The sequence below is a fragment of the Peribacillus sp. NPDC076916 genome (assembly GCF_050269675.1).
GTDB classification, from domain to species: domain Bacteria; phylum Bacillota; class Bacilli; order Bacillales; family DSM-1321; genus Peribacillus; species Peribacillus aracenensis.
The window spans coordinates 57,672-115,342 of record NZ_JBNNIU010000013.1 but is presented as its reverse complement, the minus strand read 5'-3'; the positions used below and the strand labels follow the sequence as shown (position 1 = coordinate 115,342).

General features: G+C 36.3%; 49 protein-coding genes and 1 pseudogene (2 of these 50 cut by a window edge). 24 read left to right on the top strand and 26 right to left on the bottom strand.

Annotation, left to right across the window (positions count from 1 at the left end; all coding sequences use genetic code 11):
- The 4 genes and pseudogenes from ACQKFG_RS24065 to ACQKFG_RS24050 form a co-directional block, all read right to left on the bottom strand.
- Positions 1-374, bottom strand: partial view of a hypothetical protein gene (locus ACQKFG_RS24065; RefSeq protein WP_427563532.1) — the 5' end (the start) only. It extends 790 nt beyond the left edge of the window; 374 of the gene's 1,164 nt are visible here — the first part of the coding sequence; it begins with the start codon at positions 372-374; its stop codon lies beyond the left edge, outside the window.
- A 79-nt stretch (positions 375-453) separates the two neighbouring features.
- A pseudogene (locus ACQKFG_RS24060) lies at positions 454-590 on the bottom strand (IS110 family transposase); the annotation flags it as partial.
- A 458-nt stretch (positions 591-1,048) separates the two neighbouring features.
- Positions 1,049-2,188, bottom strand: a complete 1,140-nt coding sequence (locus ACQKFG_RS24055; protein ID WP_427563530.1) for an NADH:flavin oxidoreductase — start codon at positions 2,186-2,188, stop codon at positions 1,049-1,051.
- A gap of 59 nt (positions 2,189-2,247) precedes the next feature.
- On the bottom strand, positions 2,248-2,934 hold the full coding sequence (locus tag ACQKFG_RS24050; protein WP_379151289.1) for a DsbA family oxidoreductase: 687 nt from the start codon (positions 2,932-2,934) through the stop codon (positions 2,248-2,250).
- Between the two features lie 156 nt (positions 2,935-3,090).
- On the opposite strand from ACQKFG_RS24050, the gene ACQKFG_RS24045 reads away from it, so the two are divergent.
- Positions 3,091-3,945, top strand: a complete 855-nt coding sequence (locus tag ACQKFG_RS24045; protein ID WP_201254581.1) for a LysR family transcriptional regulator — start codon at positions 3,091-3,093, stop codon at positions 3,943-3,945.
- 1,060 nt (positions 3,946-5,005) lie between these two features.
- Here the strand turns inward: ACQKFG_RS24045 and ACQKFG_RS24040 are convergent.
- The 3 genes from ACQKFG_RS24040 to ACQKFG_RS24030 all read right to left on the bottom strand — a co-directional run bounded on the left by ACQKFG_RS24040 (position 5,006) and on the right by ACQKFG_RS24030 (position 7,475).
- A complete protein-coding gene (locus ACQKFG_RS24040; RefSeq protein ID WP_427563527.1) occupies positions 5,006-6,286 on the bottom strand; it encodes a purine/pyrimidine permease in 1,281 nt (426 codons plus the stop codon).
- A 125-nt stretch (positions 6,287-6,411) separates the two neighbouring features.
- Positions 6,412-6,861, bottom strand: a complete 450-nt coding sequence (cynS, locus tag ACQKFG_RS24035; RefSeq protein ID WP_427563525.1) for a cyanase — start codon at positions 6,859-6,861, stop codon at positions 6,412-6,414.
- Positions 6,862-6,893: 32 nt separating this feature from the next.
- A complete protein-coding gene (locus ACQKFG_RS24030; protein WP_427563523.1) occupies positions 6,894-7,475 on the bottom strand; it encodes a beta-class carbonic anhydrase in 582 nt (193 codons plus the stop codon).
- A 168-nt stretch (positions 7,476-7,643) separates the two neighbouring features.
- On the opposite strand from ACQKFG_RS24030, the gene ACQKFG_RS24025 reads away from it, so the two are divergent.
- Positions 7,644-8,075 (top strand): Lrp/AsnC family transcriptional regulator, encoded by a 432-nt coding sequence (locus ACQKFG_RS24025; RefSeq protein WP_427563521.1) that lies wholly within the window; start codon positions 7,644-7,646, stop codon positions 8,073-8,075.
- Positions 8,076-8,695: 620 nt separating this feature from the next.
- Here the strand turns inward: ACQKFG_RS24025 and ACQKFG_RS24020 are convergent.
- The 4 genes from ACQKFG_RS24020 to ACQKFG_RS24005 all read right to left on the bottom strand — a co-directional run bounded on the left by ACQKFG_RS24020 (position 8,696) and on the right by ACQKFG_RS24005 (position 14,163).
- Positions 8,696-9,973 carry an IS110 family transposase gene (locus ACQKFG_RS24020; protein ID WP_427563519.1) on the bottom strand — a complete coding sequence of 426 codons (1,278 nt, stop codon included), beginning with the start codon at positions 9,971-9,973 and terminating at the stop codon, positions 8,696-8,698.
- A gap of 213 nt (positions 9,974-10,186) precedes the next feature.
- The gene (locus ACQKFG_RS24015; protein ID WP_427563517.1) at positions 10,187-11,578 is read right to left on the bottom strand and encodes a purine-cytosine permease family protein; all 1,392 of its coding nucleotides are present in this window, start codon (positions 11,576-11,578) and stop codon (positions 10,187-10,189) included.
- A 130-nt stretch (positions 11,579-11,708) separates the two neighbouring features.
- Positions 11,709-12,695: an agmatinase gene (gene speB, locus ACQKFG_RS24010; RefSeq protein ID WP_427563515.1), complete on the bottom strand. Its 987-nt coding sequence runs from the start codon at positions 12,693-12,695 to the stop codon at positions 11,709-11,711.
- Between the two features lie 103 nt (positions 12,696-12,798).
- Positions 12,799-14,163 carry a sigma-54 interaction domain-containing protein gene (locus ACQKFG_RS24005; protein WP_427563514.1) on the bottom strand — a complete coding sequence of 455 codons (1,365 nt, stop codon included), beginning with the start codon at positions 14,161-14,163 and terminating at the stop codon, positions 12,799-12,801.
- Positions 14,164-15,247: 1,084 nt separating this feature from the next.
- On the opposite strand from ACQKFG_RS24005, the gene ACQKFG_RS24000 reads away from it, so the two are divergent.
- Together ACQKFG_RS24000 and ACQKFG_RS23995 are read left to right on the top strand one after the other, a co-directional pair.
- Positions 15,248-16,549: an aminotransferase class V-fold PLP-dependent enzyme gene (locus tag ACQKFG_RS24000; protein ID WP_427563512.1), complete on the top strand. Its 1,302-nt coding sequence runs from the start codon at positions 15,248-15,250 to the stop codon at positions 16,547-16,549.
- Between the two features lie 19 nt (positions 16,550-16,568).
- Positions 16,569-17,822: a dicarboxylate/amino acid:cation symporter gene (locus ACQKFG_RS23995; protein WP_427563510.1), complete on the top strand. Its 1,254-nt coding sequence runs from the start codon at positions 16,569-16,571 to the stop codon at positions 17,820-17,822.
- Positions 17,823-17,888: 66 nt separating this feature from the next.
- On the opposite strand, the gene ACQKFG_RS23990 is transcribed toward ACQKFG_RS23995, so the two are convergent.
- The 12 genes from ACQKFG_RS23990 to mobQ form a co-directional block, all read right to left on the bottom strand.
- Positions 17,889-18,761 carry a MurR/RpiR family transcriptional regulator gene (locus tag ACQKFG_RS23990; protein WP_427563508.1) on the bottom strand — a complete coding sequence of 291 codons (873 nt, stop codon included), beginning with the start codon at positions 18,759-18,761 and terminating at the stop codon, positions 17,889-17,891.
- A 1,367-nt stretch (positions 18,762-20,128) separates the two neighbouring features.
- Positions 20,129-21,277 carry a glycerate kinase gene (locus ACQKFG_RS23985; protein WP_427563506.1) on the bottom strand — a complete coding sequence of 383 codons (1,149 nt, stop codon included), beginning with the start codon at positions 21,275-21,277 and terminating at the stop codon, positions 20,129-20,131.
- Positions 21,278-21,390: 113 nt separating this feature from the next.
- Positions 21,391-23,001: an acyl CoA:acetate/3-ketoacid CoA transferase gene (locus tag ACQKFG_RS23980; RefSeq protein ID WP_427563504.1), complete on the bottom strand. Its 1,611-nt coding sequence runs from the start codon at positions 22,999-23,001 to the stop codon at positions 21,391-21,393.
- Between the two features lie 108 nt (positions 23,002-23,109).
- A complete protein-coding gene (locus ACQKFG_RS23975) occupies positions 23,110-24,381 on the bottom strand; it encodes a TRAP transporter large permease (RefSeq protein ID WP_427563502.1) in 1,272 nt (423 codons plus the stop codon).
- A gap of 1 nt (position 24,382) precedes the next feature.
- A complete protein-coding gene (locus ACQKFG_RS23970) occupies positions 24,383-24,877 on the bottom strand; it encodes a TRAP transporter small permease (protein WP_427563500.1) in 495 nt (164 codons plus the stop codon).
- A gap of 46 nt (positions 24,878-24,923) precedes the next feature.
- On the bottom strand, positions 24,924-25,931 hold the full coding sequence (locus ACQKFG_RS23965; RefSeq protein ID WP_427563542.1) for a TRAP transporter substrate-binding protein: 1,008 nt from the start codon (positions 25,929-25,931) through the stop codon (positions 24,924-24,926).
- Positions 25,932-25,970: 39 nt separating this feature from the next.
- Complete coding sequence (locus tag ACQKFG_RS23960; RefSeq protein ID WP_427563498.1) at positions 25,971-27,575, bottom strand: acyl CoA:acetate/3-ketoacid CoA transferase; 1,605 nt, start codon at positions 27,573-27,575, stop codon at positions 25,971-25,973.
- Positions 27,576-27,596: 21 nt separating this feature from the next.
- Complete coding sequence (locus ACQKFG_RS23955) at positions 27,597-28,484, bottom strand: 3-hydroxyacyl-CoA dehydrogenase family protein (protein WP_427563496.1); 888 nt, start codon at positions 28,482-28,484, stop codon at positions 27,597-27,599.
- Positions 28,485-28,510: 26 nt separating this feature from the next.
- Positions 28,511-29,251: a 3-oxoacyl-ACP reductase FabG gene (fabG, locus tag ACQKFG_RS23950; protein WP_427563494.1), complete on the bottom strand. Its 741-nt coding sequence runs from the start codon at positions 29,249-29,251 to the stop codon at positions 28,511-28,513.
- Between the two features lie 496 nt (positions 29,252-29,747).
- Positions 29,748-30,926, bottom strand: a complete 1,179-nt coding sequence (locus ACQKFG_RS23945) for a thiolase family protein (protein ID WP_427563492.1) — start codon at positions 30,924-30,926, stop codon at positions 29,748-29,750.
- Positions 30,923-31,948 carry a LacI family DNA-binding transcriptional regulator gene (locus ACQKFG_RS23940; RefSeq protein ID WP_427563490.1) on the bottom strand — a complete coding sequence of 342 codons (1,026 nt, stop codon included), beginning with the start codon at positions 31,946-31,948 and terminating at the stop codon, positions 30,923-30,925. Before ACQKFG_RS23940 ends, ACQKFG_RS23945 begins: the two co-directional genes overlap by 4 nt.
- Positions 31,949-32,906: 958 nt before the next feature.
- A complete protein-coding gene (mobQ, locus tag ACQKFG_RS23935; RefSeq protein WP_427563488.1) occupies positions 32,907-34,919 on the bottom strand; it encodes a MobQ family relaxase in 2,013 nt (670 codons plus the stop codon).
- A gap of 215 nt (positions 34,920-35,134) precedes the next feature.
- Between mobQ and ACQKFG_RS23930 the strand changes: the two genes are divergently transcribed.
- The 5 genes from ACQKFG_RS23930 to ACQKFG_RS23910 all read left to right on the top strand — a co-directional run bounded on the left by ACQKFG_RS23930 (position 35,135) and on the right by ACQKFG_RS23910 (position 38,085).
- On the top strand, positions 35,135-35,401 hold the full coding sequence (locus ACQKFG_RS23930; RefSeq protein ID WP_427563486.1) for a hypothetical protein: 267 nt from the start codon (positions 35,135-35,137) through the stop codon (positions 35,399-35,401).
- Positions 35,402-35,406: 5 nt separating this feature from the next.
- Positions 35,407-35,679: a DUF3847 domain-containing protein gene (locus tag ACQKFG_RS23925; RefSeq protein ID WP_061466458.1), complete on the top strand. Its 273-nt coding sequence runs from the start codon at positions 35,407-35,409 to the stop codon at positions 35,677-35,679.
- Positions 35,680-36,562: 883 nt separating this feature from the next.
- A complete protein-coding gene (locus ACQKFG_RS23920) occupies positions 36,563-36,859 on the top strand; it encodes a hypothetical protein (protein ID WP_427563484.1) in 297 nt (98 codons plus the stop codon).
- Positions 36,860-37,097: 238 nt separating this feature from the next.
- Positions 37,098-37,508: a hypothetical protein gene (locus ACQKFG_RS23915; protein WP_427563482.1), complete on the top strand. Its 411-nt coding sequence runs from the start codon at positions 37,098-37,100 to the stop codon at positions 37,506-37,508.
- Positions 37,495-38,085 (top strand): hypothetical protein, encoded by a 591-nt coding sequence (locus tag ACQKFG_RS23910; protein WP_427563480.1) that lies wholly within the window; start codon positions 37,495-37,497, stop codon positions 38,083-38,085. Before ACQKFG_RS23915 ends, ACQKFG_RS23910 begins: the two co-directional genes overlap by 14 nt.
- Before the next feature lie 702 nt (positions 38,086-38,787).
- Here the strand turns inward: ACQKFG_RS23910 and ACQKFG_RS23905 are convergent.
- Both ACQKFG_RS23905 and ACQKFG_RS23900 read right to left on the bottom strand, forming a co-directional pair.
- Entirely contained in the window at positions 38,788-40,443 is a 1,656-nt protein-coding gene (locus tag ACQKFG_RS23905; protein WP_427563478.1) for a helix-turn-helix domain-containing protein, read from the bottom strand.
- Positions 40,443-40,928, bottom strand: coding sequence for a hypothetical protein (locus tag ACQKFG_RS23900; RefSeq protein ID WP_427563476.1), 486 nt, complete (start codon positions 40,926-40,928; stop codon positions 40,443-40,445). The genes ACQKFG_RS23905 and ACQKFG_RS23900 overlap by 1 nt, the downstream gene beginning before the upstream one ends.
- A gap of 383 nt (positions 40,929-41,311) precedes the next feature.
- Here ACQKFG_RS23900 and ACQKFG_RS23895 point away from each other — a divergent pair, with 383 nt between their 5' ends.
- Both ACQKFG_RS23895 and ACQKFG_RS23890 read left to right on the top strand, forming a co-directional pair.
- Complete coding sequence (locus ACQKFG_RS23895) at positions 41,312-41,500, top strand: hypothetical protein (protein ID WP_427563475.1); 189 nt, start codon at positions 41,312-41,314, stop codon at positions 41,498-41,500.
- Positions 41,501-42,675: 1,175 nt separating this feature from the next.
- Positions 42,676-43,797 (top strand): hypothetical protein, encoded by a 1,122-nt coding sequence (locus tag ACQKFG_RS23890; RefSeq protein WP_427563473.1) that lies wholly within the window; start codon positions 42,676-42,678, stop codon positions 43,795-43,797.
- Positions 43,798-44,845: 1,048 nt separating this feature from the next.
- On the opposite strand, the gene ACQKFG_RS23885 is transcribed toward ACQKFG_RS23890, so the two are convergent.
- Positions 44,846-45,748 carry a hypothetical protein gene (locus ACQKFG_RS23885; protein ID WP_427563471.1) on the bottom strand — a complete coding sequence of 301 codons (903 nt, stop codon included), beginning with the start codon at positions 45,746-45,748 and terminating at the stop codon, positions 44,846-44,848.
- A gap of 726 nt (positions 45,749-46,474) precedes the next feature.
- On the opposite strand from ACQKFG_RS23885, the gene ACQKFG_RS23880 reads away from it, so the two are divergent.
- The 13 genes from ACQKFG_RS23880 to ACQKFG_RS23820 all read left to right on the top strand — a co-directional run.
- Entirely contained in the window at positions 46,475-47,725 is a 1,251-nt protein-coding gene (locus ACQKFG_RS23880; protein WP_427563469.1) for a hypothetical protein, read from the top strand.
- A 57-nt stretch (positions 47,726-47,782) separates the two neighbouring features.
- A complete protein-coding gene (locus tag ACQKFG_RS23875) occupies positions 47,783-48,256 on the top strand; it encodes a hypothetical protein (protein WP_427563467.1) in 474 nt (157 codons plus the stop codon).
- A gap of 440 nt (positions 48,257-48,696) precedes the next feature.
- Positions 48,697-48,840, top strand: coding sequence for a hypothetical protein (locus tag ACQKFG_RS23870; RefSeq protein ID WP_427563465.1), 144 nt, complete (start codon positions 48,697-48,699; stop codon positions 48,838-48,840).
- A gap of 447 nt (positions 48,841-49,287) precedes the next feature.
- Positions 49,288-50,409, top strand: a complete 1,122-nt coding sequence (locus tag ACQKFG_RS23865) for a hypothetical protein (RefSeq protein WP_427563463.1) — start codon at positions 49,288-49,290, stop codon at positions 50,407-50,409.
- 11 nt (positions 50,410-50,420) lie between these two features.
- On the top strand, positions 50,421-50,750 hold the full coding sequence (locus ACQKFG_RS23860; protein ID WP_250211869.1) for a CagC family type IV secretion system protein: 330 nt from the start codon (positions 50,421-50,423) through the stop codon (positions 50,748-50,750).
- Between the two features lie 14 nt (positions 50,751-50,764).
- Positions 50,765-51,163, top strand: a complete 399-nt coding sequence (locus ACQKFG_RS23855) for a hypothetical protein (protein ID WP_427563461.1) — start codon at positions 50,765-50,767, stop codon at positions 51,161-51,163.
- Positions 51,156-51,815: a TrsD/TraD family conjugative transfer protein gene (gene trsD / locus ACQKFG_RS23850; protein WP_427563460.1), complete on the top strand. Its 660-nt coding sequence runs from the start codon at positions 51,156-51,158 to the stop codon at positions 51,813-51,815. The genes ACQKFG_RS23855 and trsD overlap by 8 nt, the downstream gene beginning before the upstream one ends.
- Positions 51,816-51,839: 24 nt before the next feature.
- Positions 51,840-53,813, top strand: coding sequence for a VirB4 family type IV secretion system protein (locus tag ACQKFG_RS23845; RefSeq protein WP_427563459.1), 1,974 nt, complete (start codon positions 51,840-51,842; stop codon positions 53,811-53,813).
- Between the two features lie 14 nt (positions 53,814-53,827).
- The gene (locus ACQKFG_RS23840) at positions 53,828-55,180 is read left to right on the top strand and encodes a type VII secretion protein EssB/YukC (RefSeq protein WP_427563457.1); all 1,353 of its coding nucleotides are present in this window, start codon (positions 53,828-53,830) and stop codon (positions 55,178-55,180) included.
- Positions 55,181-56,233, top strand: coding sequence for a lysozyme family protein (locus ACQKFG_RS23835; protein ID WP_427563455.1), 1,053 nt, complete (start codon positions 55,181-55,183; stop codon positions 56,231-56,233).
- 12 nt (positions 56,234-56,245) lie between these two features.
- Entirely contained in the window at positions 56,246-56,842 is a 597-nt protein-coding gene (locus ACQKFG_RS23830) for a hypothetical protein (protein ID WP_427563453.1), read from the top strand.
- A gap of 62 nt (positions 56,843-56,904) precedes the next feature.
- Complete coding sequence (locus ACQKFG_RS23825) at positions 56,905-57,339, top strand: hypothetical protein (RefSeq protein ID WP_427563451.1); 435 nt, start codon at positions 56,905-56,907, stop codon at positions 57,337-57,339.
- 1 nt (position 57,340) lies between these two features.
- Positions 57,341-57,671, top strand: the start of a protein-coding gene (locus ACQKFG_RS23820) for a VirD4-like conjugal transfer protein, CD1115 family (RefSeq protein ID WP_427563449.1). The gene runs 1,259 nt beyond the window's last position; 331 of the gene's 1,590 nt are visible here — the first part of the coding sequence; the start codon lies at positions 57,341-57,343; its stop codon lies beyond the right edge, outside the window.

Below are 57,671 nucleotides of genomic sequence, written 5' to 3'. Positions count from 1 at the left end.
CTATTAGTCGCAGCGGTAACAGCAGCCTGCAAAGAATTAAATGGATCTGAGGGTGTCCCATCACCTGGACCTGGAGCTTTTGAATCTACCCAAAAAATGGTTTCTCTTCCCCAAATGAAATTGCTTGGTCCAGGTGGTCCTTGTTCTCCTTGTTCTCCTTGCTCTCCTTGGGGACCTTGCTCTCCTTGGAGACCTTGCTCTCCTTGGGGACCTTGCTCTCCTTGGGGACCTTGGGGTCCCCGTAGTCCTCGGGGCCCTGGAACTCCTGGAACTCCTTTATCTCCTTTATCTCCTTTGGGCCCTTGATGAACAGGGGGACAACAACAGATCCTATTGAAACAGCGAGGACAGCAAAAATTGAAATTAGATGCCATAAAATTTCACCTCTTTTTTATTAATATATTTTTGTTTTTTAATATTGCATTACTGTTTGTCCAATAAGTTGCCCATTTTTTCAAAGAAACACGTTTTACCCAGTTCCAATCCTCTAAAATCCTGTGCTCTCGCGACATGATTGTGCTTCGCTATATCTACTCGACAATTAAGGTTAGAATAATTTGAGTGATTTTATGATTTTGGTTATAATTCATTGCGAGACCTCCAAATAGATGTTTTTGTCCTTTTTTAGGTGGCCAGCTTAGGACTCATTCATCTTATCAAGAGGTCTTTTTTCGTTCAAACCTCATTTTCAGTTATTACAGGAATGCTGCCCCGATAGTTGAACAAGGGAACTCCTCAGCGTTATTCATAAATGATCACCTCGTTATTACGTTAAATTCTAGACGATAATGCTGTTTTCCTACAAGGAAAACGGTAAAAGACTGTCTCGATCAGTGTGTCACTTTAGGAGTTATTTTGCACCTATTTTAAGTATTATTTTGCACTATAAGTAAATATAAAAAGTCCAATTTCTCATTAAAATTGAGTAATTGGACTTTTACCGTTACTTCAGAAAAGCGCTCTTTTGTTGAATAAGCAGTTCAAAAAAAGGCGTTAATCCTTTTGGGATTAACGCACCATGTAGATTTTTTATAATACACAACGACAGCTATACTTGAGCTTCAAAATCTTTAATCTTAGCATTCGGGCTTAGTATCTTTTCCGGCTGGAAATCGGCTATAGGTTCCCCGGCTTTCACTTTGTTTACCCAGTCATGATTGGCTAGCGCCCCCTTTCCTAAGGTAACCACGTCAGCCTCTCCTTTTCCAATGATTTCTGTAGCTGTTCCCGGATTCTCAAGGTGCCCATTCGCAATAACAGGTAAGTTGCTGTATTTTTTTGCTAACCTTGCAAGTGAAGCTCCACCATCTCCAAAAGCTGAATCGGTTGCGGTCGTGCCTTTTCCTTCCGGAAATGCTGGCTGCCATGCTTCATATTCCGTGACATGGATAAAATCAAGACCGGCTTGGCCTAGCTGACCAAAGATAATCTCAGCATCTCTTTCTTTTCCCTGCCACTTGTGTGAGTAATCATTTACTTTCCCTTGTGAAATTCGGATCCCAACGGTGTAGTCCTGTCCAACAGCTTCCCGAACAGCTTTCGAAACTTCCACCAGTAAACGCACACGATTTTCTGTAGAACCACCATATTCATCCTTACGCTGATTGGTATAATCCGTTAGGAACTGGTCTAATATATAGCCATTTGCCCCATGAATTTCAACTCCATCAAATCCAGCTGCTTTGGCATGTTTAGCCGCATTCACAAATCCGTTTATTACTTCTGTGATTTCTTCCTTTGTCGCTTCTCTTGGTGTTGGAAAAGCCCCTTTTCCTCCGTAAAACTCCATTTGTTCACCTTTTGGCGGAACAGCAGAAGGAGCAATCGTTTCATTCACAAAACGATTTCCTTGTGAAAGTGCTCCTGCGTGCATGAGCTGTGCAAATATTTTAGCTCTAGATTGATGAACAAAATCCACTACCTTCTTCCAAGCTTGTACTTGTTCATCATAAACAATGCCTGGTTGATTTAAATACCCTTGACTATACTTATCATCCGGGTAAATTCCTTCTGTAATAATCAGTCCAAATCCACCACGGGCAAATGACGTATAGTACGAAACCATTTGATCGCTTGCATACCCTTCCGGTGTAGCACTTGTCCGTGTCATTGGAGCAACTCCTACCCGGTTATCTATTGTTGTGCTACCTAATGTCACTTTTTCAAACAACAAGTCTTTATTTGTCATGAATTAAACCCCTTCCAAATTAAAAGCATATATAAGTATTTTCCATTTCTTTGAATGAATTAACATCCGTCAATGCCGCAGGTCATACCTTCTGTTAATATTTGAGGCTTTTGTTTATCCAATTCATCCTTAATGATTTGTTCAAGAGTTTCTTTAGAACGCACCCCAGCGATTTTGGTATCACCAATAATAAACGTCGGAACGGCAGTAATATTTGCTTCTTCATAAGCATGTTTCAATGCTTTTTTATGTGCATCTTTGTACCTTCTTGTTGTTAAAGCCTCCCGATACTCCTTTTCGTCCAATCCTACTTCACCAGCTAATTTTGTTAGTACATCGATGTTACCAATATCTTGTTCTTCCCGAAAGAAGGCGCGTAGCATACGGTCATTGTATTCATTACCTTTATCTTTTTCCTTTGCATATTGATACCCTTCAAAGGCTAAATGAGTATATGGCTGAGGAGACACTTTTGGAAGGACAATGTCAATCCCCATTCGTTCTGCCATCGGATAAACGGACTGTTTCCATGTACTTTGTAAATAATGTCCTTCCGGCTTTAAAGTTTCATTTGGATATGGACGCAGCTCATACGGCATCCACTCCACTTCTACATCTTTTCCTTTTATGGCTTCCTCAAGAGGTTGTTCTGCCAAAAAACAAAAAGGACATACATAATCCGAATACACCTTGATCTTTACCGTCATGTTATTACCTCCTATATCATGCTCATCTTTGTTGCATATATAACATACCCTACCTTTTTAGGTGGAAACTAATCATATTAAACAGACTTTTGTATCTGCGTACTATTTATTGTAATTCACCGTCTGCGTTTAGTAAAATAGATATTATCGAACAATTAGTTCAATAAAATTGAACCATAGAGGAGACAGTTATATATGGAGCTTCGTCATCTTATAACACTTAAGACAATTGTAGAAAGAGGAGGATTTAAAAAGGCTGCTGAACATCTTGGCTATGCTCAATCTTCTGTTACAACTCATATTCAAGAATTGGAAGAGGAAGTAGGAAAACCTTTATTTGATCGACTCGGCAAGAAAGTCGTTTTGACTCATTACGGCGAGCGACTTCTTTCTTATGCGGTTAAGATCATTGAATTGCATGCTCAGGCGTTAAGCACGGATGATGAACCAATAGGCGATCTTATTATTGGCATATCGGAATCGCTGACGATCAGTCGTGTTCCATCTATTCTTTTAGAATATAAAAAGTCTTACCCGAAAGTTAACCTTTCCCTAAAATCGATAGAAAATTATAATGTTGCATCAAAACTTCAAAATGGAGACATCGATTTAGCATTGGTATTAGAAAAAGAAGATTGGTCTATTCCTGAGATTTATAGTGAAAAACTGAAAAGAGAAAAAATGGTTTTGATTAGCCCACCAGAGAAAGAAGAAGACACTAGAACAGTTCTATATACTGAGCGATTATGCAGTTATAGGTCTGTGTTTGATGAGTATTTAAGGTATAAGCAGATGGATGTTAAAGAAAGTTTAGACTTTCAAAGTATTGAAGCGATAAAGCAATGTGTTAGAAGTGGTTTAGGAATTTCAATAGTGCCTTACTTTTCGGTGAAGGAAGAAATAGAAAGTAATAAACTAAAAGGAGAAGAAGTAGAGCCAGAACATCCGGCAATTGCTACATTTCTTACTTATCATAAAGATAAATGGCTTTCTCCGTCCATGAAAAGTATGATTTCTTTAATAAGAAACCATGCTAAAAATTGGGTGTAATGAGTTCTTAGCAAATAAGGGATTAATCAATCATTTATTAGATTTTCAATGATAAAGAGAAAAATCATTAATAAATAAAGTGTATCCCTTTAGGGTTCTGCCAACTAATTCCAATAAAAACCAGACGTTTATTTGTACACCCTTTTTTATATCATGAAAGATTTTTTGTTTTTAATAAAAAATCTTTACAAACTATTAGCTGGTTAGTTTAAAGTGCATTTCTTCACAGTCTTTAACATGTTATTCAACAATATGGCCGATTCTGGAATAACATGAAGAATATTTTTTAAAATTATTATCTCAGATTAATAGTAAATTTCTATTAATTTATCATTTCTTTTCACACCGTAAATTTTTTAGGTTATATAATTTGCCACCTATGTTCCAAAACTCGTCCATTTCTGAACACATGTCATTACGCTTTGAATAACTCTTTTTTGTTACTATTCACGTCATAAAACCCTGTTCATTATTCTACGTCCAATAATCTATTCAAATCTATCTTATTGTAGATTTGAAACAAAGTTTGATTAACTAATACAAAACCTTGATAAATAAATAGAAAGGGCATGTTTTGAAATAAATTATCAAAACATGCCCTTATACTACTATTAAATTAAATTATTATTCTTTAAAAAAACGCTAATCATTTTTGTCTTTCTTAATAAACTATCGCACCCGTTAGTTCATTAAGAAAAGCAATTCTTATTAAAGATTCGAGCCCGATTGCTGAAGATCACTTTAGATGGTTTAGTTAAAGAAGAAATTTTAGAACTCCAATCCTCTTGCTAAAAATGGATTAAATATACATTGGATTAACACCAAGGAATTCCAAATATGTTTCCAGTTCTTTTAATTCTTCTAAACCTTGTTTGTTGGATTAGAAGCTGTTACTTCGGAGCTTAGTGAACAGGGGCTGCCGCCTTCAACAGTTAAATTAATTAAACAGTTTTTGACCGATAAAAATAATTCCCAATCTTTTTGTTCCCAATTTCGCACTCAACCTTGTAGCCTTTATTTCTTAGATGTCTTGCCACTAATAATGATTCATCCAATATATTCACTCTTTCCAAAACTGTTCCAGTAGAATGACAATCATGGTACCTACCAGTAATCCATTACTTAAAACATATTGTAAGGAAGATGAAATTCCGTTAAATGCACTTTCTGGAAGAAACATGATTCCCAAACTGATTAATAATGAAATACCTAATATAGTTAATCGACGTTGATTTAATTCTTCACGTAAAATCGATTGAAATGAAATTCCTATCATTTGAACAAATGTTGCTAAAAGTGCGGCATTGGCAATGGGACCTGGTAGCAATGATATAAAGCTTACAATTAAGGGAATAAAAGAAATTCCTACTAATATGAGACTTGCTATAAGGAACGACTTAACTTTTTTTTGTCCAGTTAGTTGAATAAATCCTGCTGATGCAGGTAATGGTACAATTCCAATTGTAGAGAAAAACGACGAGATAATATGTGATATACCCCCGACCCATACACCGCGCTTCAGTGTTTGCTTTTCATTTTCTTTAGATAACGGAGCCACTTGTTTTACAGCTGAAATAGCAGCAATCGTATTTGCAACTAAAAGAAATGTAAATAAAGTTGCAGTTAGAGTCATTCCAATATCGAATCTAGGCATTCCCCAAGCGAATATCTCTGGTAACTTAACTAACGATGTGTGAGAAGGCATATGAGACGATTTTCCTAATACAGTATACAAAAGCCAACCACATGAAATTCCAAGTAACACAGCGTAACTTTTCATCCATCCTTTCCCTTTAATTGATAAGAAAGTAATAATGGCAAAAACAAAGAGCGCAATAGTAGCTGTTGTATAATCAGGATGAGTTACAGCTCCTTGTAATCCCATCATTCCTTTAAGTAACACACCACTAAGCTGAAGAGCTAAGATTAAAAGAAAAGTTCCTGTAACCAAAGGTGTAAATAAAAGTAGAATTCGATGCACAAGCCCTGTTATACCAAGAATGAAGAGTAATATACCTGCAATAATTAATCCACCTTCTAAAAGTTGTAATACATCTTTTGCACTTTGTCCCTGATACATAGCTACTTGTCCCAATATGACAAATATACTTACCCATGAACCGGCTGGACCATCCGCAATGGGATAGCGATGCCCAAACCATGCTTGTATAAATGAACTTACTCCCACAATTAAAAAAGTTCGCTGCATTAATGTTGAGATTTCTTCTATTGATAAATGGAATATGCCACCAATAATGATAGGCAATGCAATTGCATTTGCTAATAAAAACACAAACCACTGTAGGATACTAAAGCTGGTATCAAAGTATTTTTTATTCATATTATTCTCCCTTGTAGAAAAAGAATCTCATAGAAAAGATCCATCCAGAGTTATATTAAAAAGGATGGATTTTTTAGGTTTAAAATTATATAAGATGATAGATTTTTTTAATTAATTTTAATTAATTACCATCTACGATAAGGTAAGAATTTTCCGTTAAGTGTAATAACTACACGAGGGTCACCACCATTTGGATCTTCATGTGTGTCCACACCTAGTTGGAAATTAATTGCACTCGCAATACCTTCGCCAACTTTTTCTTGGATTAATTCTTTAATAGTTGGTCCGTATATTAATAACATTTCATATAATCGATATAAGATTGGGTCAGTAGGAGGCATTTGCATTACTTCACCTCTATGTGGAATTACTGTTAATGCTTGAACTACTTCTTCATCTAACCCTAATAGTTTACCCATTTTTTCGGCTTCTGCACGTGTCATTGTAGCTTGTCCTAATAACGCTGTTACAACCCAAGTCTCAGAGTTTTCACTTACTTTTGAAATTTCTTCCCATGTTAAACCTTTTTTAATTTTTGCTTCCATAATTTTTTGCGTAGCTTCTTTTCTATTCATATCTAATAACTTCCTTCCATTTAAGTAATAAATTATTTTGTTTCACCATTTAATGCTCTATATCCATCAACTACTAAATCCAATTTACCTGTATGAGGATCAATAACTAAACCATGTACAGGTACATCTTTTGGAATAAGTGGATGATTTCTTACTAAATCAACATTAGCTTGAGTTGAATCTTCGACATCATGGAATCCAAATAACCATTTTTCAAGGTCAACACCAGCATATTCAATCGCTGATAAAATTTCTGGTGAAGCTACTCCACGATCTAATATTTTTTGAAGTGTTCCTTTTGGATTAGTTTGACTCGCACCACATCTATGGTGTCCAATAAGAAAGATTTCATCTGCATTTAGATCATATACTGATGCTATAATACTTTGCATAACACTATCGAAAGGATCAGCAATCTTACCACCTGCATTTCTGATAACTTTTGCATCACCATCGTGTATATCTAAAGCTTTTGGAAGTAGCTCAATTAAACGGGCATCCATGCAAGAGACAACAACCATACGTTTTTTAGGCATTTTTGATGCTTCACAAGGAGTGTATTCCTTATTTTCTACAAATTGTTCATTGTACTCTAAAATATCTTGTAATAACATGTTTGTAACCTCCTTTAAATCTAGATGTATTTTTTTTGTTACGTCCTCTATGTTATAAGTAAATATAACTGATAAATAATGTGATGTAAGAGGATAAACTAAGTATAGTGAATTGTATCGATAAGCAGAATAAGTTGACGAAACACTTTCTGGCTTCCTACTTTCACGATGAAAGGATTGGTTTATATCATTGATCAAACAGATTTTGAGATACTGAAATTATTAGGAGAAAACTCAAGAATACAGTGGAAAGAACTTGGTCAAAAAATACATATGACGGGGCAGGCTGTAGGAAATCGAATTCGAAGATTAGAGGATTTAGGGATTATTGAACAATATACAATAGCAATAAACCGAATCAAATTAGGACAAATAGTGACTGCATTTGTTACTTTGTTCGTAACAACAGCTAATCATCATGAGTTTATGAATTTCTTTCAAGAAGAAGAAGGAATTTCTGAAGTACATCGTATAAGTGGTGATGGATGTTATTTATTAAAAACACATTTTGCTTCCAATCAAGAATTGGATAACTTTCTAGGACAACTATTAAAGTACGGGAATTATCGTGTTAACCTATCAATAGGAAAGTTAAAATAAGATTGAATATGTCTAAATTGCAGGCACAACGTAACATCTAACTAACTCAGAAGACTCATGAAATTTTGATTGGTTAACTTTCTCAAGTTAATTAAAGAATTCGACACTTATATTATTATGAATAAGTCTATCTTCTGAAAAAATACACTAAAACAAACTGGGGTCTTTAGTTCTGTAAAGCTAATATTGCTTATTTAGAGCCTTTATAAATACCGAACAGTCAGAATACACTACGCTTAATGAACTAACCTCCCTCTATAAACATTGATGTATCAACGGTTTGCACCACTCGGTGTATTATGGGAATTATTTTTTCATTCTACTTTTAAACAGAGTATTGAAATTCTGGTTTTTATTACTAAATTGAGCGTACGCTTCGCTAAAACTAATGGAAATCATTAGCTTTTTCTCCACTATGTGATGCACAATAGATCTCTGCGAAACTTATGATGACGTACCCTCCCATGTCTCTTAGCGTCATTTGCGCTTACATTCCTTCGTTCGGTCTATTCATAAGGCAGAGGCCTGCTAAGCTGCCTCGGAGACTCTTGGTCTTAGTTTAGTAATGTTGCTGGCTTCTCCGTGTCATCCTTCTTGTATAAATCGATAGTTTGAAATGCTTACGCTGCCTCTGAGAGGCAGTAGAGATCCTTCATCATATTCTGCTCATTAAAATGGACTTTCTTTTTACAAATACCATGCAATACTTTCAACAATTTACCACAGAGTACCACCATCGATTGCTTTCCGCGTAAGGGATTTTGTTGGCGTGTTGTGTAATATTCATGAAGCTGTTTAAACCCCTCGTTGTGACGAATGAGTGGTACTATTACTTTGAAAAGAATATATCTAAGTCGCTTTCTTCCACGTTTGGAGATATGTTTTTGTCCCTTATGTTGACCAGATGAGTTTTCACGTAATGTTAATCCCGCTAGTTTAATCAATTGGCGTGGATTTTCATAAAGTGAAAAGCTTCCAACTTCTGAAAGCAAATCAACAATCGTTGCATCTCCTAATCCAGGAACTGAAGCAAGCAGCTCATATTCCATAGTTGTTTGGGCCATTTCGGATAATTGACTATTAACAGATTCAATCTCGTTTTCTAGTAAGCGATACTGACGCAGGAGTGTGGCAATTTCATATCGGGCCATCTGTGTCCCTTCTGTCAGTCCAATTGAGTTCGTCGCTGCTTCAATGAGTAGCTTTGCTTTTGGTAGCTGCGGGGCTCTCATTCCCTTTACCTTACGGTAAAGAAAGACAAGCTCCTCAGCACTTTTTCCATCGATATCCTGTGGCAACGGAGTCATTTCCAATGTAGCTAGAGCCATCTTTCCGAAAGCCGGAAAGACTTGAGTAAACTCAGGAAAATATCGATCAAGCCAACGAATGATTCGGTTTTTAATACTAGCTAAATCTTCCGTTAACTTTGAACGAAGAGTACATCCGATACGAAGTTCTGCTTCTACTTCTTTTAATAAACGTGGATAGCTAAAACGTCCATCTTTCAATAAACGAGCGATGACTAATGCATCTTTTTTATCGTTCTTTGTCGGTAAATTATCGTCCAGTTCCTTCGATCGTTTGACATGCATTGGATTCACCATGACTAGTGGTATGCCATAATGATCTAAGAAATTGGCTAAGTTCATCCAGTAGTGGCCTGTTGGCTCAATTCCAACAATTACTTCTGTTTTCTTAGCTTCCTTCATTATTTGACGAATCTTTTTATACAGGTGTTCAAAGCCCTCTTTTGATTGATGTACTGCGAAGGCTTTTTCTATCACGCGCCCTCGTTCATCAACAAAACAAGCATAATGAACACGCTTGGCAATATCCATACCAACAACGAGTGTATTTTCAGTAACTTGATTAATTTTTTCATTCCATTTAAACTGCATAGAGAAGTCCTCCTTGTTTGATGCTGGGTCAATGCTCGTTGACACTCATGCATCATACAAGAGGGCTCTTTTTCTTTCAAGACCTCGAACATCCTTCTAACAGGAATGCTGCACCTTTAGCTCCATAAGAAAAAGAGCTGCCAAAGCAACTCCCTTAATGAAGTAAAGGCATTAACTAAAATGTGTCCATGAAACTATACTAACTCCACTGTATTACCTAAGAAGATTTGTAGTTTTGCTCTCACTGAGTGAAACTTTTGGTGAATGATATAATTTTCTTTTCATCATTACATAATAGAGTAAAGATGGAACAACCAGCCCTACAATCCATGCAAGATCAGCACCCCCTAAAGATTGGGCAATCGGGCCGACATAGATAGATGTATTTATAAAAGGTATTTCAACAATGATGGATATCAAAAATGAAAAGGTTGTAATCCAATTTACCTTTCCATACTGCCCGTTTAAATCAAACATGTCCTTAATATTGTACTCTCCCCTTCGAAGCACATAATAATCAACGAGATTTATGGCCGTCCAGGGGATTAAAAAGTAACTGATCAACAAAATAAAGTTGGTGAAATACTCCAAGAAATTCCCTTTTCCGATTATTGTTAATAAAGTTCCAATTATAGTGATACCTAAGACAAAAAACATTCTTACTTTTGGAGATACCTTTAATTTAGTAAAAGGCTCAATGGTTGATACTGTTGACATGAAAGAACCGTACAAATTGAACACGTTGATAGAGAGTTGGCCTAAAAAAATGGCCAGAAGCATAATAAACACAAATCGATTACCAAGCAATTGAGACAAATAAGTCCCTGAGTTTTCAAGGTAGCCAGGAATGGCAACAGCTAAAAGGACTCCTAATAGCATCATCCACACGGTTCCTATGACTGATCCTGTGTACGTATACCAGAATGTTTTAGCTGGAGGGGTGTCAATCGGTAAATACCTCGAGTAGTCTGCAACATACGGAGCAAATGAGAGCTGCCAGGTAGCTACAATACTAACGCATAACATGAAAGTTGAAAATTCAAATCCAGCCGGAGACCAGCTTTCTGCTGGTATTGGCAAATTGAAGACGACTATTGTCGCAGCTAAGAATATGATAAAAAAGAACCATGATAAATATTTCTGCATTTTATGAATTAAGTCATGCCCTATCATCGTAACGATGAAAGTGATGCCATTCATAATAATAATACTCCATGTCAAATTAATTGATAATGAGTTGCTCAAGACTTGAGCACCTAGCAAACCGCTGCTCGCAAAGAATCCTAAGTACATAAATATGACAAGTATTAAGGGAATCACAGCACCAATAACACCAAATTGCGCCCGACTTTGTATCATTTGCGGAATACCAAGTTTTGGTCCTTGCGCGGAGTGCGAGGCCATAAAAATAGCTCCGAGTAAATTTCCTGTAATAATTGCCATTACACTCCAGAAAAGATTTAATCCAAAACTAATGCATAAGGCTCCTGTAACTAAAGTGGTCAAATGCATTTGGGCACCAAACCAAACTGGGAATAGCCCTCTTGCTTTCCCATGACGTTCATTTTCGGGAATATACTCAATGCTCCTTGTCTCTACTTTCATAGACACCCCTCCGGTTCTTTTTTGTAAGTTCCCTGTGATACGTCCGTCGAAACGATTGAAAAGATTTACATAGAAAGTCGTTTTCTATGTAAATCTAAGAGCCAAATAAACCAATGACATATTTTCTAAGTCATAAGGAAATTTTTTCTGTTTTAGTAGCACTCACTATTTCTCTTTCTTTTAAAATAAAACTCATTAAGTCTAAAGTAAGCCGTGCTGCTACTTGTCCAGTCATACCCGCATGGTCATATGGAGGTGCTACTTCGACCATATCAAACCCAATGACCTGCCCCCTTTTCGCAATCCCTTCGAGTAATTCATTTACTTCATCATAAATGAGACCGCCTGGAGAAGGGGTTCCCGTGGCAGGAGCTATCGAAGGATCCAAACCATCAATATCAATGGTAATGAAAAAGCGTTCCCCGGCTGGAATTTGTTCTAAAACGCTTTCTATTCCCATTTTTCTCATTTGACGCGGTGATAATATAACACTTCCATATTCTCTTGCAGCATCGACATCTTCCTTTTTGCTGCTACTGATTCCTCGAATACCAAACTGAAAAATCTTATCCACATGATCCATTTCAGACAACCGACGTATGCAGCTTCCATGACCATAACGTTGCCCTGAGCGATGATCTGCCCAATCCAAATGTGCATCTATTTGAATAACATGGAAAGGTCCCGCTTCAGCTAATCCCTTTCCTACTGGAATTGTAATAGAGTGATCGCCACCTAAAATAACCGGCATCGCCCCTTTTGAAACGATTTTTTTTATTGCTTCTTCTGTATTCTCCATACACTGCAGTAAATCTCCATGTACCATATCCACATCGCCACAATCAACAACTTTCCAATCGGGACCTAAATACATAATATCTTTTTCGATATCATAGGCACCGTCTAATCCGAAGCTATATAATGTAGATCCTTCACGTATTCCACGCGGCCCCATTCTCGCTCCTGACTTCCATTGTGTACCCATATCATTTGGAACACCAATGACAGCTACATCTGCATCAAGTTGATCGAGGTCAGTACAAATCGGGTATTTTCCAAACGTACAGATTCCTGTAAAGGGAAGATTAAGATAATCTTTTTCTTTTCTATTAGACATGTTAATTGCCTCCTTCTAAATGTTATTACACTCATTATAAAAAAAGCAATTTTCATGCCATTTTGAAAAGTCAGTATTCATGAGAGGATATAGTCAAAAGTGACTAGCGCTCTTCTATATACTTTTGTATCTTTCTATTTGCTGTCGACTGGCTAATATTCAATTTTTCTGCAAGCTTAATACTACTTGGGTATTTTTGATACATGCGCATAATAAACTCCTTTTCGATAGATTCCATATACTTTTGCAAAGTGGTTTCTTTCATTCTCTTTTCTGAAAATTGTTCAAAATCTTCACCCTCAATCTCGAGGTCAATCTCATCTTCGCCCGAGGTGATAACTGCTTTTTCAATAAAATTACGCAACTCTCTAATATTACCCTTCCATTCTTGTTGACCGATCCAGGCAAGCATGGCTGGTGTAAACCGTTTATTCATGTCATATTTCTTATTCATTTCTTTCGTTATATCGAAAATCAAGGATAGGATTTCGTCCCTTCTCTCCCTAAGAGGAGGGATTATAATTTTAACAATATTTATACGATAATAAAGATCTTCCCTGAACTGCTTTGCATTTACAAGTTCTTCTAAATTTTGATTCGTGGCACAAATTATTCTGCAAGAAAGCTGAACAGATTTATTCCCGCCTATTCTCATCAATGATTTGTTTTGTAACACAGACAATAATTTCACTTGAAGGTTCATTGGGAGCTCTCCAATTTCATCTAAGATTAACGTCCCTTCCCCCGCAGCTTCAAAATACCCTTGTTTTCCACCCTTATTTGCACCTGTAAAAGCTCCTTCTTCGTATCCGAATAATTCAGACTCAATTAATGATTCCGGTATGGCGCCACAGTTTACTTCAATAAAAGGGTGAATGCTTCTTTTGGACATTTCATGAATCATTCGTGCGATTCGGTTTTTACCGACCCCCGACTCGCCAACTAACAAAACAGTTACATCCAAATCTGTTACTTTTGAAATGACATCAAGCACTTTTCCCATTTTTTCATTATTAGGAAAAAACGTGTTAATAGCCTGTTTTTTTAATTTTTCAATTTCTTTTTTGTATAACTGAACAGCTTTTGCAACCTGTTCGTTTTCATTTTTTAAGTATTCAAATTCTGTTATGTCCCTTGAGAAACTAAGAGCTCCAATCAAAATTCCTTTGTCATCATAGATAGGATAGCCAGAGATGATAGTTTTCCTATTATGTATAGTTTCTTGAATAAGGGTTTCTTTTCTTGCACTTCTCAATACATTCGCAATGACGGAGGGAGAAAACACGCCATCTTTTTCGAGGTCAAAGATATTTTGATTCATTTTTGGTTTAAATGGAATTCCAAACATTTTTTCGGTGGTTTGGCTTGTGTATAAAATATTACCCAATGCGTCAGTAATAAAGATTTCATCAAAAGAATGTTCCAAAATATGTTTTAAAAGTATAGAAACATCTTCTCTTAAATCCATTGCTTACCTCCTAGTCATTACTGATTATCCACTATTCATAATTGACTGATAATCAAATCTATTCTTATACTAGCACAAAAATTAAATAAGCATTAAAACAGATTACATCAGATAATTCCCTACATTTCAAAGCAATAGAGTCGTTCTTTTATTAATGGAAAAACTTTTTTAATGGGCTTCGGCGTGTCTCATAGGTCCCTTTTCACCCTCTCCTATTTGGAGGAGTCATTTTTATTAATTTGGGAGACCTTAAAAGATAACCACAATTAGGAGGGATTTAGTGAAAACGGAAGATGAAAAACCTCAGATGGCTTAAATGAGATCTTTGAAATTATTAATTATAAAGGTGATACAGCAGAACTAAAAGAAATCATCCAAAAATCAGATGAACAAATAAATGTAGACAAATAAACTTTCTGCGTCTATCAAATCGTAATAGCCCTTCTCTTAAATGAGAAGGGCTATTCTGTTAATCTTCAAACAATTCATCCATCAAGTCATTGATTTCTTTTCTTAACCTTTCGGTTCCTTATGAGCGCGGGTTTTTAGGATGTAAACCGTCATCCAATTCATTCCGTGTTTTGGCAATTTCACTGGGGAGCTGGGCTTGGGAATACATCCCGATATATATCTAGATAGGGCATGAAGGTTTCCTGCCTTATAAATTTATCAATCAAAAGTATGTTCAATGGACAATTCCAAGTCTTCTTTCCCTTCTCCCACATAACGTTTGGTCATGTTCAAATCTTTATGACCCATCAATTTTAAAACGGTTTGAAGGTCTCCCCTTATCGATTAATTTTTGGCAAACGTATTCCGGAGCTTGTGGGGATTCACATTATATTTTGTCAGCATATATTGCACGGACCTTGGCGTGATGCGCTGATTCACACTGGATATGAAGATGGCTTCCGTTAAAAATCCCTTATTAACCATTTCTTAATTTTCTTAATTATTAAAATTTTTCAATATTTTATTGTAATCAAGAAACGGCTATGATAAAGTCAAAATGAAGAAAATTCTTCATTTATTTTCCTTTATGAAGAATTGAAATCACTTTAATTAAAGCAGAGGAGGCTCAATTATGAACGATTACAAATTGGGAAAACTAATGAACGAGAAACTATTAGCCGAACTGTGTGAAAAATTTGCTTTTCTTGACCACGATCCAGACTATGGAGAAAGACTGTTTTTTGATAATTCAGGTGGTTCTTTAAGATTAAAAGAGGCTATTAAAATGAAGGAAAGTATCGATTTATTACCAGATTGCCCTGAAAGGTATCATCAAAGAGCAATAGATTTTAATAGCATTATGGACAGCTGTACTGAAGATATATTAAATGTAATGTTTGGGGCAAAGTCTGGTTCCCTAATCACCGATTTAACTGCATCTCAATCAATGTTTAAAATGGTTTCAACTGTTATTGAGAATGTCGAAGGAACCAATGCTGTCACTACTAATATCGAACATCCCTCTGCTTATGACGCAGTAAAACTCTATTGTAAAAAGAACAATAAAGAATTTAGGGTCGCTGAAGCAAATGTTCATACAGGGTTTGTTGACCCTGAGTCAATCACCGAAAAAATTGATAAGGATACAATTTTGTTAAGTGTAATAGCTTCAAGTAATATTTCAGGAAATATAATGGATCTCGAGAAGATTATAAAAACAGCTAGAGCGAAAAAGCCAGATTTATATATTATTGTCGATGCTGTGCAGCACATGCCACACGGGACTCTCAATGTAGAACAACTCGGTATAGATGGAGTAAACTTTGCACCATATAAGTTTATGGCATCAAGAGGAATTGGATTTGCCTATGTTTCTGATAGACTATCGAAACTTCCACATCAAAAACTATATGCAAAGGATGACAGTGTATGGGAACTTGGTTCACCTACACCTGCTTTATTTGCATCCATGTCGGCAGTTATCGATTATGTATGCTGGTTAGGTTCATATGACAGTATAGGAGACATGTCTAGAAGAGATTTGTACCTTAAGGGTATGGAAAAAATAGTCTTACATGAAAGAGCATTGCTGCATAGACTACTTGAAGGAAGTGATAAAATTGAAGGATTGAGACACATGGATAAGGTAAAAGTTTTTGCGGATTATCCAGATTTAACGAAAAGAGACCTCATTGTCGCAATTGGAATTGAGGGGCGAGACTATGAACAACTTAGAAAAGATTACCAGGATAGAGGAGTTACCGTATATGAACGTGTCAATTCTAGTGTTTATTCCAAACGTATACTAGAAGCGATTGGCTTAACAGGTGCTATAAGAGTTTCCCCTTTCCATTGTCATACAGTAGATGATATCGATAAATTTTTATCTGTAACAAAAGAATTATCTGTCACTAGAGAATTGGCAAATTCATAAATTATGGGGAGGGCTATTAATGAAGAAAAAATTAGGGCTCGGTACAAAAGTTTTTATTGGATTTGTAATTGGTATTATACTAGGTTTAATTTTTAAAGAAAAAATATTAATCGTTAAACCTATTGGAGATATCTTTTTAACACTAATTAAAATGATTGTTGTTCCACTTATATTCTTCTCCATAACTTCTGGGATCTTTAGTATTGGTGATGTCCAAAAATTAAAGAGAATCGGAACAAAAACTTTAGTCTATTATATTGGAACGACATTATTAGCCGGTGGTATAGGTCTTCTAGTTGCACACTTATTTAAACCTGGAAAAGGAATAAATATAGCTAATATAGAGGCCTCATCTGAATTTGAGGCTTCTGAAATTCCTACTTTTGGAGAAACTGTATTAGGTTTATTTCCATCAAATCCTGTACAGGCTCTTTCAGAAGGGAACCTGATGCAAATTATTATCTTCTCCTTGTTCTTAGGTATCTCCATCGTATTAATCGGAAACAAATCCGAAACCCTTAAGAAGTTTTTTGATGAGGGTACCGAAGTAATGTATAAGATGACAGGTATCATAATGGCATTTTCTCCTATAGGTGTAGCTGCGTTAATGGCTTGTACCATTGGTGAATACGGGTTAAAAATATTTGGACCTTTAGGCAAATTTATTTTAGTTGACTATATAGGCTTGATCTCTGTAATCATTTTGATGTACCTATTTATGTTAAAATTCATAGCTAAATTTCCAATATCTACATTTTTTAAATCAATCGGTAAAATTTGGATAGTAACTGCAAGTACAACAAGTAGTTCCGGAACTTTACCCGTTACCATTTCTGTTACCAAAGAAGACTATAAAGTAAAAGAGGAACTAGCACAGTTTACACTTCCTATTGGAGCAACTATGAACATGAATGGTGCCGTTGTGTATTACGCTGCTGCAGTCATATTTGTATCCCAAATATATGGAATTGAAATGCCATTAAGTCAACAATTACTTATTATTTTAATGACCACATTAATTTCCGTTGGATCCCCTGGCATTCCTGGCGGTGGTATTGTTATGACAATTATGTTGCTAACTACATTAGGACTACCAATGGAAATCATTGGAATGATTGCTGGTATTTATAGAATAATAGACATGGGGCACACTACCTTAAATGTTACAGGTGACGTAGTAAGCACATTATGTATAGCACGTAGTGAAAATATGATTGAAGATGAGTATCTTAAACCTATAGAAAAGGTTGTTAATAAAACGAACGCATTATAAAATAATAATTTAAATTAATAAAAAAAGGGGTTGTAAAAAATAAATTTTTTACAACCCCTTTTTTTATTAATACATCCCAAACTGACTGATATGTTTATTAATTCTTTCTAACTTTTCCTCACTTTGAATAACTGTTGCTCTACTAACATGTGTACATATTAATTCAGCTAAAAATAATACCGGAGTATAAGAATTGAAGAAAGCATTACTATCCACTGAAACTAAAAGTAAAACATCAGCAAAATGTGCTATGGGTGCTGTGGCTTTATCAGTAATGATGACAACTTTTGCATTGGCCTCATTTGCCATTTTGGCTGCTGCAATGTCTACTTCAGAGTATCTTGGAAATGAAAAAATAATGACACAATCATCCTTACTACAGGAAGCTAAGGTATCAAACGGTGTAAAAGAATTAGTACTATTAATAACTATATTATCAATAATCTGATTAAGGAATACTCCCATTATCTCCGTCAAACCAGTTCTAGCTCTACTACCTAAAATATAAACTCTTCTAGCATCAATGATATGATTTATTGCTTTGTTGAATTCTGCAGATGTGTTTTTCTCTGATATAGAGGAAATATTTTTTTCAAGTATTTTCAAATTGTCATTTAATAAATCTGATTGTTTAACTTTATCATAACTCAGCTTTAATCTTTCAGAAGGTATGGTAACATCATCAGATATTGCCAAACTTCCTTCATAGCACTGTTCTCTTAGATGCCTTTGAAATTCACTATATCCAGAAAAGCCTAATTTTTTAGGGAATCTGATAATCGTTGCATTGCTAACATTTAACCTATTAGCCAATTCTATTGACGTTACAAGACACGCATCTGTTAAATTACTTAAAATATATTCTGCAATTTCTTCTTCTTTTTTTGTGAGCTTGGAGTTACTTATAATTGTTTTTAACGACCTTTGTGATGAATCCATCTAATATACCTCCATATTCCTCTATTGGTTATTATATAAGAAATTAGAATTATTTAAAGCATGAAGCATTTTTGTATAAAGCAGTTCCGATTATAAACAACCTAACCTAAGCAAGAAATAGAGAAAGGAATCAATAACAAAGAAGATTATTAATATCACAGCACGAAGACACTACGCTTATTAAAGTAACCTCCCTCTATAAACATTTATGTATCAACGGTTTGCACTACTCGGTGTATTAGGGGAATTTTTTTTCATACTACCTTTAAACAGAGTATTAAATTCTGGTTTTCATCACCAAATCGAGCGTACGCTCCGCCGGTCGTAAAAGTGTACTTTTACGAACAGTAGCAACAGTGCTATACCGTCCATTTTAGGGATTTTATACACTAAGTGTATTCCAACCTGAAAAGTCAATCTCCTCTACATTAAGGAATCGACTTCCTTTACTTCTTCTGGCTGAATGCTCCTCATTAGACATACTGTCAAATAGATGTTTAATATAATGAGACAACTTAAATATCAAATCAAATGTACAAAATGGTGATTTTTATGGGAAAAAGATAAAAAGGGTTTAAGCGAAGTATGTTTAATCCTGACAGCGGCTGCACAATTTCATGGAGCATCTCTGTCAGAGACTTGAAAAAATGTACTCTCTCTTTAGTGATTTTCCTGCCTCACCAATGTCTGCCCAGTTCTTCCGAACAGGTTCTTATACCATCTCCACAGGGGGTCACGCTTTATTTCACTGTTTCTTGCGCATCCCCTCGCTCTTTACCAATCAATCGTATCAAACTCATCAAAAAACAATACACATCTCTTTGTCTTACATAATCAAATAATTCGTTCAATCTATTTGCTGTTTCTCCTAAATAACTTTCTACTAGCCCTTCATATCTTACTGTAATCAATGGAACCATTAAATCACTGAATTAAACTGTGTGTTTATCTTTTTATTAATTATCATTTTTCACTACTTTCCTTTACTCTATCTATAATCTTTTCGATACAATAAAGAAAAATCCTTGCTTCTTATTAAACTCCTTCAGTTTAATTCTATTTTCTCACAAATACTCGATTTATTCGCAGGATATCATCACCCTTTTGAAGTTCTTGCACCAGTACCACATTATTTCCTAAACACTACTTTCTCCATGCTATTTCAGTATTTTTGTAAAAGTACTTGATAATCTTTTTGGATACGTTTTTTGGTAATGAATAAACTCAATAGAACTAGCAATCACTAAAACAGAAAAAATGATTACAAAAAGTACGGTTTTCGGCAATATATCAGGGTGCCTTTTGTATATTTGTAAATAAAATACAATAAATGACCTAAAATTACATGTATCTCGACTGAACCCCGACTAAGCGTGATTCTTTTCGAGAGCACTTAGATAAGTTCTCATTACTTGTTCCGCACGTTGAGATAATAATTCTGAGGCTTTTTCTATTGCTTCATTAAGTGACAAAGGCCCACTTACAATACTATGAACACATTGAATTCCATATTGATAAAGAGTTTCTATTCCTCCCCCTATTGAGCCAGTGAGAACAAATGTAGGAATACCCAGTTTCCAAGCTTCTTGTGCAACGCCCATAGGCGCTTTCCCCGATGCCGTCTGAAAGTCAATTTGTCCTTCTCCTGTTATAACGATATCCGTATTTTTTAGAGCTTTTCTTAATCCAGAGTACTCAATAACAATATCAATACCTCTCTTTATGTTTGATGGAAAAAATGCAATAAATGCTCCTCCAATCCCTCCTGCTGCGCCGGCTCCCGGAAAGTCATGAAGCTTAATGCCTGTTTGGTTTTCTACCAAATCAGCCCATTTATGCATACCTTTTTCAAGCAAATCAACCATCTGAGGTGTCGCCCCCTTTTGAGGACCAAACACATTAGAAGCTCCGTTAATTCCTATCAAAGGATTTTGTACATCCGAAGCTATTAAAAATTCTGATTCAATAATACGAGGATCCCAATCAATGTCGTCAATAACAGCAATCTCACTCAACCCTTTTCCGCCAAAAGCTACCGACTCACCGGACTCATTCAACAATTTCATTCCAAGAGCCTGAAGCATCCCAATTCCACCGTCATTAGTAGCACTTCCACCAATAGCTAGTATAAAATGGCGACAGCCTTCATCTAATGCTTTCTTGATTAACTCTCCTGTTCCGTATGTGGTAGTCCCCATAGGGTTTAGGTTTTCTTTTGAAATAAGACATATTCCAGATGCACTAGCCATTTCAATTACACACGTTTTCCCATTTCCAAGCCATCCATATTCAGCCTCTATCGGGATGCCTAGGGGATCTTTTACAATAGCTTTAACCTTTCTTCCGTTTGTTGCAGCTATTAAACTATCCATTGTGCCTTCTCCTCCATCAGCAAGGGGTACTAAAACCGTTTCTGTATTAGGAATAGCTTTTTTAACGCCTTTTTCTATAGCAATAGCTGCTTCAAAAGCAGACACACTTCCTTTAAAAGAATCTGGTGAAATAACAATTTTCATATTTTTATCCCTCGATTATCTACTTTTATTGTTTATGCATAAAGTGTTTTAAATTTAAAATGTTCGCTTTTAAAAGAATAGAGCAACTAAAATTTTAGTCACTCACAGAGTAATTAGTTAATAGCTTCACTATAGCTTTGTTTTTCATGATTTTTTACTGTCCAATTTTCATGGAGATTCATTAACTGATCTTTAAAAATTTGAACATCCATCACTTTTAGATCCTTTGAAATAATCGGCTTAAAATCCATTATATTCAAAATATGTTTTTCAAGATCTATTCCAGGAGCTATCTCAGTCAACATTAAACCTTCTTTTGTTAAAATGAAAACTGCTCTTTCTGTAACATACATGACATTCTTTAAATGCTCGGTAGCGAATTCACCACTAAATGTAATTTGGCTTACTTTTTCTGTGAATTTATTTATTCGTCCTTCTTGTAAAATATCGATTTTTCCATTTTCGATAGAAGCCCTTAACCCTCCTCCGGTGAAAGTTGTACAGAATACAACTTTCTTAGCAGTCTGGGTAATATCGATAAAGCCTCCGCACCCCACTGTTCTTTCCCCAAATTTTGATACATTTACATTACCCAAACAATCAATCTCAGCTGCTCCCATAAAGGTAATATCTATACCTGCACCATGATAATAATCGAATAGATATTCATGTTCTAATATGGCAGATGCATTCCTTGCTAATCCGAATTCATTTGCTCCAATTGGAACACCGCCAATTATTCCTGATTCAAGCGTTAATACTAAATCTTGATTTATCCCTTCTTCGTTCGTAATAGGGCCAATGACATCCCCAGGTATTCCAATTCCCAAGTTAACGACAGCATTTTTTGTTAATTCTTGAACTGCCCTTCTACCAATTATCTTGCGTATATCGAGCGGAATAGGTTTAAAATTCCCTGTCTGGGTCCGCAAATCACCAGAAAAGATAGGAGAGTATACTTCGCTAGGAGTTTGTCTATGCTCTGTGGCCGGATCATCAACAAGTACATAAGCATCAACAAGATAACCAGGCACTACAATATCCTTTGGGTGAAATGTTTCTTTTTTAGCTAAGTACTTAACTTGTGCAATTACCTTTCCACCGTATGCTTTAGCTGCTTGGGCTGCCGACAAGATTTCCAGTTTTAGAGGTTCCTCTTCCGTCGTAATGTTTCCATTTTCGTCAATGCTTGTTCCACGAATAAAAACATAATCAAACGGAATTGAGGAGTATAATAAAAATTCCTCCTTCTCAATGGTTATGAGTTTAACAAGGTCTTCTTTTGATTTGGTTTTCTCGTTGAACTTTCCACCATCTACCCGAGGATCAACGAACGTCCCAAGTCCAACCGGTGATATTTGTCCAGGTAGCTTATTTGCCATCGCCCGTAATAAATGGGTTAATTGGCCCTGAGGCCAGCAATAGCATACAATTTTATTTCCCTCAATTAATTTCCTCATCTTAGGAGCAAGTCCCCAGTGTCCACCGATAACCCGAGAGATGAGTCTTTCTTCTGCAATATACTCTATTCCATTTGATTTATCCGATTGTCCAGCTGTATGAAAAACAGTCAAATTGTTTGGATAACCTGTTTCTTTGAATTGTTGACCAATAGCTTGCAAAATTTTATCACATTGCCCCATCCCTCCAAAACCGACTAAAGCAATTGTGCTCCCTTCAGGAATTTCACAAGCAAGGTCCTTAGCATTTATTTGTTTAACCAACTCATTTCCCTCCTCTAAAAAAATAATCGAATCGTAACGGAGAAGTTAAACCTAATAATTATCCTCTAAATCTAGTTAAAAAATACTTTCCATTTCAATCCCTCTTCTCTACATAATAGATGGGAGCCACGTTGAGAAGAACGGAATCAAACTGATAATGAGCACATCGAGAAACAGGATTAAAACGAAAGGAATAATAGCCTTAGAAATTTGGTCAATCCTTATATTGGAAATTTTTGAAGCTACGAATAAATTAAGTCCAACCGGAGGCGTCACAAGACCAATTGCCAAATTAACTACAACAATAATTCCAAAATGGACCGGATCCATCCCTAAACTAGTAGCAACCGGCAATAAAATCGGTACGAAAATCAAAATTGCTGCAGCAGCTTCCATAAACATCCCAACAATAAGTAGGAAAACATTTACAATTATGATAAATATGTAGACATTTGTTGAAACACCAAGGAACATATCAGATACAAGATCTGGAACTTTCAATCGATTCAAAACAAAACTGAATAATCCAGCCGTTGAAATAATGATCATAGTAATAGCAGTTGTAACAGAAGATTCTCTGAATATTTTCGGAATATCCTTCCATTTAATCTCACGATAAACAAATACTCCCACTACGAATGAATAGAATACAGCGATGACCGCGGCTTCTGTTGGGGTAAAAATCCCTCCATAAATTCCACCAAGTACAATAATTGGCATTAATAATGATAAAATGGCACTTTTAAAGGCTTTACCTATATCCATTAAAGATGCTTTTTCTACTCCCATATATCCCTTTCTCTTTGAAATAATATAGGCAGAGATTAATAGGGAAATCGTAACAATTACCCCAGGTATTATTCCTGCTATAAACATATCTCCTACAGATTGTTTAGCAGAGATCCCATATAAAATAAGCGGAATGCTTGGTGGAATTATGACTCCGAGTGCACCTGATACAGCCTGGTTTGCACTGGCATAGTTTGGATCATATCCTTTAGCAATCATGGCTGGGATTAAGATCGAACCTATGGCAGCTGTTGTCGCCGCTCCTGAACCAGAGATTGCGGCAAAGAACATGGACGTGACAATAACAACCATCGCAAGACCACCTGTAATATGCCCCACTAAGCTACTTGCAAAGTTAACGAGTCTTTGCGAAATACCTCCTGTTTGCATCAAGGAACCTGCTAATATAAAGAATGGAATAGCCATTAAAGGAAACGAGTTGATAGCATTAAACATTTGCTGGGGAACAAGTTGTAAAGGAGCCAATTCTCCCATTCCCGCTACTAAAGCGGAAGAAAACCCTAAAGAAATGGCAATTGGAACACCAAGTGCAAAAAAGACCGCCAACGAAAGAAATAACAGTGCAATCATTTTATTGTTCCTCCTTGCCAATAAAATCTTCAATTAATACAGCTATTGTATTGATAAACATAAGGAGACCACCTACAGGAAGAGCTAGCATTGGCCAAAACATCGAAAGGCCTGTAGTCGGCGCAGTTTGGAATGACACCGATTGAGCTATTTCAAAGCCATTGATAAGGAGGATTACATAAAAAACGCAGGCGATAATAGACATAATCAACTTAACTGTCTTTTGTGCATTACCTTTTAATTTGCTCTGAAGAAGATCAATGGCAATGAGCGATCCTCCCTTTATTGAGTATGCAGTACCCAAAAGAACTAGCCAAATCATCAGAAAACGTGATGCTTCCTCTGAAAACGTAAGTGAATTACCTGCAACAAATCGTGCAAATACCTGCCAAAAGATAAGAATGCTCATCACGGCTAGCATTGCGAACAGTAACCATCCTACCCCTTTGTTGATGTAATCTGTTATGCGGACATACTTTCTTAAAGCATGAACCATCACCATACCTCCTTTTTTGAAAAGGGGAAGAAACTCCCCCTTTTTGCTAGTACTGAAAATTACGTACTTTATCGATTAGCTCTTCATTGATTTGTGGGGCCCATTTTTCATAGACTGGTTCTACAGCCTTTCTAAATGCATCTAGATCCGGCTGAACTAGTTCCATCCCATTTTCTTCAAGCTGTTTCAATGCCTCCTGCTCTAAGCGTTGGCTTGCTTCACGCTGAGCAGGTGTTGCCAATTTAGCCGCTTCTAAAATAGCCTTCTGTTCCTCTTTAGAAAGAGAATCAAACAATTGCTTGCTCATCATGAATGGTAGCGGTGAATAAACGTGACCTGTTAAATTTAAATAGTCTTGAACCTCATGAAAACGCACATCTAGGATTGTTGGAATCGGGTTTTCCTGACTTTCAATTACCCCTTGCTGTAATCCGGTATATACTTCAGGCCATGCCATTGGTGTCGCATCTGCCCCAAAAGCTCTCCATGTGTCAACTTGCACTTCGCTTTCTTGTGTACGGTGTTTAATCCCTTTTAAATCCTCTGGAGTTTTAACAGCTCGTACACTGTTTGTTTCATGACGCGTTCCGTTTTCCCACCAGGATAACACTTTTACATTTGCTTGCTCTTCAATCTTCTTAGCTAATTCTTCTCCAATTTCACTATCTAAAACAGCGTAAGCATGATTTACGTCTTTGAACAAATACGGTAAATCAAACATGTAAATATCTTTTACAAAACTCCCCAAAGGACCAGTCGATGCCAATCCCATGTCTATTGTATTTATTCCCATACCTTCAGTGATTTCGCGTTCCCCACCTAATTCATTGTTGTAGTGGAGCTTCACTGACAAACGACCATCTGTTAAACGCTCAAGCTCTTCTTTAAACTTTTTTAACCCTTCATCATGATGAGAACCTTCTCCTAATGGAAGACTCACATCAAATACTCTTTTTTCTCCATCAGTTTCTGTACCACCTGCTTGATTCGTTCCACATCCAGCCACTACGACCATCGATAATACAGCTGTTATGGCAAGGACCTTTCTCCACATCTTTTTCAATGAAAACTCCTCCTTTATTTGATACGCAATTTAATTAAGCAATAACAGTTTTTGATTGAAACCGCTCTCAAAAAACTGTTCCCTAAACGCCATTTTATCTTCTGAAAATATCTCAGAATCCATTTCTTTTAATTCACTGGAAATAATTGGTTCGAAATCCATCTGAGCTAAAATATCACGATTAATATCCACACCTGGAGCTATTTCAATTAACATCAATCCATCTTGTGTCAACTGAAAGACAGCTCGTTCTGTAATGTACAGAACTTCTTGATTTTTATTTTTTGAAAACTCCCCACTAAATGTAATTTGTCCGATTAATTCCTTGAATTTTCTGAATTTTCCCTCCCTAGCTATCTTAATTTTTTTATCTTTAATAACTACTTCACACCCTCCAGCTGTAAAAGTGGAGCAGAAGACTACCTTCCTAGCATTTTGCGTAATATCAATAAAGCCACCGCATCCTACTGTCTTTGAACCGAATTTACTTACATTCGCATTTCCTTGAAAGTCAACCTCTGCAGTCCCCATATATGTGATATCTACACCACGACCAGTGTAATAATCAAATTGATATGGATGTTCAATAATTGCTTCAGCGTTTCTCGTAATTCCGAAATCTGTTCCACCTAGTGGTTGTCCGCCAATCGCTCCTGATTCGACTGTTAAATTAATATCTCCTAATATTCCTTCTTCTTCTGAAACAGGTCCAACAGTATCACCTGGGATACCTGTCCCAAGGTTCACTATTGCACCTGGGAATAATTCTTTTACGGCACGTCGGCCAATAATTTTCCTAATATCCAATGGAAGAGCATCGATTTCTTCAAGAGGTTCTTTTAGCCATCCACTGAAGACTGGATTGTAATGAGAACATGCTGTCTGTCGGTGATCTTGTAAAGGATCCTCAGCTAGAAGAATATCGTCTACGTAAATACCAGGAATTACTACATCTTTTGAAGAAAGGGTTCCCCGTTTCACATAATTTTTCACTTGAATAATCACTTTTCCACCATATCGTTTTGTTGCTTGCGCTATAGAAAGCGCTTCTAACTTTAGCGCCTCTTCCTCCATAGTTACATTTCCAAATTCATCTGCGGTTGTTCCTCGAATAACACACAAGTCAATTGGTACTTCTTTATAAAAAAGATACTCCTCCCCTTGAATACTAATTAAGTCTACATAACTATCATTTTGTTTTGCTTTTTCATTAATTCGTCCTCCCTCAATCCGCGGATCAACAAATGTTCCAATGCCGACTTTAGAGAAATTCCCTGGTTTTCCTCCAGCCATAGCACGAAAAAGGTGAGTTAACTGTCCCTGTGGTAGACAGTGAGCTTCTACCTCATTATTATTAATAAGCTCTCCCCATTTAGGTGCTAGTCCCCAATGTGAACCTATAATCTTTGAAACAAGCCCTTTATATGCTAAACGCTCTATTCCGTTTTTCCGATCACTATGACCAGCAGCATGAATAACCGTTAAGTTATTAGGATAACCCTTTTTTAGAAAACTTTCTTCTAGTTCTTTTAAAAATGTTTCGCAAGCACCCATAAGCGTAAAGCCACACAATGCTAGCGTACTTTCATTTTTAATGGAAGAAACTATTGTTTGAGCATTTGTTTTTTTATTCAATATGTCCTCTCCTCTTTTTTATTATCTTTCAACCAATTGTTCAATTTTTTCGCCTTTCTCGCTATAATTATAAAAGCCTCTTCCTGTTTTTCTTCCTAGGTTTCCTGATTCGACCAATTTTTTCAACAAAGGTGCTGGTCTATATTTTGAATCGCTAAACCCCTCATATAAACCTTCCATAGTTGCTAATAGAACATCAAGTCCGACAAAATCAGCTAAAGCAATAGGTCCCATTCGATGATTCGCTCCGAATTTCATTGCATCATCAATATCTTCAGGAGTTGTCCCTTCCATAACACAATAAATAGCTTCGTTAACCATAGGGATTAACAATCTATTTACTAAAAATCCTGGGTAATCTTTACACGTTACTGCGTTTTTGTTAATTTCTTTAATAAATCTCTTAGCAGTTTCAAACGTTTCTGGTGAGGTAATAATAGAAGGTATGACTTCCACTAGTTTCATCAATGGAGCTGGATAAAAGAAGTGTAACCCAATGACCTTATCTGGCCATTTCGTTGAGGCACCAATTGCAGCGATAGATAACCCAGAAGTATTAGAAGCTAAAATAGTATTCGGATTAACAATGCTATCAAGCTGTTTGAAAACTTTTTTCTTTGTTTCTAAAATTTCCGGGACCGCTTCAATAACTAAGTCTGAATTGATAATGTCCATTATTTCTACCGTGGCATTTATTTTCCCCATCGTCTCTTCTACAAAATCATTTGCTAATTTTTCTTTTTCAGCTTTTCGCTCAAGGTTATTCTGAATTCTTACCATAGCATTTTCTAATTGTTTACCATTTACTTCGACTAATGTTACACTTTTTCCGGATTCCGCGATTACTTGCGCAATACCGGACCCCATTAACCCTCCACCAATCACTGATACCTTATTTATTTCTGGCATAATACACCTCCCAATTTCTATGTATTTTATAGAACCATTCCTCCGCCAACATTAATCACTTCACCGTTAATATAAGAAGCTTGTTCTGAAGCTAAAAAGGCAATGCAATTTGCTACATCTTCCGGTTTTCCCGCTCTACCTGCTGGAATTTTCGAAACCATTAAGTCCCACACTTTTTCGGGAACACCCCTTGTCATGTCCGTATCAATAAAACCAGGACAAATTGCATTAACTGTAACATTTTTCTTTCCTAACTCTCTTGCAGCAGTTTTTGTAATCCCTACCACACCAGCTTTAGCAGCAGCATAATTTGCTTGTCCCACATTCCCAAGCCAACTCGCTGAAGAAATATTGATAATTCTGCCTGCCGCTTGTTCACGCATAATACCACTGGCAGGTTGCATTGTGTTAAAAACGCCTGTTAAATTAACACCAATAACCGCATCCCATTGCTCATGATCCATTTTGTGCAACATGCTATCACGGTTAATACCAGCATTGTTCACAAGAATATCTAGCTTTCCATGTTTTTCAACTGTTTGGTTAATAAGAGTATTTGCTTCTTCTTTATTTGCCACATTACAAATATAAGATTCTGCACTTCCACCTTGCTCCATTATTCCAGCAACTGTGCTTTCTGCTCCATCATTGTTCATGTCAGTAATTACAACATGTGCCCCTAAGCTGGCGAGTTTATTGGCAATTCCTTGTCCTAATCCTCTTGCAGCTCCGGTTACAATTGCTACTTTTCCTGTCAAATTAATCATAATATTTCCTCCCACTATAAGTATTGTTTCTCTTATTTACTCCCGTTTTGTCTTTTAGACTAAAGAACAATTAGAATGGTATTTGAATTTTTAAAAAAATATGTGATTCATAGGTTATAAATGTATAGAGGAAATAGTATTCTTCCTTTATACTCAAAAAAAATGATTGCATATGGATTTCCTCATTTGCCTTTGGGATTTACCATTTACCCTCCCATATTACACTGGGTTTATGCCCTTACTTCGTTCTAGCTCTCAAGGGCTTGGAGGCCGATTTTTCTCTTTTTCGGAATCTATGCCCTAATGGAAAGTGAATTTCGGCTTCCCCGTGCTTTAATTGTCTTGAATTCCCTCGATTAATTAAGAGTAATAAGAGAATACTATAAAATTTCATGCCGCTATTTCTAACTCGATTGATTTTATATGCATCGAAGCAAGCACATCTTTAGGGTTATACCAGATCTTCTTTGGATCAGATGGAATATTATGACCCGAATTATACTAATTCAAATAAAGTTGCAATCCCTTGGCCCCCACCAATACACATTGTGGAAACCCCCCGTTTTAGACCTCTTCTTTTTAACTCTTCTAATAATTTCACAGTAATAATTCCCCCTGATGCTCCAATTGGATGACCCAAAGCAATTGCTCCACCATTCACGTTTACCTTTTCTTTTTCAATTCCAAGGTCTTTTAATACAGCGACAGATTGGGCAGCAAAGGCTTCATTCAACTCCATTAAGTCAATGTTATTTAAATTTAAATTTGCTTTTTCTAACAGTCTTTTTACAGCAGGTGCTGGCGCAAACCCCATAATTTCTGGTTCAACTCCTGCTAAAGCTTGCTCACGGACATAGGCAATAGGCTCCAAGCCAAGTTTTTCTGCTTTATCGCTTGTCATCAATATTAAGGCTGCTGCACCGTTATTAATTCCGGAAGAGTTTCCAGGTGTTACAGTACCACCCTCTTTGAAAGCTGGTTTCAATTTTGATAGTTTTTCTAGTGTTGTTCCCCTTCTTGGGTGCTCATCTGTATCAAAAATTGTCACTTCTCCACGTCTACCGGTTACTTCTACTGGAACGATCTGCTCTTTAAAGTAACCTTTATCAATAGCTTCAATTGCTTTTATTTGACTTTCATAAGCAAATTGATCTTGCTCTTCACGAGTAACATTATAGCGTTCTGCAACAACCTCCGCTGTTACTCCCATTGGGTACTTTCCAAACGGATCAGTAAGAGCGGTTAACAATCCATCTTCTAATTCCGAATGACCGAATTTGTATCCGTAGCGGCCTTTACGTATATAGTAAGGAAGTTGATCCATATTTTCTGTTCCACCCGCTACGACCACCTCAGCATTACCTGTTTGAATTTGTTGTACGGCACTGTTAATAGCCTGAAGGCCCGAGCCACATAAACGATTCACAGTATAAGCATTACTGCTAGCGGGAATACCCGCGCGAATAGCACACATTCTGGCAATGAAAGCACTTTCAGCTACTTGACCCACACACCCTACTATTACTTCATCTATAAGGTCGTTACTGATACCTGCACGATTAATTGCTTCTTTAATAGCCACTGCACCTAAATCTGCAGCATGAATATCTTTAATAGCGCCCCCCATTGTTCCAACTGCTGTTCGTGCATAACTCACAATGACGACTTCTTTCATTTACTATCACCTTTCCTTTCATTTTTAATCGATTGGCAACTTTTTCTAATAATTACTTTAGGTTCAAGCAAGTGTTTCTGATTTTCAATCCCGTCTTTATTGGTTAGTGAAGCGATTAAAATTTCACAGCCCATTTTTCCAATTTCATATGTCTGTGCATCAACTGTTGTTAATGGAATAAGGAAGTCTTCTGAGAAAGAGATATTATCTGACCCAATGACTGATATATCTTGAGGAATTTTATATCCTTTATCCAATAATGCTTTTATAGTTCCAAAAGCCATAATGTCACTCGCAGCAAAAATAGCTGTCGGTAAATCATCACTTTCAATTAATTGTTGAATGCCTTGGTAAGCGCTATCAATTCCATAATCACTCATGATAATGCGATTATTTTTCAGTTTAATCCCATGTTTAGTAAGTGTGTCTTTATAACCTTTTTCGCGCTCCCAGCTATTTAATCGATCACCTCCAATAAATGCAATATCTTCATGACCCATATTAATTAGAAATTCAGTCGCTAATTCTCCAACTTTATAGCTGTTGATACGTACTAGGTTTCCCTTGTATTTTTGCGGTGCACGGTTAATTAGAATATGAGGAACTCCCTCTTGTTCAAGTAATTGAATGCTTTTTGAATTTTCTTTATCAATTGTAGCTAATACAATTCCATCCACTCCATGATCCACCATCGATTGAACTAATTCATACTCTTTTTGAGGATTATCACCAGAGGTGCACAACATTAAATTGTATTTATTTGCAAGAGCAACATCTTCTACTCCCTTAAACATTAGTGGATAAAAAGGATTAGTGATTTCTGTAACTATTACTCCAATAAGATATGTTTCTTTCTTTTTTAAACTTCTTGCTATTTTATTTGGACGATATTCCAACTCCTTTATAGCAATTTCTACTCTTTCCTTTAACTCATCACTCACAAATTTATTACTATTAATGACTGCTGATACTGTAGCTATAGAGACCTTTGCTTTTTTTGCTACGTCTTTTATTGTAACCATATATCCTACCTCCGGCGAAACGTTTAGCTGAAAAACTAAAACAGCACAAACCATCTTTCTTCAAAGAAAAACGTTTAGCTAAACGTTTAGTTGATTTAAATATTATAAAACATTCTAAATATTGTCAACACATTTTGGTGAGTTCATATAAAAATACAAACTTTTATTGAATAGCTAGTAAAATTCAAATTTCAAGTGTAAGTCACTTACATCCATCGGTTAAATAACCAAGTTGTTTTATGTGGGGTTTTTTAGGAAATAACCAAAAAACTACTTACGGGGTAGCGTCACATGCCCATCAAGCTAAGGCACATCATTAATCTATATGATTAAAATAATAGATTTAGATGACCTTGAATTAGAGAAGAAGAGGTACATGCAAAAACCAATACTCAACAAGTTATATTAATCTTTACTTTTTAATCAACATTTTTGTGAGAATCTCAAACAACTCTTGCTAAATAAGAATAATGAGTATTTAGCTATTTATGGATGAAGATTATTGTCTATATTCTAACGAGGTTTATTTTAAAATAAACAAAATCTATAATATTTTTATCGACAATAGCTCGGGTACCTTCAACATTTTGATATAACTCCAATCTAAGAAAAAAATGGGAATATTTTCGATCTGGTAGAAGATAATAGGCCTTATTCTAACCCTAATTTCTTAACCGCGAGCACATAGGATGAACAATTAAAGCCTCCTATGGCTATAGAACTCAGATTTCTATCTTCCAAAAACATATAGTTTCGTACATAATCATTGAATCCATGTGTTGTAGCTTCCAAATCGGTAGAGGACCCCCAAAAATGAATCAAGTTCGTGGATTCACCTACTTTTCTATTTTTTCAATTAGTGCATCTGCTTCATTGTTCACCTACGAAAAAGGTTGAGCTAGCAAGCCTTCGATAAGAACGCTAGAATGTGTTCGACATCCATCAAATAACCCCAATACTAGCGTTCCATTCCCTTTTGTCTTTTCCTCTTGTTTTTATTCTTCTGTTCAAGTTCATCTTCTCTCCATTTTCGATCAGCTTCACGGATGGCACTCTCAAGAATAGAAAAGAAATCGGAACCATCATAAGACAAGAAGTTTGAATTATGATTTGATTTCGGACCGAAAGTGGTGGAACGCTCAAGTTGGAAGTCCTCTTCTTCACCAACAGACTGGACATCAAATGCACTTTTAAGTTGATTCATTCGTTCTTGGCCAATTTCATCTGAATATCGCATGCACTCATAATAGAACATATGTTTATAAGATTGATTATCCGTTTGGAAATCTGGATACCTCTTATTTAAGAGCTCAATAGATTGATTTTGTTTATATGAATTCATATGACCGTTACTAATTTGATAAAAAGAGAAAATAATTTCTATTTGTTCATCTTTAGAGTATTTTCTTGGTGGGTTTGAAAAATCCTCAGGCGTAATGTTTGTCCCATAGTACTCTTCTGCCATGACAAAGAATTCCTTTTGTTCAATCGATAAATAATTACGTCCATCCCAATTCGGATACATAGCGTGAAGTTGTTGGTCATAAAGCTGCCCCAACAGGCCTAATGCTTTGTTCAAATTCTCTTTTTGTTTTAATAAAAACTGCATTTGACTTAACTCTTTTTCAGAAGCATTTTTGATTGTTGACCCATCAGCAAAATTAACCCCATTTTTCAAACGCAAATCCTCGAACTGCTTTTCTGCACGTTGTATTTCTTTTTGTACGGAAAAAACAAACTGTGGTCTATTATTCAGTAGGTCATATAAGTCCTTTTCGGTTTGTTTTTTCTCTAAATCAAGTATAACTTTTTCAATTTCATGGCTACTTAACCCTTTATTCTGGGTAACCGTCGTTTCAACCACTTCAATTTTTTGTTCTTTAGAAAGCTCCTCAATATTTAAGTGCGGGTAATACTTTTCTAAAAACCTATTGGCCTCTTTTCCCAAAATATTTTCAGCTTGATCTAACATGTCTGTTTCTCTTTCAATCCGGTTCATTTTTTTAAATGTATCAACGGAATCCTGTCTAAAATCTAGTCGGGCATGCCATTTATCCAACTGGTTCCTTCTAGTGTTGATGTTTTCGAAATTGACAAAAAGTCGTAAGGATTTGGCTGTCTCACGTAATTGTTTTTTCTCTAAAGGAGTGAAGCGGCGAACAAACTTCTCTGTTCTTTCTTTTATCTGTTTTTCTTTCTTCACTTCTGACAGTTCGATGATAATTTTGTTGTACTCTTTACGCTCCATATTTATCCGAATTCTTTCAGATTCTTTCCCTTCATTTTGCAATTGCCTTGCAACAACTCCTTCATGAATGGTCGGGAGTGTTTCAAGCCCTTGAACTTTATTCGATAAATGTGTGATCCTTTCAGGAAAACCATTTTTCTCTAAGAATTGATTTGCATAAGTCGCCCACTGCTCTCTCCAGTAAACAAGCTTTTCTTTGGTATTCCAATCAGTTGTATGTATGGCTTTTATTTGTTGTTTTCCATTAATGATTTCTTTAATCTTAACTTGTTTATTTCCCCATGTTCCCTCTTCATTAAAAGGTCGAATGGTTAACATGATATGAAAGTGTGGATTTTCTTCATTATCTCTATGGATCGCTAAATCTGCGACCATGCCATCCTTCACAAAAACCTCATTACAAAATTTAATGGCTAATTGTTCTTGCTCTTCATGAGATAGTTCCTTTGGTAAGGCTACATTCATTTCACGGGCCAGTTGTGCATTCCATTGTCTTTCTACTTTCTCCACTTCATTCCATAATTGCTGACGATCATATACCCATTTAGGTGCATGACTAGGCGCAAGAATATGAGTAATCGGTTCCACTTGTCTTTTATAGAACTTGGACTCATTGGTTCTTTCATCTACCAATCGCTCACCAGACCGATATGCAGCTGCAGCAATGGTATTTTGTTGCTTTTTTCTTGAAATAATCTGATTGGAGAAATGGTAGATGGCCACGGTTCAAGCACCTCTCTTTCTTTTCATAACATGAGCGAAGCGAATTTTTCAGACGCTTCACGAAATTGGTTTCTTCGAAGGAGAAGCCAATGCACAATATCACGATAGTGGTATATAAGTGCGCCCTTGATCTTATCTTCGGGATCATTCTATCACTTTCCATATTCTAGGACAAGCGTTACAATTAGGAAAAAGATCCACAAGGGGTGCTATTGTTGGTAAAACAGAATACGAAAGAACAAATATTAAGTATTGAAGAGCAAATCAAAAGATTGAAGGAAAAACAGAAAAGGATATTGACCAACACTCAAAGGGAAATTGGGAAATATCTTATGGATTCATGGGAAGTGGAAGATGTGAAAGAAGCAAAGGAATTAATTGATTCCTTTAATCATCAAGTGAAATCATTAAGTGAAGCCTCTTCTTCAAAAGAGGATGATGAGGAAGAGAAGAATATTTCACAAAATCCACCTAAAGGGTAATTCATATGCCTAATGAAGAATTACAAAAAATGAAGGACAGAATAAAGGTTCTGGAGCAAAAGAAGAGGGTTTTAGAACATAAAGTTTCAAACGAAGCCAGAAAAGAACGAACGCGCAGACTGATTCAAAAAGGAGCACTTTTGGAAAAGTACTTAGAAGAAGAAAGTATGTCCCTCAAGGACACTGAAAACTTACTAAAAGTATTAGCAAATTTTAAAAATAAAAATAAAGAATATGTAATTCGACAGATAAAAAGTTTAGATGAGGAAGTCCATTAAAAATAATAAGATAAAGCCATTCTTGAACGCCCCATAAATTAACCACACATACACAGTTTCGCTATTTTCTTCCTTTCAATTTTCATGATCGAGGTATCATTTTTTATCCTTTTAGTTTTTTTACACTTAGTATGAATTATTTAGTTCTTATCAGTAATGGTATTATTACGTCTTTAAAATAATTAATTATCATGAATGAACAAACCAAAATTAGATCAAGTAAACTGAACATGATGATAGATTGTTTCGCTTCGAAAAAAAGGCAAACACATATTAGACATGACTAATATGTGTTTGCCTTTTTACATCGATTTTAGGTGGTAACTCTTGATAAGAATATTCAGCTCTTCTTGAACCTTTTATTCTCTTTGTCTTTTAATATCTTCTGGTTTCCAGAACGTTCTATGGTTTCGTAGCCTAAAATGTGACTAAATGAAGCAGTTTTAGGGTTAACCTTACAGGTAGTGGTTATCAATCGATATTAATGTCTAGGCAAACGTACTTTGTTTTAAGAAGGGGATCCCTTCTGGCTATTCAAAATATAGACTTGGCCTTATCTTACTATGTTTCGGGTAGGACATGCCCCCTCTTACCTTCTTAATCTAACTGCGCAGTAGTAAAACAAACAGACAAATTTTCTTTCTTTTTTACCTATCCCTTTTTATTAGAAGTTCCATGGATTCAAATAACAAAATAAGCTAAACCACAACAAACTAATCTAGGTTAGACTAGTTTGTTGCGGTTTTTGAAAAACCAGACTAGTCTAATCTAGATTAATTATTCCTTAGTCAACTTCAGAATTTTCGCACTAAACCATATTTGACCAAATGGCATTTTAACCAGCAGACGTCCATATACTATTTAAAAAGGAGGAAGGAAAATAGTGTATAGACCTACCGTTAGATACCCGGATGTTTATAAAAATTATATAGAGAATGTGTATAAAGCGACCGATCTGGACCGTAATCAAATTATCCGTTTGGCCTTATTTGTTGCGGCACATTCAAACGAGTATAAAAGTATCCTTCAAAAACATAAAATTGCTGACGTCCCTCTCCCCTGCCCGGATTGGGGGCGGGATGAAGATGGTTACTGGACAGATCAAAACTATATTACAAAACAGAATCAAGCCCCATACAAACTCACTGAACAGGGTGGAATCAAGATTATTTTAGGTTAATTATTTCTTTTTAGATTCATTTGTGCTCTTTACGTAATGTAGCGTGGATGCCTTATTAGCAAGCTTTTCAGCCAGTTCCTTTGAAATATCTTTACTCATTTCGTATCACCTCACTTAAAAAAAGCCTTGCCACAATCCCTAGTAAATATACCTCCCTCCACTCTTGACATAGCGTAACGATGTAACCAACTGACCAACCAACCCAAAGAAAAAGACGATTCTGAAAGGGGAAAACCAAATGGGAAAGATTAAACATTTGAATCCGGTTCTCTCTTCTTCTAATAAAAAAACGATTGAACCACAAAAAAGAAAAATTCGTTCGGATAAGCTTCATGACATAAAAATCCCCGTGGACGAACCCATGGACATGATTTTAAGACGGGAATCCCGACGATACTGGAATGGCTCCAAAACAGCCTTTGGCACGGAAATACTGTTGTTTGGTCTTGAACAGGTCCTCGTATACCCTGACGTCACCTATACAGACCAGCCTTACACGGTTCATTGCAAAGTAGATCACGAAACGTATCAAAGGATAGGCGATTATGCGGCCGGTTGGAAATGTAGCGTTCGAAAAGCAGCACATCGGATATTTGTAGAAGCATACAAAAAAAGGCAACTAGGGGGCGTAACCGATGGGGAAATATAGCCAAGCCAATCTTATAGATGAAGAATTATCTTTAATCGGATCAACAAACTTTATCGGAAAGCTACTCCATAAAGTAAATAAATCTTCAACCATCTTACTGAGTATAGACGTCCCCTTGAATCTATTTCTACGAGCAGAAGTTTTCTGTGAAGATATTCAAGACCTATCAGACCTGCATTTCGAACAAAACGACTTGATGAATCTTTTATATAATGACTTTTTACTGTTTGCGAAAAAGAATCCAGACTCAAATGCCATATTCCGATTGCTCACCTCATTGGATAAGTATGCGGGTAAAGATTCAAGACTTGAAAAGTATGGGGATTCTGCTTTTAAATTAATCCATAAAGAAAAGAACCAAGAAATAAAAACGTTGAATTTACGCATGAGAAGGAAATACGCCTTACGTGGAGAGATTTTGCTTGCAGATATGGAGGAAGTTCAGCCAGAACATGGCTATACACTAGAAAAGGTATTTGAGCTTCTTTATATAGACTTTATTGATAAATTTCGAAAAGGTGATCATGCGGGTGTCATAGAAAATATCTTGCGCCTGCTTGATGATGAAACCGAATAGAATATACGAAAGGCTAAGGAAAACATTTGAAGGGGAAAGTCCATTAATCTCTGACTAAATTTCAAAATATGGACCTAAGCGTTCACAATGCAATTTGCGTAGGTAATGAACTTGTATAAGTTTCTTCAAGCTCATTACCTATGCGTTTTGGTGTTCTGCACTGGCCCCCTTCGTTAACCAATAACTTCTCTTCTATTTCATATCAACGGACTATTGATCCAACAATATTTCCATCAATAATCACCCCAAATTTATCGGATATCGAATTGGCTTACTACACAGGGGGACAAGTCCTATCTATTGTTAGTATTTTTTGTAGCACAGTTGGTGCTGATGTGTAACATTAGCCCTTTGCTATATTTCGAGCAAGGCAACTTAGTCACCCATAGCACTTTCACCAGTGATCCTTGCTCTCTACTTCAATCACAAAAATTTTAATGTCCTCAATCTTTTTTGTTTGTTCAATAAACTATAAGCGTTCTTTGTTTCTTGTTTAAAAGCATTTAAAACAACCATGGGAGCACACATTACACCATAAACTTAATACCATTTTATTCCACATGTAAAATAACAGGTCATTCATACCCCCTGCATGATTTATGTCAGTGTAAAATATTAGATGCCTTTACCTTTATTTATTGAGGTGATGCTCCGCATGATATGTTAGAAAATCCTCAAAAAAAATAAGCACCGTTTAGATGCTTATTTTGCATTTAACCACTCTTTCATTTTTTCTAAGCTGACTGTATACGGGCGTTTAATTAGATTCCTTTCATACCTGGACAAGGTACTATGGGAGATGCCCATTTCCTTAGCCGCCTCTAAAATGCTTAATCCCCGATCTGTTCTTTCCTTATTTATCGTTTCAGGAGAAACCTGCTTTTCTTCAACCATCTCCCTGGTTGCACCAGTCTCCCTGTCCGTCATACCCTTCAACATAGTTAGAAAATTCTCTGTGTCATAGTCCTGATCCTCAATCAATAATAAGTCCTGGTCATCTCCCATTCCCGTGATTTCAGTAGGTGGGATGATTTGGACACGCGCCTTCAACCAGGTGTTTGCGAACCAATTTCTCTCCTGCTCAATTTGCTTCTCAAGGTTTTTTTCCTTATAGCTCCACCCTTTAATGATTCCATCCTGCTGCAGGGTGTCCAATATTTCTTCAAATTGTTCTCTGATCCTTGAACCATATCGAGGATTTACGTCCAAATCCATGACTTTTAAAAGCCCTTTGTCTCCCCCAATATGATAAGCCCTGAGATAGTCTGCACTCTTCTGGCGAATCCTCCACTGCCAGGACAGGTACCTGGATAACCGTTTATGGTACTTTTGCTTAATAGGATGGTATTCTAGCGTCTTTAATGCAAGCAGCCCACTGCTCCTTTGGGAACCGTATAAGAAGTTTGCAAGCAATTCCCCTGGACGAATGCTGCATTCATAAATACCAATCGGGTTATCCCCTCGATAGGCTACCGTCACGCTATCCACCAAAAACAAGGGATTAAACTGGACTTGTCCAATTTCTTCAAAATCTCCCTGATCCTCATTAATGAACCTCAAATTCTCTTTTTCAATTCTTATCCATATCGTTGTGAGAGCGGCCAACCTTTTCATGATATCGTCACGTTCTTTTTTTCGATAAGACATTTGATAGCCGTCTAAATCTTCTTTCCGACCTTGCAATCTCCTTAGATTCAAAGCATCATCCGTATGGAAATGAATCATTTGGTCCTTATGAGTAGCCTGTTGCATCCAAAGAATCGAGACGATATCAAAAATATCCGCGGTTAAGTCATCCATCGACGTGATGGCTTGAGAGGTGAGATTTTTCCATTGTTCGATGGCTACATTGGATTTCATCATCAGATAATCATTCTCTGCCCTCACTTGAGCCGTCGCTTCTAAAGCCCTCTCCGCAATCCTTGCAGTCGGAATCTCAGTCGCAATGTCGAATTCATTTTTACTGATGGTCTCCCTTAATTTATGAAATAATAAGGCCGAACCGGACTCGGCAAAATTTTGATTCAACAAGGCATTTATCACTTCCCTGTTGTTAGACTTTGGGGAATGTGCTGAATTCTCTTCTCCTACAATCTGTATGTATGGAAGGACAAAATTTCTAATTTCTTTTATGTGATCATCAACCCATTGTTCCATATCCTCGAATTTCAATCCATAATCTTTCACCAAGCTATCCAAAATCACAAAAAATGCTTTTAAGGTTTGGCTAGGCTGGTAATCATCTTGACCTGACATAAGATGGTTGATATCCATATTCCATTCGACAAAGAGTTGAGGGAAATCTGGAAAAATCGTTTTCATGACATTCAAAAATTTCGTTTGCAGGGGTTGTAACATTATTCTTTAACCCGCCCTTCTTTTGTCGACTCTATGTCCTCAAATGAGTACTGTTGGATGTAATCTTGAAAAACAGCGGTTTCCAAAATACCCAAATCGTGCAGATAGCTAACGGTCTCAAAAGAAAGAAACTGAACGATCGGATTTTTTTCTAGGATGGCATTTTTCAACTGTTGGATGTCCTTTTCCTGATAAAGGATATAATTTCCCATCTGTTCTTTGATGTCGTTAGGGGAAAAGATAGTATCTTTAAAGGGTTGATTATGCATACACTCATAGACCAGCTCATCTTTTATATAATAAGTCCTGACACCAAAATCTTTCCCAACCTTATAAAATTCGATTTGTTTTCGAAACCATATGGGACCACTGTATAATTGGACCACTGGTTTAGGAAGTACGCCACGCAACTGATAGGTGGAAACCTTTCTCCGATCCCATCCGAGAATTTCCCCCACCTCTTTAACTCCAACTAAAAAATCCATCTGTGTTCCCCTTCTAATCTAGTAATATGGTAATTATGAGTGAGAATTGTTGCTTTTGTCAACACACGGTTTAAACGTGCAACTTTTTTTATTTTGACGTTTGCTTTCACAATGTGCACATCACACTCTTCTCTGTTTCTTGCGATATTTTCCCTTTTAACTTACGAAGTGCATCTGTTCACCAAAGGGGGATGAATTTTCCCCTTTTGCAAATAGTACGAAAATCATGCATAGACAATCGGTCCAGGGCGTTCCGATCACTTAGTTTTTTATGTTGCGCTAGAATCCATAATAAAAAGGTTTGGTTCCCCTTGACCTATTTATTGTCTTCCCGCCGGCTGGAAGGTTAGAAGGCTTGCGCTGTTTTACGATTCGGGAGGCAAATGGGGAAAACAAATCAAAAAAGCAACCGGATAGTTGCTTTCCATAAAATTGCAACTTATCTTTTATTTGACGTTTCCTCTCACAATGTGCACAAGCCTTTTAATTTAAATCTTCTTTTAAATATAGGTTCTTCACCGAAAGCCTTGCAAAAAGTAATCTCTTTCTGGTCAAATAAAACAGGGAAATGACGGTTCCTCTCACAATGTGCACAGCCTTTTAATATAAATCTTCTTTTAAATATAGGTTCTTTACGAAAGCCTTGCAAAAAGTAATCTCCTTCTGGTCAATTAAACAGGGAAATGACGGTTCCTCTCACAATGTGCACAGCCTTTTAATATAAATCTTCTTTTAAATATAGGTTCTTTACGAAAGCCTTGCAAAAAAGTAATCTCCTTCTGGTCAATTAAACAGGGAAATGACGGTTCCTTTCACAATGTGCACAGCCTTTTAATATAAATCTTCTTTTAAAATATGGGTTCTTTACCAAAAGCCTTGCATGAAGTAATCTCCTTCTGGTCAAATAAACAAGGAAATGACGGTTCCTTTCACACGTTATTGTGCAATTTTTACACTTTTAGTTCGATTATAAATGGGTTTTTTCATTAGATTGTTGATATACCAGTGGTTATCACAACCCTCTTAATGGTTAAAGAATGACGGTTCCTTTCACAATATGCACACCATTATATGGGATTGCAACTTTTCCTTCATTTGACGTTTGCTCTCACAATGTGCACAAAGATAAGGATATGCAAGTTTATCTCCCATTAACAACATCACATTAGCTTGACGCCTTCATGCACATCTCACTCATCTATAATTAACTGTGCAACTTTTTATATTTTGACGTTTCCTTTCACAATGTGCACAATTCCCTCTTTTGATCTGGGATTTTTTAAAACATTTTTAATCAACATACCTTTTACACCCCTACATCACCAACAAAATCTCAGAAAACATTAGGAGCCCACACAAAATAGTGCATAAATTTATCTCTTTTTGTTCTAAAATGAAGAATTATGACGTTTGCTCTCACACAAACTTGCACACATTTCTGTGCAAGTTTTTTATTCTTGTCCATTTATGGATGGACAATTTTATGAAAACATTGATATATCAACGTTTATCCTAATTTGCTTATCCATGAAAGCATGACGTTTCCTTTCACAATATGCACAAACAGTGTGAAAAAATGACGTTTCCTTTCACACAAAAATATTTAGAGTTTTTTTCAATCCCTTGCCCCCCAAGGGATGAGCACACGTTGTGCAACTTTGAAAATCCCTTAATAAAGGACACCATTTCCTGTTTTACCATTCTGCTATAATTCAAACTAGAAAATTAGACGAGAGGAGGGCTTAAAATGAAAGAATCCAGAATAAGAATCGATGGTTTTAGAATGCATCATGCCATCTTAAAAGAATTCCATTTTCTTCGTGATCAGTCATTTGAGCGCCCTCCTGCCTCTGCCTATGTCGTATATATGACCATGTTAAACCAATTACAAGTAGAACAAAACCAACGAGGCATGCTTAAGGAATATAATCTTTCTTACTGGGCAAAGAAACTTGGGATCTCTTATTCTACCCTTTGGGGAGGAAAAAAATTTTTAGAAGATCATCATTTTGTAAAAGAGGAAATCCACGAAGGGTTACCTGTTATCATGTTAAAAGATGTTGATAAGTATAATACACCTGAACTTAATGGTGTATCCCTCAACTACCTAATCATACCGCACGCCCTTTTTGAAACGAATATTTTAGCAGAATTCGTACGTACCTCGAACCCTGAAGGTATCGAACTTCTCTTATCCTTACTTAACCAGTTCCGGACTGGTCTGTCTTTCAGCAAGACAGGTGAAATGGAGAAAATAAAACAAGAACGGACAATGAAGACACTTAAACTTCAACTAAACAAAAATGCAAAAGGGGTTCGTAAAACTTTAAGCGTTTTAGAAGCTCTTTTTTCCATCGAATTCACAGGGATAGAGATTCGTGGGAAGCAAATATGGATTAAAAAAGCCTCCTTTTCCTTAAAGCCGGAATGTGTGGAAGAAAACACGGATGAATTCAATGTCAACTCACTCATGGCGAAACTATCAAAAGAGCTCACCTATTTCTTTGATGGACATCAAATTAAATTTAAACCTAGAGACCAAATCGATGTCATGATTTCCTTTAAGCAGGAAGTAATGAATAAACTGAACTATCTTATGGATGAGGACTATGAAAGCTTCACCATACGTGATCGATTCATGAAAAACTTCTTTTTACAAACAATGGATCAGATTGGTATTCATATACATACAGAAAAACAACGAAAAGGTTCTTTCCATTTCTACTCGATTGGGGCCTTTTTCAGAATGGCCTTTAGAAAGTATCTTCCTGGGGCCATAAAAAATATTCCTTATGAATTAATTCATGAAGCCAAAATCAGAGAGTACACCAAAACCGGCCAAGCACCAGAGCTACACGGTGTAATTTAATAGCTTAACCCAGCCTTGTGAAAAAATAAGACATTCACAGGGCTATTCGAATATACGCAAAAACTATATTAAAAGTATTCCCTTAAAGCAAAAGTCTTTCCTTCCCTCCTCTGTCACGAATTTTGGCAAAATTTTCGAGAAGGATTATTTTTTTACGCTTAATAGATTCCGAATGTCACCTTGTGAAATAGTGGATATTAAAAATACACTCCTGTGAATATGTAAATATTTTAAAAAAAGCCCTGTGTATATGTGACTTCATTTACATTCTATATGTGGGAAAGTGGAAACTCTGCTAAAATGACTCTTAGAAATGGCTAGAACCCTTGTCGCTCAAGGGATATATCTAACAATAGAAAAATGCCTATTACTTCTGTTTCTTTTATTAAATCTGTATTCTCTTATTAAATATGCCTTTTTATTAAATTTGTTTATTTACGAAATAGATCACTTCAAACAGAATTTAAAATATTGAATTATTAGGATTAATGTACTCACTGTAAAACAATGAGCCTTTCAACAATTACATATTGAAAACTAATGAAAAGATTAATCAACCATATTAGTTAGATTAAGGTTCATTTATTGTAAATTTTATACAATCACTAGAAGAAACCTTCAATTAGTTGGGACGAGCTTAAAACGGCAGCTATGAAAATTCAGCCCAAGTGAGCAGCATACTATAACACCTTTCAGGAAATCGCTTTTAACCAAAAATTCTGCAAGTAATACCTTAAAAAAGAAACTACTTTGTAAAAAAATTAGACCACCCAAGACGGTGGCCTAAACTTATATCCTTTTCCTGCATTCAACGTATTTAATTAAGGGGCCAAGGCCCCTTTTACTTGCTATAAAGCTCTAGAGAGCTCATTAAGAAGCTTTAAACCATCATTGATCTCTATAAAGCAAAAGGATACTCTTATTCCTAATTTGAATCTACAAAATGAAGGTTAAATATCTATCTTCTAGAAAGCTTACATATAAAAATTTTGGGAGGTTCCAATTTTTCACCTTATCCCATAGATCAAAAATAAATAAAAAAGAACTATTAATCTTCCATTGTTTGTTCTAATACTTCCCTTTCATTTGTTAGAAGTGCAGTTTCAGATTTTAACCTTTTTTCTAAAGCAAGTGATTCTTCTTCCATTTGACTAATCTTCAACCTTATTGCATTAATTTCTTCAATGAGTTCCACTTCTATATGGTCAGCTTTGATATCCCTTTCATCGACTAGTATGTCAGATTCTAAATTCAGAGTATCTTCAGTACTTTTTTTTGCGAAGAAAGAGAAAAAGCCTGTATTTTTCTTTTGCTCCAAACTTTTTCGTAACACATTCGCTGCTTGTCGATCCATTTTTCGATTTAACCGATGATTTTTAATCTTTTCTTCTATAACTTCAATTTGTCTTTGTCTATCAGCTATTCCAGTTCTCCTTCTCAACAACTCCACTTCAATTAGATTGATTGTGTTTTGTAGTGTGAAGGTTCTCATCATTACATTCTGCCTTCTATCAAATTCCGAGAATAATTGATCTAAGGTATCCTCATTATATTTACTCCCTTTTGCTTTTCCGCCATTTTGTTGAGGAATCGACTTTAGCGATAACTTAACTTGAATATCAGAAATCGTTTCTCCCCTCTCAATTGACAGTAAAGTCATGTGGATTTTAAAAACGGTAAGAAATGGCAATCGCTTCTTTCTACCTTCTACATAAATCTCTAAGTATCCCTCTAGCATCCTAACGTAATACCTTAACGTCGAATTAGCGATATTAAAGATCTTATCGGAACAATCGGTGGTTGAATACATGGCATTCGGATCCAACTCTAGTATATCTTCTTTAAATAGTTTGGCACTGTATTCCTTATCAAGTACCAACGAAGTGAATAAAGCATCGTCACGAAGTGCTTCTGTAATGAAATCCTTATTAGCCTGGACTCTGTTTGTCACGATAACCCTCCTCTTAACGCTAGTTTAACTATAGCTTATTTTTATCTACCTATCGCTAAGCGTCAATTTATCTATATCTATAGTTTACCTACTAGATAAAGACTAATCAACTAGGTTTGTTTGCTTTACTAGAAATAATGAACGAATTCGACTGATTATAATCTAGTCTAGATTAATCTTTTAGTACAATAATAACCAATCTAGTCTAATCTAGTTTAGATTTTTAATGAGTTTCTTCTATATTTCGTGCGGTAAATGACCGATAACATTAATTTAGCGCTAGAATGCAACAATATGGAATTATTAGCGTTAATTTGTGAATGATTATCTCTATATTAGACTAATCTAATCTAGTTTAGTTTAGTGTGGTTTATAAGGAGGAATTCTCCTGCAAATACCAACGTTAAATGACCGATAACGTTAATCTGACGATAAGTACCGATAACGTGGGATGGATTAGCGGTAAATTGCCATTAATTTTCTTGTGATAAAAGGAATTAAATAAGCGATAACGTCAATTCACCGTCAAATATATAGTTAATATGGACCGACTGATCACAAAGGTTTATGTTTAGCGTTGGGGTATCGATAGTTTATCGATATTAAATCGGCGCTGAAGTATCGTTAACGTCAATTTATCGCTAGTTTTTAATTGACTTTAACAGGGAATCTCTATATATTGGATAGTAAGTAGACTAAACTAGATTAGTCCGAAGGAGGAAGACCATGACAAAACTTGATTTTTTATTTAAAGAGGATTATTTAATTGCAGGAGTAGATAGTGGGAACATTTCCAATAAAATTACGTATATCGATCAAAATGGAAATGTTGTTTCATTAAATATCGCGAGTATTATCGGGGAAAACGCGGAAACGACTGCCGAAGATATGCCAGATGAAAGCGCAGATAAATCTTTTCCTGATGATATGATCCTTCATGTACATATTAAAAGTAAAGCCTTACCAAAGAATCGAACAAATGCTTATTATACAGTAGGGGAATATGCTCAAATTTCAACAAATGACAAAAATAATTTAAGAGAAACCAGCAGTGATGCAAGAGATAAATTAGGGAATGAAATCCATGTTGTAACAACTTTAGCTGGATTAGCCTTAGCTGCTTGGAAATCGGGTAAGACCAATAAGGTAGACGTTCCATTGAGTTTTGGGCTTCCAATAGAAGAGGCCAAACAGGCGTCATCAGAAAAAATCAACTTATATATGGGTGAGCATGAAATTACAGCAATAAAAGGGCCTTATAAAGGCAAAACCATAACCATTAACATTACAGATGTTCAGCTTAATGTGGAAGGCGTAACGAGCTACTTAGCATTGGCCTTTGATTTAGTGAATGGGGAAGTGGTGGAAACTGAATTTTCATCACAAATCCATGATGAGTTTGCCATTGCTGATTTGGGAGCTGGAACATTGGATTTAGCTCTTTATGATGAAAATGGTTTAAATTCAACTAAATCTACAAACCATCTGATAGGTACAAATAAATATATTGATTTAATCATGAAAGAAGCAGCTGAACTAAAGGAATTTGACAGCATAAGGGCCCGTTTTGAAAGGGTGAATAAAACTCCTAAGATTTCGTTTACACGTGAAGAATTCATGAGGAAGTTCATCAAGCCGGAAATCGATAAAATGGTTAAAAAACCTAAATATTCTCCTGTCTTTAAAGCGACATGGCAGTCCAAAACAGCAGATATCACCAAGATTGTAGAAAAATATACAAAACAATATGCCGAAGAAGTGAAAGATAAAGTCATCCGGTATTTTGTTGATACAAATGTTGGACAAATGATTATCGTCGGGGGAGGGCTTCTCTTCGCTTATCAATACCTAGCGGAACTTAAAGAAGAAGATTGTTTATTTCCTCCGAATATCGATCAAGCCAGTTTCTTTACAAGTAAAGCATATCTCTTGAAAAATATTATTGCTGAAATTGAAAAGCAATCAATTGAAGCATAAAATTGCAAGAGTAGGAGCAGCATCTTCTTTTAGTTGTGATACAAGGTGGTGGTAACGTTGTCCAATAGAAAAATCACTCCAGGTAGGGGGATTCAATATACCCCAAAAACCTCGATAAAATGGGCTAATGAATTTAATGAGTTGGTAGACAGCTTTAAAAGCAGAAATGAACTTATTAGCGCGCTTATAGAAGATGGATTAAAGGTTCGGAATGGATCTTATAAAGAACAAGGCATTTACCTTCCACTAGACACCTTTGCGAATGATCAATTAGCACTTTTGAAAACGGAGGAAGGGCAAAGGATTCTTTATAATATTGTTTCTTTAATTGTAGGGAAACCCGAAGGGACGGCGCTTGCCCAGCAAATGGTGCAGCCGGTATCCCAGAAAAGTGAGCCAGCTTCCTCACCAATCGTCCCATCTGAAGCGCCTGTGAATCATGAAGAAGATACTAAGGAAGGTAAGGGTCAATCAAACGAAGCCCTTTCTAAACTATTGAAGTTGGGGAAGATGACCAATTTAAAGGGATAAAACACTTTTAAAAATAGAGCTCAGTTATATGTAAGAGGCTGAATCAAAAGGTCGTTGAATAACGACTAATTTGATTCAGTCTCTTTTTTTGTTAACCTTACACCCAAATCAAATGAAAGAGCCCTTTTAGAAATGTTATATATAGGGGGTTCCATCGAGTGGATGGATCTTTATACAAAGTTCACAAAGTAGGACCCACATTTTATATTTAGAAGTTTTGTCAAAATTTGTATTACGTTAGCGCCGGAAAATGTAAGCGTTTTCTTTTATAATGAAAACAGGCGATGGTATCTTGACGTAGGCAGGGCCAATACTACATTTATAAAAATGATGATCCATTAAAAAATTACTATTTCCAAACGGAAAATGTAATGTACTTCAAATTGGTGTGTGCTTATCGTTCTGGATGATATTAAAGATAAAGTAAAGGGGAGGAAAAGATGGAAGCAGAAAATAAAACCCCATTTGTCCATTTTATTCAGGAAGATCGATTCGAACTAAACTCCTACCTTAATTATTTATTTAACCAATTTAATGAATATGTTCCAAAGCATATGGAAGACGTTAAGATGATGGGACAATAGCAATAATATAACAACAAAAATATGCGGCTGTATTATTCCTTGAGAATAATACAGCCGCGTATTTTTGTTTTCTTTCTTCTTAAAAGAAGGTTTTTACCGTTATGAACTTAAAAATCTTAATTGCAATTAGATCTAGCCAGAAAAGAATAGATCAAGGATTAGTAAAAAGGATAATAACAAGACTAAAGTCTCTAGAATACTAACCAGAAAAGTTAGGGTTATATGACTACGAATCCCATCAATAGGTTCATTTTTTGTAATTTTTTGGCTTATTTAATCAATAAAAGGAATATCACTGGTAAAATACAAGCAAGAGAAACGTCAAAGGTATTGCCATAGCATCCTTTTTAGTGGAGAGGGAAAATTGTTTGTGTATGAGATACAGATGAACTCTAAGTTGTTGCATTCTGTAAAATCATTTCGACCCAGTAAGGAGATGAACTTGTTATGAGAAATGATTCGATTGAAAGATCGGTCAACGATTCCGTGCTTACAATTACTGACTCTATTCTACAAATGATTGAACAGTCTAAACAAAAAAGCTTAAAAAAGACAAGTCTCATGAACCAGGAAAAGATGAGTTTGAAACAAAATTCCACTTCTTGGTCTACCAAAGAAAAGACAGAGGCTGAGTATGAGCTATATTACGCCATGATAAAGGAACATCACCCTCAGTTATTTGAAATAAAAGGGGATTCCATTGAAACATTCCCAGTCGATAAGGAAAAAAGTGTTTTTGTCATCCTGAAGGATAAAGATGTATACTTCGGGGTCTATAAACAAGAATCTAAGGAAGCGCACATCGTCACACCAGCATTTCGAACAAAAGAGGACCTGCTTCAAAAAACACTCGGAACCTCCCAATTCGAAAAGTTTAGAATGCACTCATTCTTCCTTGTGGAAGATGGAAAAGCATTCACCCTCCATGACAATAAACAACTTCGGCTAAATTTAGCAAAATCTTATAAAACCCTAACAACTTATGAAAATATTGAACAAGCACGCACCTTTGTTGTAAAAGAGGAACTTAAAAATGATCCTAAACTTAGAAAACAATCTCTTCGTAGGGCTTTAGAAGAGCACTGTATTCCTTCAGATCTTTTAGGAAAGACCGTTACAATCCAAAATATTTCAAATGATGGTCAAGGGACAAGGCTATCATTAGTAGAGAATCAAAAACAACGAGACGTCTGGTTGCCTGACATTGCAGAAAAATGGATGGAAAGAGTAAGAGATAACCCCGGAACGAAAGTAATGTTTGATGAAGTTATCATGGATAGTCGTTCTATTGCAGAAGGTTTCCTTGCCTTTTATGGCATGGAAATAAATAAAGAAAGCCAAATGAAACAACATGATTTTGAGGTGATTTCAAATCAAGTTGGCTCGTATATTGGGAAATTGAGTGGCAATGGCAAAGTGAAAAAAGTTTCCCCTTACTTCTCTGAGAAAGAGGCCGAGAAACAGTTGAGAAATTTAAATAATCACATTCAACTAGAAAAGCAGAAAGATAGTCAGGTAAAAGAGGTGGAAACCGATATTCCATTCAAAGAAATTAGGGAAAACGACTAAGGAGGAAACATATGACTTCGTTAAAAAAATTACAAATCTTACTGATGTTTGCTGCAATTCTTTTACTTTTACATATCGCACCAGAGCAAGCTTCTGCAGCAGCCAATGTATCAGCAAAAATCAAAGAGGGACTGAAACAAGTTCAAACATTGTTAACGGGGCTTGTTGTTACAGTGGGCATTTGTGTATCCATATGGATCATCATTAAAAAATTACCAGGCGTGGATGATCCTCATACCAAAAACGAAATGTTTCGTGGAGTAGGAATGGCTTTGGCAGGGGTAGGGTTAGCAGCCGCAATCGTATGGCTTGTTCCGTGGATGTACGCGTTATTCGCTTAATTGAGGTGAACTAGATGACGGAAAAAGAAGAGCTTAGAGAGGCTCTCAAAACGTTACTTGGAGAAAAAGACAGTCGCAAGGGGAAAACGTTTGTTTTCCCTGATAATGTCGATCGATCATATAACCTTGTTAAGGGCTTATCATTAATGAATTTCTTTAGATATATATTACCGGCGGTCGTTATTTCCGCCATTATCCTGTTCCTTCCCCCTTATTCCTTAGGATTTATGATGGTTAAATTGTTCTTTATGGCCCTTTTGCTGTTAGGCTCCTTAACCTTTGCTGTTTTACGTCCCATATCTGCTCGGCCAAATATCACATATAGTAGCTATTTAAAACGAATTATTCATTACAACAATAGACAGAAGATGTTCTTTATGAAATCGAATAAAAGGGATGATTTCCGTGGTTAATCATAATAAGAAAATGGATAAGGAAGACTTTGACTATGAAGTAGAAACCCTTATAAAAAAAGGAAAATCGACAATTCAAGACATAAGTATTATAGAAGGGATATACAAAGACTATGTACTTTTGAAAAATGGTTATCTGACGTCCATCCTGCAAGTGAGTGGTATCAACCTAGATTTGTTGGCGGAGTATGAACAGAATCGTTTATTTGAAGATTACGGTTCATTCTTAATGAGTCAAGTCCATGATCAATTACAAACCATCTCGATGACGGTTCCCGTGGATTTCCGTTCCTATAACTTAGGTTGGAAAAAACGCTATTTGCACGAACTGGAGAATAAGGATAACACAGCTAATGAATACAAGCGAACCCTAATCACATCTTACATCGATCATTTCCAAAGGATAAGGATGAAAGATGAAATGTCGACAAAACAACATTTTGTTGTCATTAGGGAGAAAATGAATAAACGTACGTTCCAAGATTTAGAACGTGCTGAAACTATTCTAACAAAAAAGGTGGAGAAAATGACAAACTCCCTGCGATCCACTTTTGAATCGTACGATATAACGATTAGAAAATTGTCTGAGAAAAATACGTTATCGTTGCTATATAGATATTTTGATTTTGAAATGTCAAAACTATACGGATAACCGGTTCGGAAAGGAGCAAGTCAAATGCCTTTTTCTTTAGCTACTTTATTTTCTTTAATAAAACGTGAAAATAAGCAGGACGAACAGGTGAAACAAAGTCCCGAAGATGTTTTACATGGGATGTTAGAGACCGAAGAACTTAATTCCATTTATCCTTTTGTCTGGAAGGAAAATAAGAATTATATCGAAAGTGGTGGCAACTTTATTAAGGTGCTGGCGGTCGTTGCTTATCCTAAAGAACAAAAAGGGAACTGGCTATCGGATCTGAAGCGATTAAAAGGAAACATATCCTTTGTCCAGTACCTAGAACCGTCCAATTCAGAAGGCATGATTAGCTATTACAATGACTCTATTAAAAATAAAGATGCGGAACTATTAAAAACAAGAGATCCAGCCACACGCATCAGGTTGCAATCCGAACTGGAAAGCGCAAAATATCAACTAAATCAGGTATTATCAAACCGTTCCACCTTTATGTATCTGTATACATACATCTTCATTCAAGCTGCATCCTTAGAAGAGCTGAAGACCTTAGAAGACAATGTTCAGAGGATTTTAACGAAACTAAGAATGAAAGCTCTAAACCCTCATTACGCAACACCGATGGCATTCTGGTCGGCTCTGCCTTTAGGGGATAACCAATTAAAGGATTATACCTATCAGATGTGCAACAGTGAAGCGGCCTCTTCTTTCTTTCCGTTCGATGATTCAGAGATTTGCTATTTATCCCTGACGGCTCAGGTGGAAGGGATCAATAAGACGACCAATTCGTTGGTTGCCATAGACTATTTGGATACACAGCGTACATTAAATCAAAATATGGTGGTCATTGGGACATCAGGTGTTGGAAAATCTACCTTTATGGTTCAAAAAATCCTTCGCTGCTACGCCATGGGAATCAAGATATATATCATTGATCCAGAAAATGAGTATTCGCATATTGTGAAAATCCTTGGAGGTGAAGTTGTTCATCTCAGTAGTAATAGTTCAACGAAAATCAACCCTTTGGAGATATTCTCCACAGAAATTACGGACACCGAAGATTTTAATGACGATGCGGAATTCATAAGGGACCTTGTTAAACAAAAGGTTCAACGTCTTAAGGCCTTTTTCAAAGTCCTAAAAGCTGACTTATCCCAGGTTGAATCTAGTATTTTAGATAAGACACTGATCAACCTTTACAATCGTTTTTCCATTAATGAAGAGAGCAATTTTACAAGTTTAATGGCAAAGGATTTCCCAATTCTCGAGGACTTTTATGAAGATTTAGGTACATTGAAGACCAATGATTTAGAACGCTATGAAAAAATACAGGATTTTTATTTTATCCTGGAAAGTTATGTTCATGGATCTAACTCGTTATTTAATGGCCATACGAACGTGAATATCAATAACTCTCTATTCTCTTTTAATCTAAAATCACTACAAAATGAAGTGGATGTGCAGGCTGCTTGTTACTTTAATATCTTTGGTTTCCTTTGGGACGAAGTGACGAAAACAAAAGAGGAATTGGTGTACCTATTTATTGATGAATTCCACTTCTTATCAAAGAACCCGGATTCGATGAGATTCTTTTATCAAGCTTATAAACGATTTAGGAAGTATAATGCCGGCGCTATCGCAGGCACGCAACAAATTATCGACGTACTGGATACCGAGGATAACCTAGGGGCAGCTATGATTGAAAATAGTCACACAAAACTATTTTTTGGACTGGACAATAAGGGTGTTGAAGATGTGGTTAAAAAAATCAATCTATCATTCTCTGATGAAGAGATTTCCTTATTACGAGCGAAGCGTCAGGGAGAGGCATTACTTGTTTACGGGTCTCAACGTGCATTTATTCGGGTTGAGCTCACGCAAGAAGAGCTGCGTCTTTGGAATAAAAATCGGTATCTTGAAAAATATGGTTTAGATCCTGATGAAATCCCTGATTATGAAGGAAGGAATGAAATGACTCCCATTGAAAAAGAAGAAGTTCGAAATTTTGTTCTGTAAAGGGGGAGGTAACAGTGAAAATCCAATTATTTGAACTCGGAACGTTATTCATCCTTAAAAATAGGCACTATCGTTTAGAAATTGCGACAACTAAAGTGTTGGCTGAACGGGTAGAGGACCTTACAGAACTTCAGGAAGAACATCCGTATTTCTTTACACTGAAAGATATAAAAAAAGAAAACGATCGCTTGATTCTTGATTATGAAATGGAGGAAGGTTACCAACCTTTACAAATAGCCAAATCATATTCAACCGTATTACGGCTTGCGTTATTAAATCAGTTGCTAGATTTGGATCCTTTACACAATTTTAAGGGGAAAGTGCTGATCCACCCAAGAAACATTTTCTTTAAAGATATGAAAAAACTAAAGTTTCTATACAGAAGCAATCAATGGTTGCCCTTTGAAGGCCATATTGAAAAACTAGAACAATATAAAATTCTAACCCTATCTATGTTTTCCCGTTTCTCCTATGAAAAGTATAAACGGGAAAAAGAAAATCTGCTAAAAAAGGAAAAAGATGAATTTTTCTTCCGGATTGAAAATGCTAGCTCCGTTGAGGATTTGAAAGAGCTGATTGCGAGTAAACTTCAGGAGGAGGAAACGTTGCATTTTTTCGGATTAGAAGCGGAAAAACAAAAAATCAAAAAGCAAAAGAGGTTCCTGACAGGAATTTCTATCGGAATCTCTGCTGCAGTCTTTACTTTGGCTCTTTTTCTTCAACAAATGGCAGTCAAGGAAGCTGAAACGGCTTATGCAACAGAACTTGAAAAAGCTGAACAAAAATCAACATTTTATAAACTATTAAGTGAAGACAAATATGATGATGCCCTTTCCTTGTTGAAGAAAACGGGTGGTACAAAAAAAGAGTTTGGGAATCTTCACTTTGAAAAAGGTGAATATCAAAAGGCAATAGAGGCAGACGATAACTTGATAAAGCCTAGTGTGGAAGCCTTATATAAAGCGGATAAAAAGGAAGAAATACTAGGATTAGAAGCCGAAAGTGACTATCTGGACATCGAAAAGAAAATAGTAAGCTATGATTACAGTGTTTTGTTATCGATGCAGGCTTTTACAAAGGATGAAGACCAACAACTTCGAATCGGACAAGCCTTTGTTGAGCACGGGGATCTAACAGATGCCAACGATCTCAATAAGAGGTTAAAGAACAAAGAATTAACGGTTACGATCAGAAAAAAAGAATTGCAAAACCAAGTGGCTCAATTAGAACAACAAATAAAGCATCTCAAGAAAAAGAAAGACGTGAAATCAAAAGATATTAAGGAACAGCTTGATCCAAAGAATAAGGAGCTCACAACCTATAAAACGGAACTTGATAAACTTGATAAGAAATCGGGTTTTAATTAAGTGTCCGCAACAGTTGCTGTGAAGGGAACCGTTTTTGTCGTCCGGTACTGGAAGGAAATTACGATAGGCGTCGTATTCTCCTTACTATTAATGGCGGGCTTATTACTCGGAACTCAATCTCAAGAGGAGCCAAAGGGATATATTAACTCGCCATTTGGAACGGCTAATGTTCCACCTCATATTGAACAATGGAAGGGCCTGCTTCAAGAATATACGACGAAGTACGGAATACCGGAATACACAGATTTTTTACTGGCCCTCATGTATCAGGAAATAGGAAACTCACAAACCTTGGATATTATGCAAAGTTCTGAATCTGTCGGGTTACCGCCAAACGCCATTCAAAACCCGGTGATGTCCGTGAATTTAGGGGTTCAACATTTTAAATCGGTGTTAGAGGATGGACAAAAAAACGGGGTGGATTTTCCAGCTATTGTTCAGTCATACAATTTCGGTTCTGGTTACCTGAGCTTTATTTCTGCAAACGGAAAAAAACACTCCATTGAATTAGCCCAACAATTCTCATCGGCCCAAACTGAAAAACAAGGATGGAGTTGTTCGGATTGGCGGGCACCTTACTGCTATGGAGACTATACGTATGTGGAGAAAGTGATGGGAAATCTAATGCCGACGGGAGTTGCTGTCGGTGGTGAAGATGTTTCCCCATTGGGGGAACAAGCATTTAATGCGATTATCACAGAAGCGAATAAATATGTAGGCTGGCCATATGTATGGGGAGGTTCAGATCCCCATAGAGGATTTGATTGTTCGGGATTTACACAATGGCTATTTGCTAAAGTGGGGATAAAGCTACCACGAACTGCTCAAGAACAATATGATGCGTCGTCGAAAATCCCGCCATCTGAAGCAAGACCAGGTGATTTTATCTATTTTACTGGAACTTATGAGACCAACAAATATATCACACATATCGGGATTTACATAGGAGATGGCAAAATGTTTGATTCTAACGGTTCGGGCATTGGAGTCCATGACATACATTCGTCTTACTGGAAATCTCATTTAGCTGGTTTTGGTAGAGTGTCCCATTAGGAGGAAAACACCATGAATAAATTTTTCGCTATGTTGTTAGGACTATCCATCCTAGCGAACATGATTTTAGGATTTATGTATGTTGGTCAAAAGACCATGATGACTCAAGCAGAAGATCAAAATATCGAAACAAAAAAACAGATGGTTCAGTTGAAAAGTAAAGTGAATGCAAAAGACAAGGAACTGAATACCTTTCAACGGAATGCAGCCTATTATGAAATTGAACATAGTGAAGAGGTTAAAAGCTTTGTAGACGACACGTTTAGAGGACTATTTAATTACGATAACAAAAATTATGCTTCACGTTTTGATCAGGTCAAAGATCGGTTAGCGGAGTCCGTTATTTCAAAATTGAAAGCTTCAGGAGAAATGGGAAGTATGGAAATTGAATTCAAAAATGAAGTGGAGTCTTTACATGTTTATCTAAGTGCTGTTGAAAAAGACCAAGCAAAAGCGCTTGTAAAGATGGAAACACAATACTCGGTGGGTGGCAGTGAATTCCCAAGGAAAAATCAACTGTATGAGGTCACGATCGCTTTGGATGGAGAGAAAAGGCTCGTTGATAAATTAGAGTTAATGGGGTCCTTCGAACCTTTTGAAGAGAACTGAGTGCATCGAATGCTTTGTCGGATTTGCAGAGATTGAAAGTAATCAAAAAGGAGTGGATCCTTTTGAAAGTGATGGGAATACGCCTGTTGTTAATGGCCTTTTTATTAGCCATATTTGAACTGATTGTCATCAACATAGCTGGGATTCTTCCGTTTCTTGCGGCACATCAAGCCAACATATCCGGTGCCCCGTTAATGGCCTTTGTCATGGAAAACCTCATGAACCCTATTGGAACATCCACCAGCATGATTGAAAAGAAGAATCCACTTTTCTTCATGGGTAGTGCAGCTGTCATCGTATTAGCCGTCTTTATGGTCTTTTTTACGAAGGGCGACAAGGGTAAATATGAATTGGCCGATAAATACGGTGTTCATGGTTCAAGTAGATTTGCTCAAAAGCACGAAATATTTACGCATGGTGAGACGGTTGAGGTTCCAGCCAAACAGCTTATGCAGGATCTTGATGCAAGTATGCTAGATTCGAAAGGGGAGAAATGACGTGGCTTCCGATTATATGAAAAATAATGGGATCATAGCAGGCGTTTTAAACCATTCAGTGATTGTGCAGCCAACGGATTCAAACCTTCCAAACCGAAACCACTTTGTAGTCGGGGGCCCTGGTTCATCCAAAACTCAAGGGTATGTTGTGCCCAATGTGTTACATGAAAAAGAATGTTCCTTAGTGGTAACGGATCCCAAAGGCGAGGTCTATGAACTAACTTCCGAAGTCAAACGTAGACAAGGCTATGAAGTCCATGTGGTGAATTTTTCAGAAATGGGATACTCAGATCGATATAACCCCTTCGATTACGTTAGAGAGGAAATACAGG

Excerpts from the sequence above, each read along its gene's own strand:
- ACQKFG_RS24055 (WP_427563530.1), bottom strand. The coding sequence starts at position 2,188 with ATGACAAATAAAGACTTGTTGTTTGAAAAAGTGACATTAGGTAGCACA.
- ACQKFG_RS24045 (WP_201254581.1), top strand. The coding sequence starts at position 3,091 with ATGGAGCTTCGTCATCTTATAACACTTAAGACAATTGTAGAAAGAGGA.
- ACQKFG_RS24040 (WP_427563527.1), bottom strand. The coding sequence starts at position 6,286 with ATGAATAAAAAATACTTTGATACCAGCTTTAGTATCCTACAGTGGTTT.
- cynS (WP_427563525.1), bottom strand. The coding sequence starts at position 6,861 with ATGAATAGAAAAGAAGCTACGCAAAAAATTATGGAAGCAAAAATTAAA.
- ACQKFG_RS24030 (WP_427563523.1), bottom strand. The coding sequence starts at position 7,475 with ATGTTATTACAAGATATTTTAGAGTACAATGAACAATTTGTAGAAAAT.
- ACQKFG_RS24025 (WP_427563521.1), top strand. The coding sequence starts at position 7,644 with ATGAAAGGATTGGTTTATATCATTGATCAAACAGATTTTGAGATACTG.
- ACQKFG_RS24020 (WP_427563519.1), bottom strand. The coding sequence starts at position 9,973 with ATGCAGTTTAAATGGAATGAAAAAATTAATCAAGTTACTGAAAATACA.
- ACQKFG_RS24015 (WP_427563517.1), bottom strand. The coding sequence starts at position 11,578 with ATGAAAGTAGAGACAAGGAGCATTGAGTATATTCCCGAAAATGAACGT.
- speB (WP_427563515.1), bottom strand. The coding sequence starts at position 12,695 with ATGTCTAATAGAAAAGAAAAAGATTATCTTAATCTTCCCTTTACAGGA.
- ACQKFG_RS24005 (WP_427563514.1), bottom strand. The coding sequence starts at position 14,163 with ATGGATTTAAGAGAAGATGTTTCTATACTTTTAAAACATATTTTGGAA.
- ACQKFG_RS24000 (WP_427563512.1), top strand. The coding sequence starts at position 15,248 with ATGAACGATTACAAATTGGGAAAACTAATGAACGAGAAACTATTAGCC.
- ACQKFG_RS23995 (WP_427563510.1), top strand. The coding sequence starts at position 16,569 with ATGAAGAAAAAATTAGGGCTCGGTACAAAAGTTTTTATTGGATTTGTA.
- ACQKFG_RS23990 (WP_427563508.1), bottom strand. The coding sequence starts at position 18,761 with ATGGATTCATCACAAAGGTCGTTAAAAACAATTATAAGTAACTCCAAG.
- ACQKFG_RS23985 (WP_427563506.1), bottom strand. The coding sequence starts at position 21,277 with ATGAAAATTGTTATTTCACCAGATTCTTTTAAAGGAAGTGTGTCTGCT.
- ACQKFG_RS23975 (WP_427563502.1), bottom strand. The coding sequence starts at position 24,381 with ATGATTGCACTGTTATTTCTTTCGTTGGCGGTCTTTTTTGCACTTGGT.
- ACQKFG_RS23970 (WP_427563500.1), bottom strand. The coding sequence starts at position 24,877 with ATGGTTCATGCTTTAAGAAAGTATGTCCGCATAACAGATTACATCAAC.
- ACQKFG_RS23965 (WP_427563542.1), bottom strand. The coding sequence starts at position 25,931 with ATGTGGAGAAAGGTCCTTGCCATAACAGCTGTATTATCGATGGTCGTA.
- ACQKFG_RS23955 (WP_427563496.1), bottom strand. The coding sequence starts at position 28,484 with ATGCCAGAAATAAATAAGGTATCAGTGATTGGTGGAGGGTTAATGGGG.
- fabG (WP_427563494.1), bottom strand. The coding sequence starts at position 29,251 with ATGATTAATTTGACAGGAAAAGTAGCAATTGTAACCGGAGCTGCAAGA.
- ACQKFG_RS23945 (WP_427563492.1), bottom strand. The coding sequence starts at position 30,926 with ATGAAAGAAGTCGTCATTGTGAGTTATGCACGAACAGCAGTTGGAACA.
- ACQKFG_RS23940 (WP_427563490.1), bottom strand. The coding sequence starts at position 31,948 with ATGGTTACAATAAAAGACGTAGCAAAAAAAGCAAAGGTCTCTATAGCT.
- ACQKFG_RS23925 (WP_061466458.1), top strand. The coding sequence starts at position 35,407 with ATGCCTAATGAAGAATTACAAAAAATGAAGGACAGAATAAAGGTTCTG.
- ACQKFG_RS23915 (WP_427563482.1), top strand. The coding sequence starts at position 37,098 with ATGGGAAAGATTAAACATTTGAATCCGGTTCTCTCTTCTTCTAATAAA.
- ACQKFG_RS23910 (WP_427563480.1), top strand. The coding sequence starts at position 37,495 with ATGGGGAAATATAGCCAAGCCAATCTTATAGATGAAGAATTATCTTTA.
- ACQKFG_RS23905 (WP_427563478.1), bottom strand. The coding sequence starts at position 40,443 with ATGTTACAACCCCTGCAAACGAAATTTTTGAATGTCATGAAAACGATT.
- ACQKFG_RS23900 (WP_427563476.1), bottom strand. The coding sequence starts at position 40,928 with ATGGATTTTTTAGTTGGAGTTAAAGAGGTGGGGGAAATTCTCGGATGG.
- ACQKFG_RS23895 (WP_427563475.1), top strand. The coding sequence starts at position 41,312 with ATGGGGAAAACAAATCAAAAAAGCAACCGGATAGTTGCTTTCCATAAA.
- ACQKFG_RS23890 (WP_427563473.1), top strand. The coding sequence starts at position 42,676 with ATGAAAGAATCCAGAATAAGAATCGATGGTTTTAGAATGCATCATGCC.
- ACQKFG_RS23880 (WP_427563469.1), top strand. The coding sequence starts at position 46,475 with ATGACAAAACTTGATTTTTTATTTAAAGAGGATTATTTAATTGCAGGA.
- ACQKFG_RS23870 (WP_427563465.1), top strand. The coding sequence starts at position 48,697 with ATGGAAGCAGAAAATAAAACCCCATTTGTCCATTTTATTCAGGAAGAT.
- ACQKFG_RS23865 (WP_427563463.1), top strand. The coding sequence starts at position 49,288 with ATGAGAAATGATTCGATTGAAAGATCGGTCAACGATTCCGTGCTTACA.
- ACQKFG_RS23860 (WP_250211869.1), top strand. The coding sequence starts at position 50,421 with ATGACTTCGTTAAAAAAATTACAAATCTTACTGATGTTTGCTGCAATT.
- ACQKFG_RS23855 (WP_427563461.1), top strand. The coding sequence starts at position 50,765 with ATGACGGAAAAAGAAGAGCTTAGAGAGGCTCTCAAAACGTTACTTGGA.
- ACQKFG_RS23845 (WP_427563459.1), top strand. The coding sequence starts at position 51,840 with ATGCCTTTTTCTTTAGCTACTTTATTTTCTTTAATAAAACGTGAAAAT.
- ACQKFG_RS23830 (WP_427563453.1), top strand. The coding sequence starts at position 56,246 with ATGAATAAATTTTTCGCTATGTTGTTAGGACTATCCATCCTAGCGAAC.